General features: G+C 59.5%; 43 protein-coding genes and 2 tRNA genes (1 of these 45 only partly in view). 34 read left to right on the forward strand and 11 right to left on the reverse strand.

The annotated features are described in order from the left end of the window. The 5 genes from motA to KGB07_RS19805 form a co-directional block, all read left to right on the forward strand. Nucleotides 1–655 carry the 3' portion of a flagellar motor stator protein MotA gene (gene motA, locus KGB07_RS19785; protein ID WP_046039800.1) on the forward strand. Its footprint begins 197 nt before the window's first position, so only the last 655 of its 852 coding nucleotides appear in the window; the start codon falls outside the window, past its left edge; it ends in the stop codon at nt 653–655. 3 nt (nt 656–658) lie between these two features. Beyond that, a complete protein-coding gene (motB, locus tag KGB07_RS19790; protein ID WP_223466327.1) occupies nt 659–1705 on the forward strand; it encodes a flagellar motor protein MotB in 1047 nt (348 codons plus the stop codon). A gap of 411 nt (nt 1706–2116) precedes the next feature. Further along, a complete protein-coding gene (locus KGB07_RS19795) occupies nt 2117–2386 on the forward strand; it encodes a hypothetical protein (protein ID WP_223466328.1) in 270 nt (89 codons plus the stop codon). Between the two features lie 279 nt (nt 2387–2665). After that, nucleotides 2666–3646 carry an ImmA/IrrE family metallo-endopeptidase gene (locus tag KGB07_RS19800; RefSeq protein WP_223466330.1) on the forward strand — a complete coding sequence of 327 codons (981 nt, stop codon included), beginning with the start codon at nt 2666–2668 and terminating at the stop codon, nt 3644–3646. Beyond that, on the forward strand, nt 3647–4288 hold the full coding sequence (locus KGB07_RS19805) for a hypothetical protein (protein WP_223466331.1): 642 nt from the start codon (nt 3647–3649) through the stop codon (nt 4286–4288). Nucleotides 4289–4392: 104 nt separating this feature from the next. Here KGB07_RS19805 and KGB07_RS19810 read toward each other — a convergent pair whose 3' ends face one another. The 4 genes from KGB07_RS19810 to rsgA all read right to left on the reverse strand — a co-directional run bounded on the left by KGB07_RS19810 (nt 4393) and on the right by rsgA (nt 7488). Continuing rightward, nucleotides 4393–4884: a toll/interleukin-1 receptor domain-containing protein gene (locus KGB07_RS19810; protein WP_223466332.1), complete on the reverse strand. Its 492-nt coding sequence runs from the start codon at nt 4882–4884 to the stop codon at nt 4393–4395. Then, nucleotides 4884–5843, reverse strand: a complete 960-nt coding sequence (locus KGB07_RS19815) for a caspase domain-containing protein (RefSeq protein WP_046039804.1) — start codon at nt 5841–5843, stop codon at nt 4884–4886. The genes KGB07_RS19810 and KGB07_RS19815 overlap by 1 nt, the downstream gene beginning before the upstream one ends. A 2-nt stretch (nt 5844–5845) precedes the next feature. Further along, nucleotides 5846–6253, reverse strand: coding sequence for a TIR domain-containing protein (locus tag KGB07_RS19820; protein ID WP_046039806.1), 408 nt, complete (start codon nt 6251–6253; stop codon nt 5846–5848). Nucleotides 6254–6456: 203 nt separating this feature from the next. Then, nucleotides 6457–7488 carry a small ribosomal subunit biogenesis GTPase RsgA gene (gene rsgA / locus KGB07_RS19825; protein ID WP_007978809.1) on the reverse strand — a complete coding sequence of 344 codons (1032 nt, stop codon included), beginning with the start codon at nt 7486–7488 and terminating at the stop codon, nt 6457–6459. 107 nt (nt 7489–7595) lie between these two features. Between rsgA and orn the strand changes: the two genes are divergently transcribed. The 5 genes from orn to KGB07_RS19850 all read left to right on the forward strand — a co-directional run bounded on the left by orn (nt 7596) and on the right by KGB07_RS19850 (nt 19130). Continuing rightward, nucleotides 7596–8138, forward strand: a complete 543-nt coding sequence (gene orn, locus KGB07_RS19830) for an oligoribonuclease (protein WP_046039808.1) — start codon at nt 7596–7598, stop codon at nt 8136–8138. A 223-nt stretch (nt 8139–8361) separates the two neighbouring features. Next, nucleotides 8362–8973, forward strand: coding sequence for a trimeric intracellular cation channel family protein (locus tag KGB07_RS19835; protein ID WP_046039809.1), 612 nt, complete (start codon nt 8362–8364; stop codon nt 8971–8973). A 334-nt stretch (nt 8974–9307) separates the two neighbouring features. Continuing rightward, the gene (locus KGB07_RS19840) at nt 9308–13099 is read left to right on the forward strand and encodes a leucine-rich repeat domain-containing protein (RefSeq protein ID WP_223466333.1); all 3792 of its coding nucleotides are present in this window, start codon (nt 9308–9310) and stop codon (nt 13097–13099) included. Between the two features lie 242 nt (nt 13100–13341). Then, nucleotides 13342–14331: a hypothetical protein gene (locus tag KGB07_RS19845; protein WP_223466334.1), complete on the forward strand. Its 990-nt coding sequence runs from the start codon at nt 13342–13344 to the stop codon at nt 14329–14331. A gap of 68 nt (nt 14332–14399) precedes the next feature. Further along, complete coding sequence (locus KGB07_RS19850) at nt 14400–19130, forward strand: RHS repeat-associated core domain-containing protein (RefSeq protein WP_223466335.1); 4731 nt, start codon at nt 14400–14402, stop codon at nt 19128–19130. Nucleotides 19131–19150: 20 nt separating this feature from the next. On the opposite strand, the gene queG is transcribed toward KGB07_RS19850, so the two are convergent. Further along, nucleotides 19151–20230 carry a tRNA epoxyqueuosine(34) reductase QueG gene (gene queG / locus KGB07_RS19855; RefSeq protein WP_046039815.1) on the reverse strand — a complete coding sequence of 360 codons (1080 nt, stop codon included), beginning with the start codon at nt 20228–20230 and terminating at the stop codon, nt 19151–19153. Between the two features lie 63 nt (nt 20231–20293). Between queG and KGB07_RS19860 the strand changes: the two genes are divergently transcribed. From KGB07_RS19860 to KGB07_RS19915, 12 genes are all read left to right on the forward strand, one after another. Beyond that, nucleotides 20294–21793 carry an NAD(P)H-hydrate dehydratase gene (locus KGB07_RS19860; protein ID WP_223466336.1) on the forward strand — a complete coding sequence of 500 codons (1500 nt, stop codon included), beginning with the start codon at nt 20294–20296 and terminating at the stop codon, nt 21791–21793. Then, a complete protein-coding gene (tsaE, locus tag KGB07_RS19865) occupies nt 21781–22251 on the forward strand; it encodes a tRNA (adenosine(37)-N6)-threonylcarbamoyltransferase complex ATPase subunit type 1 TsaE (protein WP_007973252.1) in 471 nt (156 codons plus the stop codon). Before KGB07_RS19860 ends, tsaE begins: the two co-directional genes overlap by 13 nt. Further along, nucleotides 22252–23682, forward strand: a complete 1431-nt coding sequence (locus KGB07_RS19870) for an N-acetylmuramoyl-L-alanine amidase (RefSeq protein ID WP_046039818.1) — start codon at nt 22252–22254, stop codon at nt 23680–23682. Continuing rightward, a complete protein-coding gene (gene mutL, locus KGB07_RS19875; protein WP_263290467.1) occupies nt 23679–25589 on the forward strand; it encodes a DNA mismatch repair endonuclease MutL in 1911 nt (636 codons plus the stop codon). Before KGB07_RS19870 ends, mutL begins: the two co-directional genes overlap by 4 nt. Then, nucleotides 25589–26560 carry a tRNA (adenosine(37)-N6)-dimethylallyltransferase MiaA gene (gene miaA / locus KGB07_RS19880; protein ID WP_046039821.1) on the forward strand — a complete coding sequence of 324 codons (972 nt, stop codon included), beginning with the start codon at nt 25589–25591 and terminating at the stop codon, nt 26558–26560. Before mutL ends, miaA begins: the two co-directional genes overlap by 1 nt. Before the next feature lie 93 nt (nt 26561–26653). Further along, nucleotides 26654–26914 (forward strand): RNA chaperone Hfq, encoded by a 261-nt coding sequence (gene hfq, locus KGB07_RS19885; protein WP_007902656.1) that lies wholly within the window; start codon nt 26654–26656, stop codon nt 26912–26914. A gap of 12 nt (nt 26915–26926) precedes the next feature. Further along, the gene (gene hflX / locus KGB07_RS19890; protein WP_046039823.1) at nt 26927–28228 is read left to right on the forward strand and encodes a ribosome rescue GTPase HflX; all 1302 of its coding nucleotides are present in this window, start codon (nt 26927–26929) and stop codon (nt 28226–28228) included. 96 nt (nt 28229–28324) lie between these two features. Then, nucleotides 28325–29500 (forward strand): FtsH protease activity modulator HflK, encoded by a 1176-nt coding sequence (hflK, locus tag KGB07_RS19895; protein WP_046039825.1) that lies wholly within the window; start codon nt 28325–28327, stop codon nt 29498–29500. Further along, entirely contained in the window at nt 29500–30369 is an 870-nt protein-coding gene (gene hflC, locus KGB07_RS19900; RefSeq protein WP_046039827.1) for a protease modulator HflC, read from the forward strand. The genes hflK and hflC overlap by 1 nt, the downstream gene beginning before the upstream one ends. A gap of 312 nt (nt 30370–30681) precedes the next feature. Continuing rightward, entirely contained in the window at nt 30682–31869 is a 1188-nt protein-coding gene (locus tag KGB07_RS19905) for an ATP phosphoribosyltransferase regulatory subunit (RefSeq protein WP_046039828.1), read from the forward strand. 54 nt (nt 31870–31923) lie between these two features. Then, entirely contained in the window at nt 31924–33213 is a 1290-nt protein-coding gene (locus tag KGB07_RS19910; protein WP_046039830.1) for an adenylosuccinate synthase, read from the forward strand. Nucleotides 33214–33363: 150 nt separating this feature from the next. Continuing rightward, a complete protein-coding gene (locus tag KGB07_RS19915; protein ID WP_046039831.1) occupies nt 33364–35298 on the forward strand; it encodes a methyl-accepting chemotaxis protein in 1935 nt (644 codons plus the stop codon). Between the two features lie 89 nt (nt 35299–35387). Here the strand turns inward: KGB07_RS19915 and KGB07_RS19920 are convergent, their stop codons facing one another. From KGB07_RS19920 to KGB07_RS19935, 4 genes are all read right to left on the reverse strand, one after another. Further along, a complete protein-coding gene (locus KGB07_RS19920) occupies nt 35388–36944 on the reverse strand; it encodes an ABC transporter permease (protein ID WP_223466337.1) in 1557 nt (518 codons plus the stop codon). Further along, entirely contained in the window at nt 36944–37954 is a 1011-nt protein-coding gene (locus KGB07_RS19925) for an extracellular solute-binding protein (RefSeq protein WP_223466338.1), read from the reverse strand. Before KGB07_RS19925 ends, KGB07_RS19920 begins: the two co-directional genes overlap by 1 nt. 339 nt (nt 37955–38293) lie before the next feature. Next, nucleotides 38294–38380: transfer RNA gene (locus KGB07_RS19930), tRNA-Leu, on the reverse strand. Between the two features lie 167 nt (nt 38381–38547). Continuing rightward, a tRNA-Leu gene (locus tag KGB07_RS19935) sits at nt 38548–38634 on the reverse strand. 225 nt (nt 38635–38859) lie between these two features. On the opposite strand from KGB07_RS19935, the gene rnr reads away from it, so the two are divergent. The 11 genes from rnr (at nt 38860) to KGB07_RS19990 (ending at nt 55727) form a co-directional block, all read left to right on the forward strand. After that, nucleotides 38860–41487, forward strand: a complete 2628-nt coding sequence (gene rnr, locus KGB07_RS19940; RefSeq protein WP_223466339.1) for a ribonuclease R — start codon at nt 38860–38862, stop codon at nt 41485–41487. After that, nucleotides 41484–42251: a 23S rRNA (guanosine(2251)-2'-O)-methyltransferase RlmB gene (gene rlmB, locus KGB07_RS19945; RefSeq protein WP_046039836.1), complete on the forward strand. Its 768-nt coding sequence runs from the start codon at nt 41484–41486 to the stop codon at nt 42249–42251. The genes rnr and rlmB overlap by 4 nt, the downstream gene beginning before the upstream one ends. A 306-nt stretch (nt 42252–42557) precedes the next feature. Continuing rightward, entirely contained in the window at nt 42558–42980 is a 423-nt protein-coding gene (gene rpsF, locus KGB07_RS19950; protein WP_008048087.1) for a 30S ribosomal protein S6, read from the forward strand. 28 nt (nt 42981–43008) lie between these two features. Further along, nucleotides 43009–43239 (forward strand): 30S ribosomal protein S18, encoded by a 231-nt coding sequence (rpsR, locus tag KGB07_RS19955; RefSeq protein ID WP_002551829.1) that lies wholly within the window; start codon nt 43009–43011, stop codon nt 43237–43239. Between the two features lie 36 nt (nt 43240–43275). After that, nucleotides 43276–44169 carry a hypothetical protein gene (locus KGB07_RS19960; protein WP_223466340.1) on the forward strand — a complete coding sequence of 298 codons (894 nt, stop codon included), beginning with the start codon at nt 43276–43278 and terminating at the stop codon, nt 44167–44169. A 19-nt stretch (nt 44170–44188) separates the two neighbouring features. Continuing rightward, nucleotides 44189–44635, forward strand: a complete 447-nt coding sequence (rplI, locus tag KGB07_RS19965) for a 50S ribosomal protein L9 (RefSeq protein ID WP_046039839.1) — start codon at nt 44189–44191, stop codon at nt 44633–44635. 123 nt (nt 44636–44758) lie between these two features. Continuing rightward, the gene (gene dnaB, locus KGB07_RS19970; protein WP_046039841.1) at nt 44759–46153 is read left to right on the forward strand and encodes a replicative DNA helicase; all 1395 of its coding nucleotides are present in this window, start codon (nt 44759–44761) and stop codon (nt 46151–46153) included. 191 nt (nt 46154–46344) lie between these two features. Then, nucleotides 46345–48648, forward strand: coding sequence for a YgiQ family radical SAM protein (locus KGB07_RS19975; protein WP_046039843.1), 2304 nt, complete (start codon nt 46345–46347; stop codon nt 48646–48648). Nucleotides 48649–48986: 338 nt separating this feature from the next. After that, nucleotides 48987–52262, forward strand: coding sequence for a DUF2126 domain-containing protein (locus KGB07_RS19980; RefSeq protein WP_223466341.1), 3276 nt, complete (start codon nt 48987–48989; stop codon nt 52260–52262). 88 nt (nt 52263–52350) lie between these two features. Next, nucleotides 52351–54837, forward strand: coding sequence for a circularly permuted type 2 ATP-grasp protein (locus KGB07_RS19985; protein ID WP_046039846.1), 2487 nt, complete (start codon nt 52351–52353; stop codon nt 54835–54837). Further along, nucleotides 54837–55727 (forward strand): transglutaminase N-terminal domain-containing protein, encoded by an 891-nt coding sequence (locus tag KGB07_RS19990; protein ID WP_046039852.1) that lies wholly within the window; start codon nt 54837–54839, stop codon nt 55725–55727. Before KGB07_RS19985 ends, KGB07_RS19990 begins: the two co-directional genes overlap by 1 nt. Nucleotides 55728–55939: 212 nt before the next feature. On the opposite strand, the gene KGB07_RS19995 is transcribed toward KGB07_RS19990, so the two are convergent. Both KGB07_RS19995 and KGB07_RS20000 read right to left on the reverse strand, forming a co-directional pair. After that, on the reverse strand, nt 55940–56119 hold the full coding sequence (locus tag KGB07_RS19995; protein WP_007973286.1) for a hypothetical protein: 180 nt from the start codon (nt 56117–56119) through the stop codon (nt 55940–55942). A 68-nt stretch (nt 56120–56187) separates the two neighbouring features. Beyond that, complete coding sequence (locus tag KGB07_RS20000) at nt 56188–56775, reverse strand: TIGR00730 family Rossman fold protein (protein WP_223466342.1); 588 nt, start codon at nt 56773–56775, stop codon at nt 56188–56190. A gap of 345 nt (nt 56776–57120) precedes the next feature. Here KGB07_RS20000 and azu point away from each other — a divergent pair, with 345 nt between their 5' ends. After that, complete coding sequence (gene azu / locus KGB07_RS20005) at nt 57121–57567, forward strand: azurin (RefSeq protein WP_046039856.1); 447 nt, start codon at nt 57121–57123, stop codon at nt 57565–57567. Nucleotides 57568–57671 lie beyond the last annotated feature (104 nt).

Consider the following 57671-nt stretch of genomic DNA (forward strand, 5'->3'; position numbering starts at 1 on the left):
TTCGCGTTTCAACCACGCCTTCTACCTTGAAGTGCTGGGCCTGATCTACGAGATCCTCAACAAGAGCCGCCGCGAAGGCATGATGGCCATCGAAGGTGACATCGAAGATGCCGCCGCGAGCCCGATCTTCGCCAAGTACCCGACGGTGCTAAAGGACGAGCGCATGACTGCGTTCATCTGCGATTACCTGCGCATCATGTCCTCCGGCAATATGGCTCCCCACGAGCTGGAAGGCCTGTTCGACATGGAACTGTTCAGCCTCAAGGAAGACCTCGAACACCCATCCCACGCGGTCAACGGCATCGCCGACGCCATGCCTGGTTTCGGTATCGTCGCGGCGGTACTGGGGATCGTGGTGACCATGGCCTCGCTGGGTGAAGGCGACCAGAAGTCCATCGGCCTGCACGTGGGTGCGGCACTGGTGGGTACCTTCTTCGGTATTCTCGCCGCCTACGGCTTCTTCGGCCCGCTGGCCCATTCCCTGGCCCACGATGCCAAGGAAGAGCTGAACGTCTACGAAGCCATCAAGGCCTCGCTGGTGGCTTCGGCTTCCGGCATGCCGCCATCGCTGGCCGTGGAGTTCGGGCGCAAGGTCCTGTACCCGGCGCACCGTCCAAGCTTCGCCGAGCTGGAACAAGCGGTTCGCGGTCGTTAAGCCATGGAAAATAACCAGCCGATAATCATCAAGCGCGTCAAGCGCATCGCCGGCGGGCACCACGGGGGCGCCTGGAAAATCGCCTTCGCCGACTTCGCCACGGCGATGATGGCGTTCTTCCTGGTGTTGTGGCTGCTGTCCACCGCCACGCCGGAACAGAAGATTGCCATCGCCGGTTACTTCAAGGACCCGATCGGCTTTTCCGAAAGCGGCACGCCCTACATCATCGATCTGGGCGGCACGCCGACCCTGGCGCCGGAAAACACCCTCAACCCCGAGGTGAAGTCCCAGCCGCAGCCGGACAAGGTCACCGTCGATACCGATCAGGTCGAAGGCATGGCCGAGCAGGTCGAAAAAGAGCGCCTCGAACTGTTGCTGCAAGAACTGCAGAACAAGGTCGAAGAAAACCCGCAGATGCAGAAGTTCAAGGATCAGATCCTGTTCGAAATCACGCCGGACGGCCTGCGTATCCAGATCATGGACGCGGAAAACCGCCCGATGTTCGACTCTGGCTCAGCTCGCTTGAAGCCGTATTTCGAAGACATCCTGCTGGCTATGGCAGACACCATCAAGGCGGTGCCGAACAAGATCAGCATCAGCGGCCACACCGATGCCAAGCCATACTCCGGCACCGGTGACTTCGGTAACTGGGAGCTTTCGGCCAACCGTGCCAACGCCGCACGGCGTGCGCTGGTGGCGGGCAGTTATCCGGATGCTCAGGTGGCGCGTGTGGTCGGCTATGCCTCGTCGGCGCTGTTCGATCGCGAGCATCCGTTCAACCCGGTGAACCGCCGTATTGACATCGTGGTGCTGACCAAGAAAGCCCAGCGTGCGATCGAAGGTTCGCAAGGGGCGGAGCCTGCTCCTGATGCGCCGCAAGGTTCGGCTGTTCCGGGGGCCGCACCGGCTGCACCGGCCGACCCGAACGCGTTGCCGGCGGACAAGGAACCGCTGCCGGCCCACGAACTGCGCGAGCGTCTAAACCTGTTCGACGACCCGGCACCGAAACCGGGCGAGCCAGCCAAACCGGCTGAACCGCCCAAGCAGTGACCCACAAAAAAGCCGACAGCGATGTCGGCTTTTTTGTGCTTGTAAGAATGAATTCAGATCCGCTGCATTGCGAGAAAACTCAAGGAATGAGGTTTGGTCCGAGAATTGTGTAGGACGGGGCTGAGACCCGTAAACCGGGTTTTACTTCGCTTGGGGCCTCGGTACAGTTCGCCTGTCGCCGACGAATCGGTGATCGACCTTAGCCGGTCGTAACAGATGACGCACAAGCGCCCGTATAATCGCGGCGCTTTTTGCTGCCTGGCATCTATATGTCTATGGTGGCTGTGCGTGGGACACCTCCGGGTGTGCCGGGTTCATCTGTCCGGTCGGCTAACCCGCGTACAGCTACCACCCCAATTCGTTTAGCCGCGAAAGGGGTGGGAGTTCCACCTATCAGATGAGAATCCAGCCATGTCCAGATACCACCCGCTCCAAGGCAACTTCAGCGTCGGCCCGACGCTATACATCGACACCGAAGCCCGCACTTCCGATCTTCTTGAAACCGCCGTGCATCGAATCAAAGCTGCGCGCAACCTACTTAACAGCGTCACCTGTCTATGCGTCAAAGACGCCGAAGGGCATGACCTGGAGCATTTCGCCAACGCTGCACACATGTTGATCCAGGATGGCTGTGACGCTTTGGAAACGCTGGGTTGGCAGCTGGAAAAAGCCGTACGCTGAGAATCAGAGCGCCGAGTTGTTCGCAGCTTTTTTGTTTGTGGGCTGGGGTTGCCCGCGTAGATACCGGCTAAAAAGGAGAAGGGGTCACTTCGGCTCGAAGAACTTGTGTCTCTGCGGGGACGCTGGTTGGCTCCGACGAGCAGCATGGCCCTCGTCTTCGCATATCTTGCAAGTGCCACAAAGAATCTATACTGTCCCGTGAGTTTTGCGGCAAGACATGATGTCTACTGCTTGAGCGACCCCCATTTCATGTGATGCCATTCTAGGGAGGAGGGATCTATGACCACAGTTCAGAATCTTTACTCCGCCTTAGACAAACAGGGCATTTCGAAAAGAAAGCTCGCTCTTCTGCTGCCTGACTGGTGGACAGATGAGGTAGAGGCATCACCTTCAGGTGTGCAACAAGCCAAGGTTTACTTGGCCAAAGCATTAAGTCTGCGTATGCGTCCTTTCAGTGAGACGCCTCCCCGGATTGAGTTCGACTTACCGGCGGATAAGCGCTTCAAAAAGTCTGCCAAGACCTCTGAAGCAGATGTGAATCTTGCGGTTGCCTTGGCTCGTAGTGCCTCGCGCCTCGCACTTTCTGCGTTAGACACTCAATTCGTTCCGCCTCCACCGGACGCACTGGCGATTCGCGAGCACTTGCTTTCATCGGGGGCTCCTTGGGTGGGGTTGTCTGCGCTGCTCGACTATTGCTGGAACACTGGCATCCCAGTCATACACCTGGCTACACCTCTGCTCGGTCGAAAAATGGACGGTATCGCCATGGCGATCAACGGCCGGCCATCGATCGTTCTTTCTAACAATCGAAAAAGCGGTTTCTTGCTTTTCCATTTGGCACATGAGCTCGGGCACATTGCCTTGGGGCATGTCGGCGCAAATGGAACGATTGTTGATGATGAAATTAAAAAAGACGACGATCTGGGCAAAGACGCTGATGAGCTTGCAGCGGACCAGTTCGCTATCCAATTATTGACTGGGAATGCTCATGGCAATCTAACGCTTCAGCACTTGATCAAAGCACCTGTGCTGGCCCGGCAAGCAGTGCAGTATGGGGCAGAGCATAAAATCGATCCTACACACATCGTTTTAAATTGCGCTCATAACGATAAGCGGCTTTTCCCGTTGTGTGTTTCTGCTGCAAATTTTATCGCTGGAGAAAGCACAGATCAGTCGTTGGTTTCAGACGTTGTTTTTCGGCATCTGCAAGGAAACCTAAAGCACGACAGCGAGCATTTACTGCGGAAACTTATCGCATAAATGATTCTCCTCACCGACAACGACATATTGGTAAAGCTTGCTCAATGTGACTTGATTGATGAGGCTTTGGCAGTTTTTCAGTGCGGGCTTAGTGATTGCTACGTTCTAGACAGTGCCAAGCATTCTCTCTACTTAAATGACGTAGAAAAGTGCGTATCCAGACGCGTCGGCAGCTACCAATCTTATGATCGGCTTTGTAATCTCGTCCAGTCCTGCTGCGTGCTTGATGCGGCCGAAGAAGATCTGGATTTCATGGACGAATTGCTTCAAATTGACAGCGTCGACGATGGCGAGCTTTTGCTGTTGATGCATGCTTTCTCTCTCTATCAAAATCAACAGCCTTACTCATTTACCACAGGTGACAAACGCGCACTCGTCGGTATCTCGATGTCACAGTCCGATAGAGCCAAGCAGATACTTTTCCAGCGGGTGGAATGTGTCGAGTCAATCATTCTGAAAGCAATTCGAATATATGGTTTTGCGCATATCAGCACGAAGCTTATACAAGCTCAGGCTCTTGTTGCTGCGGAAAAATATGACAAGGTTTTGAGAATGGCTTTCGGTGCTGGACGTGATGAACATCACTCTAATGCATGCCTTTCTCAATACCTCGCACCCATCGGCCAGTTCATAAAGCCCTGACTTATGTACGAACTCGGAAGGGCGCCGAAGCCGGGTGAGCCTCTGAAGCAGTGACCTACGAAAAAGCCGACAGTGATGTCGGCTTTTTTGTGGGCGTTTCTGCCTTAAAACCCACGGATGATTCTGGATTTGAGATCCGTGTGGAATCGGTCGGCGTTACTCCTGTTGACGCTGCGCACCGACGCGCTACCTGTCACCGAATCCAGCGACATCGAGCGCTTGAGTGTCGATTCGTTGCGATAGGCATCGATAAAGAACTCGATGTCCCGGTCGCTGGTCAGCTTCGGCCACTTGTCCAGGTACAGCGGCAGCTCTGTCGGGCCGGTCTTGAACGAGCATATGCGTCGGTTGGTAATGGTCGCCTCGCCGATTTCGAACGGCACCCACCAGGACAGCGCGGTTTTCTCCGACACCACTGCCAGCAGGTGCGTGCATTCGCTGATGTTGCGGGTGATCACCCCGGTGATGTCGTCGGTGGTCTGGGATTCGGCATCCAGTACGTCGAGGTAGGTCTTGATGTTGGCCTGGATCAGGCGCGCGTTGATCTTGACCGCGTGGGCGCGGTCCATGTGGCGGTAGCTGATAAACACTGGCATCAGAAATGTCCCTTGATCGCGAGTTCGCGGTAATAGGCACCGAGGGCGGTGAGGCGGCAACCGGTGGAGTGGATGGCGGCGTAGTACATGTGTTCGGCGTCCACCGGTTCGACCAGGCTGTGGCGGTTGCACTTTTGCAGTTGGGCGAAGACCTCGCCCTGTTCCGGGTTGAACTCGGGTTCGGTGGGCTCAAAGCTGGGGGCAAGGGGGTACACTGACTCTGCTTCGGCAAACCATTCGGGGAGTTTGCGCAGGATTTCCTTGGGGATCAGCGGTGACACTTCACGCAGGGAAATGAACTGCGAGACGTTGGTCTTGAACACCGGACGCTGTTCCCAGGCATCAAGGGCGTTGTCGACGAAGGAATAGAGGCTGCCGGGGGTGATCTTGCCCAGGATGTTCGCTGCTCCACCGTGCAGGGCCTGGAGCAGCAATCCGGTGAACACGCCGTGCTGCACGCCCTCCATTGCCGGCTCTTCCTTTTTGCAGGCGGTCAGAATCGTCATGCCTTCTCCGACCACGCTGCCCTCACTGCGCAAGGCGCGCAGTTCGCCGGCCGAGCCGCTCTGGCAGCAGTCGAGAATGATCACTTTGTTTTTGATCTTCGTGGCCTTGCTCGCCCAGTTGAGAATGTCGCTGAGGCGTATCCCGTCCTTGGCGCTCTTGTAATCCTGCGGGATCAACATGCCTTCGTCGGTGTCGGTATCGAAGCTGCCGTGGCCGGCGAAATACAGCAGCGCGACATTGCAGTCCCCGGAAAACAGCTCGACGATCTGGTCTTCGAGTTTTTCCCGGCTCAGGTAGTCCTCGGCGGAGGTCAGTACGATGTTCTTGAAGTTCGGATCGCCATTGGCGTCGGTCCTCAACACCGAGGCCATGGCCATGGCGTCATTGCTGCAACCGCTCAGGCGCGACACATGGGTGTAGTCGTTGATGCCGATAAACAGTCCCTTGCGCATGGTTACACCGCCGTATGCTTGCGAATCGCATCGATGATGCTGTTGGTGTTCCACGCACATTCGGCATGTGCCGCGTCACGCACCACCGTGGAAATGCGCTCGGCACCGAACGGCTTGATCGCAATGATCACCTTGCCCATGCGCTTGGCGATCTCGATTTCCTTGTTGATCCACTTGCTGTACGTGGAATACATCCCGGCCATGATCAATACCGCCGAACACGGGCGGATCTTGTTTTCGATAGCCTCCTCGAGTTGTTTGTCGGTTTTTGCGCCGACAATCGGGTTGTCCGGTGGCACCGAAAAATTCTTGTAGGTGAAACCGGGCTTGGCGTTGAGCAGGCGCACGAGATTGTCGTGGGCGTCGGAGTAGTTCCACGAATGGCTGATGAACAGGTGGTAGGTTTGCATGGGTGTCCCTCGGAGTCGCTGGAGTGCGAAGAGGGTCTGAAACTAGGCTATTGGCTGGCGGCTACAAGGGGATGTGATTTAAAGAGAAATGCCCTACAAGCGTCGGTGCGGGTGTCTTACAGAAAAGTCTGATGTTTAAGCGGGGGGGGGGGAGATCCAGCCGCCGACCGCCCCGCTGCAGGCAGGGCGGTCGGCACGTCTGTTTAGTAGCCGTTTTCCGGCAGGCTGGCGATGATCGAGCGGTAGCTGTTCATCCGTTGCTGCTGCACGCGACCGTCTTCCAGGGCCTTGAGCAGGGCGCAACCGGGTTCGCGGTCATGCTTGCAGTCACGGAAGCGGCAAGTGCCGAGCAGATCGTTGAACTCGATGAAGCCGGCTTCGACGTCGGCACGGCTGACGTGGCCCAGGCCGAATTCGCGGATACCCGGGGAGTCGATCAGCTCACCGCCGCCGGGGAAGTGGAACAGGCGCGCGGTCGTCGTGGTGTGGGTGCCCTGGCCGGACAGTTCGGACAGCGGACCGACGCGGGTTTCGACATCCGGCAGCAGGCTGTTGACCAGCGACGACTTGCCGACACCGGACTGGCCGACGAACACGCTGATGCGTCCGTCCAGTTGCGTCTGCAATTGCTCCATGCCGTTGCCGTGGTGCGCCGACACTTCCAGCACCGGATAACCGAGGGTGCGGTATACCGCGAGCAAGGCATTCAGCGCAGGGGCGTTGTTTTCGTCGATCAGGTCGAACTTGTTCAGCAGCAACAGCGGCTTGATGCCTGCATGCTCGGCCGCCACCAGGTAGCGGTCGATCAGGTTTGCGTGGGGCTCGGGCAGCGGTGCAAACACGATGACGATCATGTCGACGTTGGCCGCTACAGGCTTGAGCTGGCCACGGCTGTCCGGGCGACACAGCTCGGTGTTGCGCGGCAGTTGCGCCACGATCACGCCGATGCCCTGGTTGCCGGCACGCCAGACCACCTGATCACCGGTCACCAGCGCCGGCAGGTTGGCGCGCAGGTGACAACGGAATACCTGGCCGGCCAGTTCGCCGTCGCGGGCCTCGACTTCGACCTGCACACCGAAGTGCGCGATCACCAGGCCGTGCTGTTCCGGGCCCAGATCGCCGCCCTCAAGCGCCTCGACAGCCGAGGACTCGCGTTTGGCGGCGCGGGCAGCGCGTTCGCCCTGAATCTTTTCGATGCGCCAGTTTTGACGACGATTGAGTTGGCGTTTGGCCATGGGTGTTCCGTATCAAGAATGCAGCGATTAGGTAAAACGGCCGCGAGTTTAGCACGCCCGGCTACCGGCCTAGGCTAAACTGCGCAGCATTGCCTAGGAGCCGACACATGCAAAACCCACAGAACCTTATCTGGATCGACCTGGAAATGACCGGTCTGAACCCGGACACCGATGTCATCATCGAAATGGCCACCATCGTCACAGACAGTGACCTGAACACCCTGGCCGAAGGCCCGGTGATCGCCATTCACCACAGCGACGCAATCCTCGCCGGTATGGATGAGTGGAACACCCGTCAGCACGGCGGTTCCGGGCTGACCCAGCGGGTTCGCGACAGCCGCATCAGCATGGCCGAAGCCGAAGCCGAAACCATCGCCTTCCTGGAGAAGTGGGTGCCGAAGGGCAAATCGCCGATCTGCGGCAACAGCATCTGCCAGGACCGTCGCTTCCTTTATACCCACATGAAATCTTTGGAAAGCTATTTCCACTACCGTAACCTCGACGTGTCCACGCTCAAAGAGTTGGCTGCGCGCTGGGCACCGGACGTGCGTGACAGCTTCAAGAAGGGCAGCACCCACCTGGCGCTCGACGATATCCGTGAATCCATCGCTGAGTTGCAGCACTACCGCAAGCATTTCATCAAGGCTTGAAGATGCCCGGCGAGGGCTTCTGTGGCGAGGGGGCTTGCCCCCGTTGGGGCGCGCAGCGGCCCTAAACCAGCCAGCGTGTTCTATCAGGCAAGCCGCGCGTGCTGGTTTACGACTGCTTCGCAGCCGGACGGGAGCAAGCTCCCTCGCCACAGGGTGTGTCTGCCCTCTTTTGGTGCTCCAGCGAAGTCAGTAGACTGCGCGCCTTTCTGCAAGGACCGCCACTATGCTGCTGATGCTCTATCTGATTGCCATCACCACCGAAGCCATGACCGGAGCCCTGTCTGCCGGCCGTCGTGGCATGGACTGGTTTGGTGTGGTGCTGATCGCTTGCGTCACGGCGCTGGGTGGCGGGTCGGTGCGCGATGTGCTGCTCGGGCACTACCCGCTGACCTGGGTCAAACACCCGGAATACCTGGTGCTGACCACGGCTGCCGCCATGATCACGGTGTTCACGGCGCGCTGGATGCGGCATCTGCGTTCTCTGTTCCTGGTGCTCGATGCCATGGGCCTGGTGGCGTTCACCCTGATCGGCTGCATCACCGCCCTGGAAATGGGCCATGGCATGTTGGTCGCCTCCGTCAGTGGCGTGATCACCGGCGTCTTCGGCGGCATCCTGCGGGACATTTTCTGCAACGATATTCCGCTGATCTTCCGGCGTGAGCTCTATGCCAGCGTTTCGTTTGCGGCGGCATGGTGTTACATGCTGTGTATCTACCTGCAATTACCCGGTGAACAATCGATTCTGATCACCCTGTTCGGTGGATTTTTGCTGCGCTTGCTGGCGATCCGCTTTCACTGGGAAATGCCAAAGTTTGTTTATAACGACGAGCAGTGAGTGTTGTGACTCTTACTGCTTCAAGAAAATGTGCGGTAATTATTTAACACTTTATGAACTATTACTTTTTATAAACTGATTTTTCATTTCAGTTTATAGGCTACTTGTAATGGTTGATGCATGTTCAGAGAGTTGCACTGGTAATAGTCGTAATCGACTCATCGAAGAAAAAATCCCGGACTGGCTAATCCAGGCATCAGCTCACAGACGCTTGGCGCTGCGTCGAGCGCCTGTCGCCGTTGCTGATTGGTACAGAACCGCATCAGAGGCCTCTCACGCCACCCTGGCTCAAGCTATCAAGACTGCCTGGTTGTCGCAGTCCAGGCTGGATAGAGTGTTCGAGCCGCTTGCCGATGTCCGTCGGTTTGCCGAGCCTTTGCTCCAGAAGGCATTGAAAGATCGTTTTGGTGTTGAGCTGGATGTCTCCCGAACGTTTCTGCGACTCTACCTGCCAACGGGCATTGTGAAGGGGTATCAAGTTAAAACCCTTTCCCTGCTTGATGCCGCTCTGCATAACTTCGAAATGAAAGAATCGGCGGCGAATTACTTTGACAGTGCTTCCTGTTTTATCAGCGAGCCCGATACTCGTGGCCACTTCAATATTCTGTCGATTAATGAGCGAATAGGTATTGATGCTTTTATTTCGATTTGTCGTGATCTGGATATCGGTGGCCAGTACTCACAGCAAATGGAAGCCATATTATTACCGAAGGATGCGGTAGCCAAAGCCGGCCTTGAATACAGAGTCAAAACCAGTCAAAAGGACGCGTTCAGAGCGGCTGTGTTATTGGCGCGGATGAAAGGGGATATCGGCGCGGATTCACAGGCCTTGCTGCTGCGCCTGCTTGATGGCGTGCGCAGCCCGGCCATGCATTGTTATCAATTGCAGATCATGACGGCCCGGCTGACCGGGATCATGCTGTTGGCGGGTGATCTGGAGCGTTCTTCCAGGGTTGAGCCGCTTTTGGTGTACATACCCGATGATCCACAGCACCCGATCAAGGAGTATCCGTCGACGCTGGCGTTCAAGGCAGTATTGACAGAGCAACTGCGCTCACCGGCCTACCAAAGGTTTTTTGCCCGGTTTATCGCCCATGAGCAGCGCGGGGCATTTTTTGCCGCGCTCGACCAGCAATTGAACGCTGTGAAGTGGCATCCCCCGCAACCAGCAGACCCACGACCTGCCTGGCGCAATACGCCAATTGATAAACCCGTACTGCGATTTCACGTGCATAAGGTTCAGAGTGACCCGTGGCAATGGCTGTACCAGGGCGCGCTCAACAAAATCCTCAACGATGCACGCACCATCGCTGTGCCCACGGCGGACGAAGACCGCCAGTCTCGCTGGGCGTTTTGGGACAGTGTGCAGAGGGTGGCATCCATCATCCTTCAGGTCGCCACCCTGGTAGTCATGCCGTTCGTGCCTTTCGCGGGCGAGTTGATGTTGGCCTACACAGCCTATCAACTGTTGGACGAGACCTTCACCGGCATTCTCGATTGGGCCGAGGGACAGGTCGCCGAGGCGGCCGATCATCTGCTGGGCATTGCCGAAAATCTGGCGCAGCTTGCGGCCTTCGGAACGGCGGCGGCCGTGGTTGGCAGGGTTCTGGCGGTCAAGCCATCGGCATTTGTCGAGGGGCTCAAACCGGTGATACTGCACGACAGCCGCACTCGTTTGTGGAGTCCCGACCTCAAGCCTTATGAGCAACCTCTCTCGCTACCGACGGGAGGTGCTACAGACGAACTGGGGCTTGAGCATCACGCTGGCAAGACTTTCCTCACGCTTGAAAGTCGCACCTATGAAGTGGCTGTCGACCCTGACAGCAGCGCCTACCACGTGCTCCACCCGGAGCGGCCGAACGCCTATCGGCCGCGCCTGACCCACAACGGCGAAGGCGCCTGGGCCCATGAAGTCGAGCGCCCAATGGAGTGGCAAGGTGCACAACTGTTCCGGCGCCTGGGGCACTCGGTTGCGGAATTCTCCGACGAGACGGCGCGACGCATCCTGACGGTCAGCGGTATCGACGAAGCCATGTTGCGGCACTTGCATGTTCACGCACATCGCCCACCAGCCTTGCTGGAAGATACGATCCGACGGTTCAAACTCGATCAGCGCATTCAGGTTTTTCGAGAGCAAATGCTCAGCTCTGATCCGGACATCCATGCCAAGGCTGAAGTTCAACTGCAAAAACGTTTGTTGCAGATGCAGCAGGTCAGTCTGCCCGAAGGTCAGTCAGGCGATGGCCATCTATTGGAAGCCTTGTGGGACGTCCTTGACGAGCGCGAGCAGAAACATCTTCTGGGTTTGAGCCCGGCACCGGACGACCCGCTACCAGCGCGGCATGTTCGAGCCACGTTGCTGCGTAAGAGGATGGCTCGATGGACAGAGGAATTCCGAACGTCGCTGTTCACGTTTATGGAAGAGGTGTTCGAGTCGGCGGCGGATATGGATACTCAGCAGATGCGCCGGATTTTTCCGGATCTGCCTCGAACCATTGCTCAAGAGCTATGGCGTGAAGCCAGCGCCGCCGAACGACTGCACCTGCTGAACAGGCCGGGAATGCCTCGGCGCATAGCGCATGAGGCGTTGTTTTACTTGCGCGAGTTACGGCTTAACCGCGCCTGTGAAGGGCTTTACCTGCATGCGTTATCCAGCGCAGACACCGACAGACTGGCTTTGCACATGCTCGAGTCCCTGGAAGGCTGGAAAGCCGATATTCGCCTGGAGGTGCGTGACGGGCACTTCGAAGGCTTGCTGCTGGACAGTATTGGGGCGGTCGACACGCCGATTCGTAAAGTGTTGGTCAGGCGGGGTGGGCTATATGAGGCCCATGATGAGCGGGGCGAGCTACTGCACGGCCCCGACGATCTTTTTGGCGCGATCCAGCATGCACTTCCGCAGACATGGCGCGATGCTCTGGACCTGCCGCATGTAGGTCAGGGCCGCGATCTCGAACAAGCGCTCAGGCGTCTTCCCTTGCTGCCTCGCCCTGAAGTGAGGGCACTGTTTGGGCAGCCACCACTGGAGCCTGGCAGTCGCTCTCCCATGCGGCTGGCTATCGGTCGTACCGGTTATCTGCTGGGCGGTGGCGATAGTCCTCCAGCGGAGGCCGGGTCAATCACCCAGCGTCTTCGAAGGCTGTTTCCAACGCTTGACGAAGAGCAACTCGACATCATGCGTCGAGAGCACCTGTCCGGCGATCCATCAGGGGCGGTGGCTCGCCTGGAAGGTGAACTCCTTACATTGGTCAATGACCTGGAGACCTGGGCCGCGGATGTCCCTGCCGTTCACCCGCTGACCGGGACATCCCTGAATGCCGGAGAGGTCGCCGTGCAGCGCCAGCGCCGGACGCTGTTTGCTCAGACCGTGCAGGCGAGTTGGCGTCGGCAGCTCACTGATCACAATCGTTTTGATACCGGCCGGTTTTATTCCAGGCTGGATATGCTCGGCGAGCTACCGAAGGTGACGGCCGACTTCAGCCATGTTTCCGAGTTCCTGCTGATCAATGACAGTCCGTATCTGCTCATGGGCGATTTCCTCGAAAATTTCCCCAACCTGAGGTTTCTGGCCCTCAAAGGTTTGCGACTGGACAGGTTTCCAGGTGCAGCCTTGCGTATGCGCGAATTGGTCAGCCTGAGTCTCGAAGGTTGCCATCTGCGTTTGGACGAGGCGTCCGTGGACGGTCTGGCGCACATGGAGCGACTTGAACGGCTTGACCTGGACAACAACCCGTTGGGGGTGACGCTGCATGTGGGGCACATGAAGGGGCTGGAGGAGTTGCGACTCAGATCAACGGAGTTGACGGTAGTCCCTGAAGGGTTGTTTGACCTGGAAAAACTGCGCTATGCCGACTTGAGCGGCAATCAAATCGTGGAACTGCCGGACGAATTGTTCGAGGTCGAAGACGTGCGCGAGGTCGAATACAACTTTGCTGACAACCCATTGAGTGAGTCGAGCAAAATTCGTATTGCTGCATATGATGAAAACTCCAGTCTCGACAGAAAACTATTGATTCAGGTTGATGATGGAGTTGAGGGTTTTAGTGAAAGTGAATCATCGAGTGATTCCGAGGTTGATGATAGTGGGGTGGGTAGTCCCAGTGAGGTGTCCGATGAGGAAAATTGAATATTGTTGTTTGATGTTTATTTGGGTAGCTAAAGATGCATGGAAACAATGTTTTTGGTTTTGGAAATAACCTGTAGTTCAGTGTCTGGTTTTGTCTTCTGTAGGTGTTTAGGTCGTTCATTTTAGTCGGTTGAAATGACGCAGGCTGTTTGCTATTGGTTGTCAGCGTAATGCGGGTTCTGGGTTTTTTGTTAATGCCAGGGTCTGAATTAAATGACGTTGATAAATAATGAGGCTGACTTATGAACGATATGAAAAAACCAACAGTGGCGGGTTATTCGACCCAGGATGAAATTACGATATCGAGCCTGAAAGTAAGATTCGACGCTCCCGGAGTCGAGTCTAAAAGAATTTTTGCCAACGGCAGGATGCAAGTCCGGATCTTGGTATTTGTCGTCGCGGTCAACCAGTCCGGTGCGCCGGTGCCCTTGCAGTATTTTCCGGACTTGATCAGTACACGGCTGATTCGGTTTCATGACGGCCAGCCGTTGGCACAGGACGCCTATGCAGGCGTGCCAGTGCCAGGCTGGAGCGTAAGTGTACTGGAGAACAGATATGCCCATGACATGCCGGGAACGACTCCAGCCACTGGAGGGACTGGCGGAACTACGGGCACCCCGCTTGAGTTCTGGGTGTCATCTTCAGAGATAGGGCAATTGCATATTGCGGCTGAGGTGACGGTGCAGGGCAAGGTCTATAGAAGCAACAATACGGTGAACCCTGACGGTACAATGAATAATGAAAGCATTGTCGTTAGTGCTGAGCGGAGTCCGGAATACAGTCATGAACTGTTTTCCTGGAGGTCGCATGAAATCTTCGGTGCATGGAATGGTGTCCGGTTGTTCCGTTATGACCTTGGCCTGTACTTGGGCGGGCAACAAGTAAAGCTGATTGATTGGGATACTCATCAGTACGGTGAGTCGGGCCGATGGCCGGTCAAGTTTTGCTACACAGGCATGCTTACATCGCTTCGGGGCTCAAGGTCTTTTACGGGGATAATGCTTCCCGTACGAGCAGCAGAAGTTGATGTTGTCGGTGTCAGGTTGCCTGTTATTCAACGCGTCGGAGAACTGGTTGCTTTTAAAGGTATTCCTCCGGTGTATAAATTCAGTCGTGAAGAGCTGAGGCTGGAGCCTTTCTTTTTTACCGCGTTGGATGAGTTTGGCAACACTCATCATCTGTCATTGGTTGTTGATATTCAAAGCAATGAGTTTTTGTTGGTTAGAGGTTGAGTCGAGGTTTCGGCGGTTTTTCAGCTTTATGAAGAACCATTCGCACATGACATTTGAAAGGAGTTCAAATGGCTGCTTTAAAACAGGAGAATTTTCATTCTGCGGCATTCAACTTTGAAGGTTTTCTGGCCGGGGGAGTCGATCCCCGTACGGGTATCTATACCTGTTCTCTGACGCTGGGCGAGTTGACCTCCGGAGTCATGAACGGCCCATCCTTGCCGGTCAGGCTTTTCTATAGCCCGCTCAATGGCGGCGATGACGGTTTGGGGCGGGGCTGGTCCCTGGCATTGACCCGTTACGACATCGTCAGTGGCATGTTCACGCTGTCGGCGGGGGAGCGTTACAAGGCGCGGCAGACATCAACGCAACTGGTGTTTGATGAGTTGAAGCTGGAGACGCTCAAAGTTCAGCGCTCCGGTCCAGGGCGCTTTGACGTTGTGCACAAGAGTGGTTTGCGTGAGCAGTTGCGTGTTTATGGCGACAGCGATCTGGCGGTGCCAATGAAGATCGTTGCCGCCAATGGTACGGCGATCCTGCTCGATTACACGGCGATCAATGGTGAGCCGGTCCTCGCGGCGGTGCGAGACGAACATCGGACGTTGCTGAGCATCACCCGCACCGCAGGGCAGGTGAGACTGACCCAGAATCCCGGTACTCCATGCGAAGCGACCTTTGTACTGAAGTTGGCTAACGATGCAGTGTCCACCATTCGTTTGCCGGACGGTGGGCTCTGGTCGATGACCTACGAGACCATCAAGGGGCTCGAGTGCCTGACACAAATGACCTCGCCATTGGGCGCCCGTGAGTTGATTCGCTACCAGAGTGACGGCCATCGCTTTCCTCCGGGAGCGCCGGTCCCCGCCATTCCCTATGTGATTTCACACACGGTGTTCCCCGGGCAAAAGCAGCCTGCAATCACGACGAACTACACCTACTCGCGACAGAATTTCCTGGGCTTTGATGACCCGGATATCCGCTGGTCCAAAGACGGCGATACGCTTTACCAGAGCTCGTCGGATTACCACTATGCCTCAACCGAAACGTTGATGAGGGGGCCCGTGGTGCACCGTTCCATCAAGCGAACCTACAACAAATACCATCTGCTGGTCGCGCAAGTGAGGACCTGCAATCAGAAGCTGACGTCCCAATCGATTGAGTACCACCTTGAGCCCGGCAAGAGCTTCGATCGGCAGCCGGCGCAGTTTCGGATGCCCAAGGCCCGGACGCTGCGCTATGACAATCGCAAGACCGGGGCCTCTCGCGAAGAAGTGATCAAGACCGAGTTTGACGCCTGGGGCAACCTGCTCAAACAGGTGGAAGCGAACGGCGTTGTCACCCTTTCGGAGTTTTATCCGGCGGCGGGTGCTGACGGTTGCCCTGCTGATCCTTTGGGTTTTGTGCGTTTTGAAAAGCAAAGAACCGTGCTCCCCGCATCAGGTTTTGCCGATGCCGCGACTATGCTGGTTCGCTTTCGCTACCGTTCGCTCGGGCAGGCCGGGCAGGCCGGTCACGATGTAGTCCTTGAGCAGAAAGTGCTTTATGAGCAGGCGACGGCCGGTGACCTCCGGTGTTCACAGGTCGACCTGATGTATGTCGATCAGCCAACGGACACCCTGCGTCACGGTCTGCTGAAAAAACAGACCACCACCCGTAACGGTATGGCCAATGAAACCGAGTTTTACTACACCTTCAACGATGTCTCGCTCGACCTGAAAACCATTGAGACCAGTTTTGATGGCGCCCGCAAAACATCGACCCTGACGTATTCGACACTCAACGGCTTGAAGTTGGCGGAGCAAAGCGAAGACGAAGGGCAAGTCGAATACACCTACGACGGCCTCGGTCGCGTGCTGAGTGAAACGGTCGCTTCCACATCGGCCTTCGCGGTGACGCGCAGTACGCAATATCAACTGCCGAGCATTGGTAATGTGCCGGCGGCGACGCTGACGACGGATGTCAACGGCGTACAGCAAAAGACCTGCTTCGACGGTCTTGGCCGGGTGATCTCGATCGATGAGCAGGATGCCGATCAATCAACACTGGGTGAGTTTCGCCAGGTTTATGCCACGCGCTACGACAGGCTAGGACAATTGACTGACGAAACGCTGACCGACTGGTGGCCGGGGCAGACGCGAATGCTCAACACTCATTTCGATTTCGATGACTGGGGGCAACTCAAAACCACAGTCCACCCCGATGGTCGCCAGGAACATTGCGATTATGATCCGGTCAGCAGGCAGGAGGCGAAATGGCAGGAGGGCATGGGCAAGTCGGTCACCACCTACAATGCATTCGGAAAACCCGACAGCGTTGAGCTGTTCGATACCGGTGGGCAACGCCAGGGCAAGCATCAGTATGAGTACGACGGACTGGGCCGCAGTGTCGGGCAGACCGACCCGGTCGGCAACCGGACGACTTTCGAGTATGACGTCTTCAATCGCCTGACCCGCAGCGTTCTACCCGATGCTCATGTGGTGCAGACTGAATATGCCGCTCATAGTGATGAGCCCTTGCCCATTGAGGTCACGCTGGCCGGTCGCAGTCTGGGGCAACAACGTTTTGACGGACTTGGGCGCCTGGTTCAGAGCCGTTGTGGCGGCCGGACGACCGATGCCGGATACGAGGCCGGTTTCAGCCAGCCAGCCTGGAAGCAGATGCCCAGCGGCGAGCGGATCGAGTTTCAATATGAGCACCACTTGGGTGGCCGCGTGAAGGAGCGCAAGGCGACCGGTCTGTTGGCCCGTTACGAGTATCACCCGCGACTCGGCGAATTGACCAAGTGCGTCGAGCAACAGCGCGAAACCCGACTGGAGTACTACCGGTCCGGGCGTCTCAAGCGTGAGACCTTGAAGGTGGAGGCGGTCGAGAAGAGCCTCTCCTACACGTATACGCTGCTCGGTCGGCCGCTCAGTTGCACCGATGTGCTGGGTGAGGAACACAAGACTGAATACGACGAACAAGGGCGCCCGAAATCCTTTGCGCAGCCTGCGCTCAAAGCCACGTTTGCCTACAACGCACTGGGGCAACTGTCGACCGTTGATGCACGAGCAACCGATGGCCAGGGTTCGATGGTGACCCGGTTGATCTACGATGATCTGGGGCGTGAAGTCACGCGCACATTCGAAGTGAGTGGTGGCATTACGCGGACCCTGTCGTCGAGCTACACCCTGGCGGGGAAGCTGGCGCAAAAGACCCTGAAGCAGGGAGATGAAGTCGTGCGCAGCGAGCAGTTCTCCTACGACTCGCGCGGCCGGCTTGGCAACTATTCCTGTACGGGCACACAACGACCGCTGGACGCCCAGGGCAAAGAAATCATCCGGCAGCGCTATGTGTTCGACGCCTTCGACAACATCGTGTCCCTGGAAACCGAATTTCCCGGTGGCCGCAATCTCGCGTTGTTCGAATTCAGCGCCAGTGATCCGACCCAATTGACGGGCATTCGCAACAGTCATGCGGATTACCCGGCGCCCGTCGTGTTGCAGTACGACGCCAACGGTCACTTGATCGTCGACGAACAAGCGCGTCGGCTGACTTACGATGCGTTAGGGCGCCTGACTCAGGTGGCGGGTGCCGTCGGGGTGGTGGTACGCAGCTATCACTACGATGCGCGGGATCAATTGGCGGAACTGTCGCAGCCGTCAGGCACGGCGATCCAGCGTTTCTACCGGGCCGGGCGGGCGATCAACGAAATCTGTGGTCCGGACGCCAGCACTTCATTGCGTCAGGACGACATTTTGCTGGGCCAGGACCGCAAGGGCGACGCTGCCGGCGTTCGCTTGCTGGGTATCGATCAGCAACAGACCACGCTGACCGAGCTTCTGGCTGGACAGAGTCGCCATTTGGCCTACAGCCCTTATGGACATCGTCCGGCGGAAGGCGGGCTGTTCAGCCTGTTGCGTTTCGCCGGCGAATCACTCGATCCGCAGACCGGTTTGTATCTGCTGGGTAATGGCTATCGGGCCTACAGCCCGGCGCTGATGCGATTTATCAGCCCGGACAACCTGAGTCCCTTCGGCACCGGTGGCTTGAACCCCTATGCCTACTGCGCGGGCGACCCGATTAACCGAGTAGACCCGACCGGGCACATTTGGCAATCGTTGCTTGGCATCGCCTTGTCCGTTGCCGGCTTGGCTCTCAGTGTTGTCACCCTGGGCGCGGCCACGCCCTTGGCATTGTTGAGCATATCGCTCGCAGCCACATCGACCGCGTTAGCAATTTCCGGGATTGTCGTGGATGAACTTGCGCCGGATTCTGGTGTTGGTGACGCACTGGGCTGGGCGAGTCTGGTCACGGGCGGGTTGTCCGCAGCCTGCGGGGTAGGTGCCTTGGGTCGAAGTGCGGTCAAGGCAGGCAACAGGCTGGCCGGGGCCTACAAGTCGGGGCTGAGCAGCGATCCAAAAGCGGCGGCCAAGGCGATGGCCAGCGGGATGGGAAAGGCCAAAAAAGCCTCGGGCATCGTCAAGGGCAAGGGGGCCAAAAAGGCCGCGAAGGCAGCCCAGGCCGGTGAAAGCGGTCCGAGTACCCCGACGCGGTGGACGCGAACCGGTATTGGTGACGAGTCAATCCCGTCAGACCTGAAGCCGGCCTACCGGGGCGAATGGGAGAAGTTCAAAGGCGGTCTGGATCAGGGGCTTCATCCCAAGCAGGCGGCCGAGCTGATGGATGACCCGTTTTTCAAGAAACTGAGTGGCGCCAATAATCAATGGACGGTGCGCATCGGAGGCAAGGACCGTGTTTCGTTCGCGATCCACGACAGAAGCCACGAAGTGCAGATCCTGCAAATCGGCGGGCATCCCTGATTTGTTTACATTGGCGCAGGTTACAGCGGCGTTGCCTGCCGCTCGGCATGCTGGCGTAGCGCCCACTCCACATGCTCCCTGACCAACTCCGACGGATACTCCCGTCGCGCCTTCAGCGCCTCCAGCACCGGGATCGTTGAAGGCGCATTCCCCAGCCCCACCGCCAGGTTGCGCAACCAGTTTTCGTAACCGGTCCGGCGCAGCGGCGAGCCTTCGGTGCTGCTGAGAAATTTCTCTTCATCCCACATGAACAGTTCCGCCAGCCCGGCATTGTCCAGATTGTGCCGCGGCTTGAAGTCGCTTTCACCGGACGGGCGGGCGAAGCGGTTCCATGGGCAGACGATCTGGCAGTCATCGCAACCGAACACCCGGTTGCCGATCAGCGGCCGCAAGTCTTCAGGGATCGCGCCTTTGAGTTCGATGGTCAGGTAGGAAATGCAGCGTCGGGCATCCAGCACATAGGGGCCGACGAAGGCGTTGGTTGGGCAGATGTCGAGGCAGGCGCTGCACCGCCCGCAGTGTTCGGTGGCGTGGGGCGGGTCGACCGGCAGCGGCAAGTCGACGAACAGTTCGGCGAGGAAGAAATAGCTGCCTGCCTTGCGATTCAAGACCAGGGTATTTTTGCCGATCCATCCAAGACCCGCCTGTTCGGCGATGGCTTTTTCCAGCACCGGCGCGCTGTCGACGAAGGCACGAAAGCCGAACGGGCCGATCTCGGCCTGAATTTTTTCCGCCAGTTGTTGCACGCGTTTGCGGATCAGCTTGTGGTAATCACGGCCCAGAGCATAACGGGAGACGTAGGCTTTTTCCGGTTGGGCCAACACTTTCGCCATTTGGGTGTCGCCGGCCAGGTAGTCCATGCGCAGCGAAACCACGCGCAACGTACCCGGCACCAGCTCTTCCGGGTGCGAGCGTTTGCTGCCGTGGGCGCCCATGTAGTCCATTTCGCCGTGGTAGCCGGCTTCGAGCCAGCGTTCCAGGTGCTGCTCATGCTCGGCCAGGTCGAGGCCGCTGATGCCGACTTGCTGGAAGCCCAGCTCGCGACCCCAGTCCTTGATGGATTGGGCGAGAGCAGGCAGGTCTGTGGTAATAGCGGGCATGAGACGAGAGAAACCGGAGCTGAGGTGCGTATAATTCTGCCAGACATCGGAGCCCGAAGACGCATGCCGCACACTAAAGATGAATTACCCGACGCGCTGTATAGCGCCGCCCAGGTACGAGCACTCGACGCGAGCCTAATTGCCGCCGGCACAGCGGGCTTCGAATTGATGCAGCGCGCGGCGCGAGCGACGTGGCGGGCGCTGGTGCGGCAATGGCCGACAGCGAACGAACTGAGCGTACTGGCCGGACATGGCAACAACGCCGGGGACGGGTATCTGGTGGCCGTATTGGCCCAGCGTGCCGGTTGGTCGGTGCGGGTGCTGGCGGTAGGGGAACCGCAGCGCTTGCAGGGTGATGCGGCGTTGGCCCATGCCGAGGCGGTGTCTGAAAAAGTGGTCATCGAGCCCTGGACGGCACAATCCGGATTGCGCGGCATTGTGCTGGATGCTTTGCTTGGCACCGGTTTGAGCGGCGATGTCCGTGAGCCGTATACCAGCGCCATCGCCGCGATCAATGCCAGCGGGCTGCCGGTTGCGGCGGTGGATATTCCGTCAGGATTGTGCGCGGATACGGGCCGCATCCTTGGTCATGCCGTGCATGCCGACCTGACGGTCACGTTCATTGGCTTGAAGGTGGGGTTGTTCACCGGCGAGGCGGCCAATGTGGTCGGTGAACTGCTGTTCAACGACTTGCACGCTGACCCACAGCTGATAGAGGGCGCTGCTTTCGCCGCCCGTCGCCTGACCGCTGCTAACCTGCAGCGTCCAACGGCGCGGGCACAGGCTTCCCATAAAGGTAAGTTCGGCCATGTGTTGCTGATCGGTGGCGACCGTGGGTTGGGTGGCGCGATTCTGCTGAGCGCGCAAAGTGCGCTGCGTAGCGGGGCGGGCATGGTGTCGGTGGCGACTCGCAGCGAACACGTGTGCGCCGCGCTGGCGCGGATCCCCGAGGCGATGGTGCTGGGCACTTCGTCGGCCAATCAGTTGATGGGTTTGCTTCAAAAAGTTTCTGTGTTGGTTGTCGGTCCGGGGCTGGGCCAGGCTGGCTGGGGGCGCAGCTTGTTGTCGGCCGCTGCCAATGCACCGCTGCCGCAAGTCTGGGACGCCGATGCGCTGAACATGTTGGCCGAGGAGCGTGTGAGTTTGCCCGGCAATTGCGTGATCACTCCGCATCCGGGCGAAGCGGCACGTTTGCTTGGGGTGAGCACTGCCGACGTTCAGTCTGACCGTCCCGCCGCAGCCCATGCCTTGAGTAAAAAATATACAGCTGTCGTCGTACTGAAAGGTGCCGGCAGCCTGATCGCTCATCCCGATGGGCGTCTGGCGCTGTGTCGTCAGGGGCACCCGGCCATGGCCACCGCCGGTTTGGGCGATGTATTGGCCGGTCTGGTCGGCGCATTGCTGGCCCAGGGCATGGAGCCATTCGACGCAGCATGCCTGGCGGTCTGGTTGCACGCCAATGCCGGCGAGCAACAAGGAAAATTCGGCCGTGGGCTGGCGGCCAGTGATCTGATTCCAGCCATTCGTCAGTTGTTGGAGGAGCAAGCACCGTGTCTGAAGTAACCCTGTACCTGGCTGATGAGCAGGCCATGAGCGACTTTGGCGCACGCATTGCCCGAATCACCCAAGGCCATGGCCTGATTTTCCTTGAGGGCAACCTGGGGATGGGCAAAACCACGTTGTCCCGAGGCATCATCCGCGGTCTGGGGCATGTCGGGGCAGTCAAAAGCCCGACCTTCACCCTGGTCGAGCCTTACGAGATCGGCGACATTCGCGCCTTCCATTTCGATTTGTACCGTCTGGTCGATCCGGAAGAGCTAGAGTTCCTCGGTATCCGCGACTACTTCGAAGACGATGCCCTGTGTCTGATCGAATGGCCCGATAAAGGTGCAGGCTTTTTGCCAAAGCCTGACCTGACCATTACCATTAGCCCGCAAGACAGCGGGCGTTCGCTGAAAATTTTATCCCAGGGCTCGCGTGGCGAGGCCTGGTGTGCCGCTTTGGCATTGGAATCCAAATAGATGATGGGGTTAGGTATGCGCTTTCGCGCGTTGGTGGCTGCCGTAGGGGTGTTGTTTTTGGCGGTGACCGTCGACGCTGTGGCCGATTCGAAGGTCAACAGTGTTCGTCTGTGGCGGGCACCGGACAACACTCGACTGGTGTTTGACCTGACTGGCCCGGTGCAACACAGCGTCTTTACCCTGACGGCTCCGGATCGCCTGGTCATCGACATCAATGGCGCGACCCTCGGTGCGCCGCTCAACGTCAACACCTCGAACACCCCGATTACCGCCATGCGCTCGGCCCAACGCACACCGACCGACCTGCGGGTGGTCATCGACCTGAAAAAGGCCGTGACGCCGAAAAGCTTCTCCCTGGCGCCGAACGCCCAGTACGGCAACCGGTTGGTGGTCGATCTGTTCGATAACGCCGCAGACGCCGCGCCTCCTCCAGCACCGACACCGTCGGTCGCCACGGTGCCCGCCGTGCCGGTCTCGCCTGTGGAACCGGCGATCAAGCTGCCGCCGGCTCCGGCCGGCAAACGCGACATCATTGTGGTAATCGACGCCGGTCACGGCGGCGAAGACCCGGGTGCCTCGGGCTCCCGCGGTCAACGGGAAAAAGACGTGGTACTGGCCATCGCCCGTGAACTGCAACGGCAGGTCAGCGGTATGAAAGGCTTCCGCGCCGAACTGACCCGTACCGGCGACTACTTCATTCCGTTGCGCGGCCGTACTGAAATCGCCCGCAAGAAAGGCGCCGACCTGTTCGTCTCGATCCACGCCGACGCCGCACCCTCCGCTGCCGCGTTCGGTGCCTCGGTGTTTGCCCTGTCCGATCGCGGCGCGACTTCCGAGACCGCCCGCTGGCTGGCCGACAGCGAAAACCGTTCCGACTTGATCGGTGGTGCCGGCAACGTCAGCCTCGATGACAAGGACCGCATGCTCGCTGGCGTATTGCTCGATTTGTCGATGACGGCATCCCTGACCTCCAGCCTGAATGTCGGCCAGAAAGTTTTGAGCAACATTGGCCGGGTGACACCGTTGCACAAGCAACGGGTTGAGCAAGCCGGGTTCATGGTGCTGAAGTCGCCGGATATTCCGTCGATCCTGGTGGAAACCGGGTTCATCTCCAACGCCAACGAAGCCTCGAAGCTTGCGGCGTCGAGCCACCAGCAGGCGCTGGCGCGTTCGATCAGCAGTGGCGTGCGCCAGTTCTTCCAGCAGAACCCGCCGCCGGGCACTTACATTGCCTGGCTGCGCGATTCCGGCAAGATTGTGCAGGGGCCGCGTGACCACCGCGTCAACCCGGGCGAGACCCTGGCGATGATCGCCGTGCGCTATCAGGTATCGCCCGCGACCCTGCGCAGCGCCAACAACCTGTCGAGCGATGAACTCAAGATCGGTCAGCACCTGACGATTCCGGGCACTGAACTGGCGGCCAAAGAATGAATCAGGTTGTGAACAGCGGCGCTCGAATCGAGCTGCTCAGCCCGCGACTGGCGAACCAGATTGCCGCGGGTGAGGTGGTCGAGCGCCCGGCTTCGGTGATCAAGGAGCTGCTGGAAAACAGCCTCGACTCCGGCGCCAAACGCATCGACGTCGATGTGGAGCAGGGCGGCGTCAAGCTGCTGCGGGTGCGCGACGATGGCAGCGGCATTTCCGCCGATGACCTGCCGCTGGCCCTGGCCCGTCACGCCACCAGCAAGATCCGTAACCTGGAAGACCTCGAACAGGTCATGAGCCTGGGGTTTCGCGGCGAGGCCCTGGCATCGATCAGTTCCGTCGCGCGCCTGACCCTGACCTCCCGAACCCGCGACGCCGATCAGGCCTGGCAGGTCGAGACCGAGGGTCGTGACATGGCGCCCCGTGTGCAGCCTGCGGCCCACCCGGTGGGCACTTCGGTTGAAGTGCGCGACTTGTTTTTCAACACGCCGGCGCGGCGCAAGTTTCTCAAAACCGAAAAAACCGAATTCGATCACCTGCAAGAAGTGATCAGGCGCCTGGCCCTGGCGCGCTTCGATGTGGCGTTCCATCTGCGCCACAATGGCAAGACCATCCTCAGCCTGCACGAGGCCCATGATGATGCGGCCCGTGCCCGGCGCGTGGCGGCGATCTGCGGGCCGGGTTTCCTGGAGCAGGCACTGCCAATCGAAATCGAGCGCAACGGCCTGCATCTATGGGGCTGGGTCGGCCTGCCGACCTTCAACCGCAGCCAGGCCGACTTGCAGTATTTCTTCGTCAATGGCCGTGCCGTGCGCGACAAACTGGTGGCCCACGCGGTGCGCCAGGCCTATCGCGACGTGCTGTTCAACGGTCGGCACCCGACCTTCGTGCTGTTTTTCGAAGTCGATCCGACCGGTGTCGACGTCAACGTGCACCCGACCAAGCACGAAGTGCGCTTCCGTGAGGGGCGCATGGTTCACGATTTCCTCTACGGCACCTTGCACCGCGCCTTGGGCGATGTGCGCCCCGACGATCAACTGGCGGCACCGGTTGCCACGGCCATCGTCCGGCCTACCGGCCTCGAAGCCGGTGAATTTGGGCCCCAGGGAGAAATGCGCCTGGCCGCCAATGCGCTGCTGGAACAGCCCCAGGCTCAGCCGTCGTTCAATGCACCGGCGGGTTCGGGAGCTGGCGCGGGTTATCAGTATCAATACACGCCGCGACCGCAGTCCGGTGTGCCTGTCGCCGAAGCACAGGCCGCCTATCGCGATTTTTTTGCGCCGCTGCCCGAGGCCAATGCCGTCGCGCTGCCGGCCGGGCAGGACGACATCCCGCCGCTGGGTTATGCGCTGGCACAACTCAAGGGCATCTACATTCTTTCGGAAAACGCCCAGGGCCTGGTGCTGGTGGACATGCATGCGGCCCACGAGCGGATCATGTACGAGCGTCTGAAGGTGGCGATGGCCAGTGAGGGCCTTAGCGGCCAGCCATTGCTGGTGCCGGAGTCCCTGGCCGTCAGTCAGCGTGAAGCCGATTGTGCCGAGGAGCACGTCGCCTGGTTCCAGCGCCTGGGCTTTGAGTTGCAACGCCTGGGCCCGGAAACCCTGGCGATCCGGCAGATTCCGGCACTGCTCAAGCAGGCCGAAGCCAACCGGCTGGTCGCCGACGTCCTGGCGGATCTGATGGAGTTCGGCACCAGCGACCGCATTCAAGCGCACCTGAACGAATTGCTCGGGACCATGGCCTGCCACGGCGCGGTTCGTGCGAATCGGCGCCTGGCTCTGCCGGAAATGAACGGTCTGCTGCGTGACATGGAAAACACCGAGCGCAGCGGTCAATGCAACCATGGCCGACCGACCTGGACCCAGCTGGGCCTGGACGATCTGGACAAACTGTTCCTGCGCGGTCGTTGATGAGCCAGTTCCCACCTGCGATTTTCCTGATGGGCCCGACCGCCGCCGGCAAGACCGACCTGGCTATCGAACTCACCAAGGTCCTGCCTTGCGAGTTGATCAGTGTCGATTCGGCGCTGGTCTACCGTGGCATGGACATCGGCACCGCCAAGCCTTCCAAAGAGCTGCTGGCGCAATACCCGCATCGCCTGATCGATATTCTCGACCCGGCCGAGAGCTATTCGGCCGCGGATTTCCGCCGTGACGCCCTGGAAGCCATGGCCGATATCACCGCGCGCGGAAAAATTCCGCTGCTGGTGGGCGGCACCATGCTCTATTACAAGGCTTTGGTTGAAGGCCTGGCAGATATGCCGGCCGCCGATCCCGAGGTCCGCGCGCAAATCGAAGAAGAGGCTGCACGCCTTGGCTGGCAAGCCTTGCACGAACAATTGGCGGTGATCGATCCGGAGTCCGCGGCGCGAATACATCCGAACGATCCCCAGCGATTGAGTCGAGCACTGGAAGTTTATCGTGTCAGCGGTCAAAGCATGACCGCCCTACGATTGCAACAATCTGTGCAAAGTACTGAAGCAGCCGCTTCGGGACTGCAACAATTGCCCTATACTGTCGCGAACTTGGCCATTGCTCCGGCAAATCGCCAGGTACTGCATGAGCGAATTAAACAAAGATTCACTTTAATGTTGGAACAGGGATTCATTGACGAGGTCGTAGCCCTGCGTAATAGAGGTGACCTGCATGCCGGGTTGCCGTCTATACGTGCAGTAGGCTACCGCCAAGTCTGGGACTACCTGGATGGCAAGCTGACGTCAGCCGAGATGCAGGAGCGTGGAATCATTGCCACGCGCCAATTGGCGAAACGCCAGTTCACCTGGCTGCGCAGTTGGACTGATCTGCATTGGCTGGACAGTCTGGATTGCGACAATCTGCCGCGCGCCTTGAAATACCTTGGGACCATCTCCATATTGAGCTGAGTCCTTGCAATTGCCGTCTATCCTTGGGGGTGTGGCGGCCAAAGCCATCTGATTACCTATTTTTTATATTGAATCCTTAAAGGAGTGCGGCACATGTCAAAAGGGCATTCGCTACAAGACCCTTACTTGAATACTTTACGTAAAGAGAAAGTTGGGGTGTCCATCTACCTGGTCAACGGTATCAAGCTGCAAGGCACGATCGAGTCTTTCGACCAGTTCGTTATCCTGCTGAAAAACACCGTCAGCCAGATGGTCTACAAACACGCTATCTCTACAGTGGTGCCGGTTCGTCCAATTCGTCTGCCTAGCGCAACCGAATCCGAAGCAGGTGATGCTGAGCCAGGTAACGCCTGATAGGAGTCTCCTTTGTTCTTTGAGCGCCACGGTGGTGGTGAGCGAGTAATCCTCGTTCACTTGGATGGACAGGACCCTGAGGCGCGCGAAGATCCGCAGGAGTTTCAGGAATTGGCTAATTCGGCGGGTGCCGAGACCGTCGCGTTTTTCAACGTGCCGCGTCATCGGCCAACCGCCAAGACCCTGATTGGCAGTGGCAAGGTCGAGGAACTGCGCGACCTGGTCAAAGCCGAACAGGCCGATCTGGTGATTTTCAATCACATCCTCACACCCAGTCAGGAACGTAACCTCGAACGTGTTTTCGAGTGTCGCGTGATCGACCGTACCGGTCTGATTCTCGATATTTTCGCCCAGCGCGCCCGTACCCATGAAGGCAAGCTCCAGGTCGAACTGGCCCAGCTTGACCACATGAGCACCCGGCTGGTTCGTGGTTGGACTCACCTTGAGCGCCAAGGTGGCGGTATCGGTATGCGTGGCCCGGGTGAAACCCAGCTGGAAACCGACCGCCGTTTGCTGCGGGTTCGCCTGCGGCAGATCAAGGGTCGGCTGGAGAAAGTGCGCAGCCAGCGAGAACAGTCGCGCCGTGGCCGATCGCGTGCGGATATTCCTACCGTGTCCCTGGTGGGGTACACCAACGCCGGTAAATCCACGCTCTTCAATAACGTGACGAAATCCGACGTCTACGCAGCTGACCAATTGTTTGCCACGCTGGACCCGACGCTGCGTCGTCTGGATATAGACGATCTGGGGCCGATTGTCCTGGCGGACACTGTGGGTTTCATTCGCCACTTGCCCCACAAGCTGGTCGAAGCATTTCGGTCTACCCTCGAAGAGTCGAGCAACTCCGATCTGTTGTTGCACGTGATCGATGCGGCCGAACCAGATCGCATGTTGCAGATCGAGCAGGTAATGGTGGTGCTCGGCGAGATTGGTGCTCAGGACTTGCCGATCCTCGAGGTCTATAACAAACTCGATTTGCTTGAAGGCGTTGAGCCACAAATCCAGCGTGACGAAAACGGCAAGCCCCAACGAGTCTGGCTTTCGGCGCGTGATGGCAGTGGTCTGGAATTGCTTGAGCAAGCCATTGCCGAGTTACTGGGCAGTGAATTGTTTGTCGGTACCTTGCGCTTGCCGCAACGATTCGCTCGACTGCGTGCGCAGTTCTTCGAACTCGGTGCGGTGCAGAAAGAAGAGCACGACGAAGAAGGCATCAGTTTGCTGGCCGTTCGTTTGCCCCGGGTCGAGTTGAATCGACTGGTAAGCCGCGAGGGATTGCAGCCGATGGAATTCATCGAGCAACACACTTTGCAATAAAAGCCTGGGAAAGCGGTTGTGCCGTGGTGACAGGCATTCTGTAGCATTGGTCGGCGCGCCGTGGGTGCGTCTTTGCTTTATCAGATGGAGAGCGCTATGGCTTGGAATGAGCCGGGTGGCAACTCGAATAATCAGGATCCTTGGGGTGGCAAGCGTCGTAACAACGGCGACCGCAAGGGGCCACCGGATCTCGACGAGGCCTTCCGAAAGCTGCAGGAAAGCCTGAACGGTTTGTTCGGTGGCGGTAAGAAACGTGGTGGCGACGACGGCGGTGGTCCGGGCAAGAGTGGCGGCTTTGGCGGCCTGCTCGGCATCGGTCTGGTCGTGTTGGCCGCCGTTTGGCTGTACAGCGCGGTTTATGTCGTCGACGAGCAGGAGCAGGCCGTGGTGCTGCGCTTCGGCAAGTACTACGAAACCGTGGGTCCGGGCCTGAACATCTACTTCCCGCCGATCGACAAGAAGTACATGGAGAACGTCACGCGTGAGCGTGCCTACACCAAGCAGGGCCAGATGCTGACTGAAGACGAGAACATCGTCGAAGTGCCGTTGACCGTGCAGTACAAGATCAGCAACCTGCAGGACTTCGTGCTGAGCGTCGATCAGCCGGAAATCAGCCTGCAGCACGCGACCGACAGCGCCTTGCGCCATGTGGTGGGTTCCACCGCGATGGACCAGGTACTGACCGAAGGTCGTGAGTTGATGGCTAGCGAGATCAAGGAGCGTCTGCAACGCTTCATGGACACCTATCGCACCGGTATCACCGTTACCCAGGTCAACGTGCAGAGCGCAGCGGCACCGCGTGAAGTCCAGGAAGCCTTCGATGACGTGATCCGTGCCCGTGAAGACGAGCAGCGTTCGCGCAACCAGGCCGAAACCTATGCCAACGGCGTCGTGCCGGAAGCTCGTGGTCAGGCCCAGCGCATCCTTGAGGATGCCAATGGCTACCGTGACGAGACCGTCTCGCGCGCCAAGGGTGAGGCCGATCGCTTCACCAAGCTGGTCGCCGAGTACCGCAAGGCTCCTGAAGTCACCCGCCAGCGTCTGTACCTCGACACCATGCAGGAAGTCTTCAGCAACACCAGCAAGGTTCTCGTGACCGGCAACAAGAACGGCCAGAGCAACCTGCTGTACCTGCCGCTGGACAAGATGGTCGAAAGTGGTCGCAACACCGGCACTCCGGTGACCAGTGCGGCAGCCACCGGCAATGAAGCGAATGCGCGTGCGGCAGCAGATCTGCAGCAACAGCAAGCACGTACCAGGGAGAGTCGCTGATGAGCAATAAATCGCTGATCGCCCTTATTGTCGGCGTCGTCGTGGCGATCGCTGCCTGGAACTGCTTCTACATCGTGGCTCAGACCGAGCGTGCGGTGTTGCTGCAGTTCGGTCGCGTGGTCCAGACCGATGTTCAGCCAGGCCTGCATGTGAAAGTGCCCTACGTTAACCAGGTGCGTAAATTCGACGCACGCCTGATGACGCTGGATGCACCGACACAACGCTTCCTTACGCTGGAAAAGAAAGCCGTGATGGTCGATGCCTACGCCAAGTGGCGCGTGAAGGACGCAGAGCGTTTCTACACCGCGACTTCCGGCCTCAAGCAGATCGCCGACGAGCGTCTGTCTCGTCGCTTGGAATCGGGCCTGCGTGACCAGTTCGGTAAGCGCACCCTGCACGAAGTGGTGTCGGGTGAACGTGATGCGCTGATGGCGGATATCACGGCTTCGCTGAACAAGATGGCCGAGAAAGAGCTGGGAATCGAAGTGGTCGATGTTCGGGTCAAGACCATCGACCTGCCGAAAGAAGTGAACCGCAGCGTGTTCGAACGTATGAGCACCGAGCGTGAGCGTGAAGCTCGCGAGCACCGCGCCAAGGGTAACGAACTGGCCGAAGGCATCCGTGCCGACGCCGATCGTCAACGCCGCGTGCTGCTGGCTGAAGCCTATCGTGAATCCGAAGAGGTTCGCGGTGACGGTGATGCCCAGGCTGCTGCGATCTACTCCAAGGCCTACGGTCAGGATCAGGAGTTCTACGCGTTCTACCGTAGCCTGCGCGCCTACCGTGAAAGCTTCGCGAACAAATCCGACGTCATGGTCCTCGACCCAAGCAGCGACTTCTTCCACTATCTGGAAAAAGCCAAGCCTTGATACGGCGTTGACCTGAATTATCCCCCGCCGGGCGGCTAAAACCTCTGGCGGGGTGATCCTTTGGGAAAACGTGTGTATGATGCGGCAGCCGGGAAATTCCCGGCTTTTTTGCGTCTGCATGTTTGATTGCTGTTTTAAAGCAGATGCCGGGCCGATTGGCTCGACAGTTTTTCGAGGAAAGTGGTTGGCGAAGCCGGTAGAAGGGCTTTTCGCTCCGTCGCTCATGCGCGTGGTTTGTGCGCAAGCCGATCATTTTCTGCTTCACTCAAGGCTCGCCGACAGGCTGGTCGCCCGGAGATAGGGGAAGGCGTAATGGCAACGGTAGACCGCTGGCTTCTGCCAGATGGCATCGAAGAAGTACTGCCACCGGAAGCTGCGCGTATTGAAATCGCGCGTCGTCAGGTGTTGGATCTGTTCCAGAGCTGGGGTTACGAGTTTGTCGTGACTCCCCATATCGAGTACCTGGAATCCCTGCTGACCGGCGCGGGCCAGGACCTGGATCTGCGCACCTTCAAGGTCATCGACCCGCAATCGGGCCGTCAGATGGGTTTCCGTGCCGACATCACGCCGCAAGTGGCGCGCATCGATGCGCATACCCTGCGCCGTGAAGGCCCAAGCCGCCTGTGCTATGCCGGTAGTGTCCTGCACGCTCAGCCTCGTGCCTTGTCGTCCTCGCGCAGCCCGATTCAACTGGGTGCCGAGTTGTACGGCGACGGCAGCCCGAGCAGCGACGTCGAAGTCATCAGCCTGATGCTGGCCATGCTGCAACTGGCCGATGTGCCGGATGTGCACATGGACCTCGGTCATGTTGGCATCTATCGCGGCCTGGCCCGTGCCGCCGGTTTGTCCGGTGAAGTCGAGCAGCAGTTGTTCGATGCCTTGCAACGTAAGGCCATCGACGAGGTCATTACCTTGACCGAAGGCTTGCCTGCCGATCTGTCGGGCATGCTGCGGGCGTTGGTTGATCTGTGTGGCGATCGTGAAGTGCTGGCTGCGGCCCGCGAGCGCTTGGCCAAGGCGCCGGCCCCTGTTCTGGCAGCGCTGGACGACTTGCTGGCGATTGCCGAGCGGCTGTCCGTGCGTTTCCCTGAGCTGCCGCTGTATTTCGACCTGGGCGAGCTGCGTGGTTACCACTACCACACCGGTGTGGTGTTCGCCGTGTTCGTGCCGGGCGTTGGCCAGTCCATTGCCCAGGGCGGTCGTTACGACGACATCGGCGCCGACTTCGGTCGCGCCCGTCCGGCGACCGGCTTTTCCACCGATTTGAAAACCCTGGTGACCCTGGGGCGTGCTGAGATCGAGCTACCGTCTGGCGGTATCTGGATGCCTGACAGTACGGATGCGGCACTCTGGCAGCAGGTTTGCCAGTTGCGCAGCGAGGGTCAGCGTGTCGTTCAGGCCTTGCCTGGACAACCTTTGGCCGCCGCCCGTGAAGCGGACTGCGACCGGCAATTGATTCAGCAGAACGGGCTTTGGCAAGTTTCGCCACTGGCTTCTTGAGTTTTCCCGCCGGCTGCCGCCGGCACCAAGTTTGCGCGAATGAGGACAAGTGTTATGGGTAAGAATGTCGTAGTCCTGGGCACCCAATGGGGTGATGAGGGCAAAGGCAAGATCGTTGATCTGCTGACCGAACATGCTGCCGCCGTAGTGCGCTACCAGGGTGGCCACAACGCTGGTCACACTCTGGTGATCGATGGCGAAAAAACTGTCTTGCACCTGATCCCGTCGGGCGTGCTGCGCGAAGGCGTGCAGTGCCTGATCGGCAACGGCGTGGTAGTTGCACCTGACGCTCTGCTGCGCGAGATCACCAAGCTGGAAGAAAAAGGTGTGCCAGTGCGCGAGCGCCTGCGTATCAGCCCGTCCTGCCCGCTGATCCTGTCCTTCCACGTTGCGCTGGACCAGGCCCGTGAAAAGGCCCGTGGCGAGCTGAAGATCGGTACCACCGGTCGCGGCATCGGCCCGGCCTACGAAGACAAGGTTGCACGTCGTGGCCTGCGTGTGGGCGACCTGCTCAACATGCCGCGCTTTGAAGACAAGCTGCGTGAACTGGTGGATTACCACAACTTCATGCTGGTGGGTTACTACAAAGAGCCAGCCATCGAATTCGACAAGACCCTGGCCGAATGCAAAGAATACGCTGAGCTGCTCAAGCCGCTGATGCTGGACGTGACTGCCGAGCTGCATGACCTGCGTCGCGCTGGCAAAGACATCATGTTCGAAGGCGCCCAGGGTTCGTTGCTGGACATCGACCACGGTACCTACCCGTACGTGACCAGCTCTAACACCACCGCTGGCGGCGTTGCTACCGGTTCGGGTGTTGGTCCTATGTTCCTGGACTACATCCTGGGCATCACCAAGGCTTACACCACGCGTGTAGGTTCGGGTCCATTCCCGACGGAGCTGTTCGACGAAGTCGGTGCGCACCTGGCCAAACAAGGTCACGAGTTCGGCGCGACTACCGGCCGTGCTCGTCGTTGTGGCTGGTTCGACGCTGTTATCCTGCGTCGCGCTATCGATGTGAACAGCATCTCGGGCATCTGCCTGACCAAGCTGGACGTACTCGACGGTCTGGAAACCATCAACATCTGCGTTGGCTACAAAGATGCAGAAGGCAAGGCCGTTGCCCCGACTGACGCTGACAGCTACGTGGGCCTGCAGCCTGTGTACGAAGAAGTGCCGGGCTGGACCGAATCGACCGTGGGTGCCAAAACCCTGGAAGAGCTGCCAGCCAACGCCCGTGCTTATATCAAGCGCGTTGAAGAGCTGATCGGCGCGCCGATCGACATTATTTCGACGGGCCCGGACCGCAACGAAACCATCGTTCTGCGCCATCCGTTTGCTTAATAAGCCGTTGATGTAAAACACAAAGGCCCCTTAATTGGGGCCTTTGTCGTTTATGCCTGTTGGACGGCATGACCTTTGCTGTGAACATAAAAAAAAGCATTGCTTCCGGCGTGCTATCAATTTAATGGCGCCAAAGCAGAGGGATTTCAGATGTCGGCCGTTCTCTCATTGTTACAAAGCCGTTTGTTGCGGCCCGTGTTCGTTACCCTTGGTATCGCCCTTTTGGTGCAGGTGCTGGTGGCTGTCGCTCTGACCCGGAGCACGGTCACCGCGCTGGAAGCCGATCTGGGCATGCGCCTGGGTGCGGACAGCCAAAAGCTTTCCGCTGAGCTTGAGCAGGCGGGGCGCGAAGTCACGTCGAGCCTCGACAGCCTCTCCACCAGCACGCGTCAACGCCTGACGGCCGGTTTGTCCTCGCGACTGAAGGACGAGCAGGCGCAGTTGCGCTCAACGCTGGAAAAAGACCTGAAGGACTCCGCCAGCGACATGGCGCAGCTTCTGGCTTCCGTCGCGCCCCGCGCCATGTGGGACAACGACGTTCCGACACTTTCCGAGTTCGCCCGCCGGGCCCAGCGCAATCCCAATGTGCTGTTCGTGGTGTATGACGACGCCACCGGCCAGCACCTGACGCGCTACCTCAACCGGGAAAACCCGATCAACAAGGCGCTGCTGGAAAAAGGCCAGGGCGAGCGTGCGCTGGACAAGGTGCTGGATGCTGCGAAGAACGATCCTTCGGTGTTCTACATCGAGGCCCCGATCAATCCTAACGGCGTAGAAATCGGCAAGGTCCTGATGGGGGTCTCGACGGCTTCGGTGGAGACTGACTTGGCGGCCCTCGACAAGCGCTTCTCGGCCTTGATCGCCAGCAGCGATCAACTGGTGGGCGACAGCCTCAAGGGCGCGGCCGCCGACAGCGCAGCGGCCATGCGCTCGCGGCTGCAGTCGGCGCAGTCCACGGCGGCTGAAATGAAGGCCAATACCACCAGCACCGTGCAGGAAGCCGCTACGACACTGCGCTGGCGCATCGGCGTGTGCCTGGCGGTGGTGGGCTTCGGTGTCCTGCTTTTGTTGGCGGTGGTGCTTGGTCGCCGAGTGGTCAATCGCCTGAAAATGCTGATCGTTGCCATGGATGACCTGGCGGCGGGCGAGGGCGATCTGACCAAGCGTGTGCAGATCAACAGCAAGGATGAAATCGGTGACATGGCCTCGGCGGTCAATCGCTTTGTGGATAAGTTGCAGCCGATCGTGCGCGAGGCGGGCGATGTAGCCCAGCGTACCGGTGTGGAAATCGGTGCCATGACCTTGCGCAACGCCGGTGCGGATGCGGCGGCTGGCATGCAGCGCGACGAGGTGGCGGAGAGTTTGCGCGCGCTGTCGCAAATGGCTGATGAAGCCCAGTCGGAAAGCCATGCCATGCAGGCGGCGCTGAAGCAGGTGGTGGACATTCGTCAGGCCACCGATGAAAACACCCGGACCTCGGCGAAAGTCGGCAGCCTGATCGAGGCGTTGGCCGGTCAGGTCGACACCGGGGCGCAAGTCATCGAGCGGCTGGCGCAACAAAGTGAACAGATTGAGGTGGTGCTGACGGTGATCCATGGCATCGCTGAGCAAACCAACCTGCTGGCGCTGAACGCGGCGATTGAAGCGGCACGTGCCGGCGAGACCGGGCGCGGGTTTGCGGTGGTGGCCGATGAGGTGCGGGCGCTGGCGAGCAAGACGCAGAGCTCCACCGGCGATATTCAGGCGCACATCGTGGCGTTGCAGCAGGGTGCGCGTGAAGCGGTGGCGGCAATCGGTCAGGCCGGGCGCCAGGCCAGTGAGGGTTTGCTGGTGCTGCGTGACAGTGCGCGGTTGCAGCAATCGGTGCAGGCATCGGTCGAGCAGGTTCATGCGGCGATCGGTCTGGCGACCCAGGCGGCGGCGCATCAGGCACAGGGCGCGCAGGCAGTGCGGGGGCGGGTCCAGACCATTCACGCCCAGGCCGAGAAAGCGGCGCAAGCTGTCGTGGAGACCACGGCGAGCGGCAAGGTGCTTGATGGTCTGGCGGCGCAGTTGAAGGCGAGCCTGGGGCAGTTCAGGGCTTAAAAGATCAAAGGATCGCAGTCTTCGGCAGCTCCACAGGGGGCTTTGCGTTTCTCTGTAGGTGCTGCCGAAGGCTGCGATCTTTTGCTTTGTCAGCGGCTCAGATACATCCGGGTCGTGAGCAAATAGACCGGCAACCCCGACACCAATATCAACAACGCTGCATAAGGCGCAGCCGCCGCAAACTCCACATTCGCGGTGTGCGCCCAGACTTCCGTCGCCAGGGTGTTCAGCCCGGTGGGGCTCAACAGCAAGGTCGCCGTCAGTTCCTTCATCGCATCCAGGAACACCAACGCAAACGCCGCCCCCAACGCCGGGAAAATAATCGGCAGCGTCACTCGGCAGAAGGCGCTGAATGACGAGGCTCCCAGTGTGCGAGCGGCCTCCTCAAGCTGCGGTGCTGCTTTGTTCAGGGCGGTGCGGATTGGCGCCTGGGCCAGTGGCAGAAACAGCAGGGCGTAGGCGATCAGCAGCAATGCCGAAGTCTGGTAAAGCATCGGCACGTAGTGCAGGGCGAAATACACCAGGGTCAGGGCAATGACCAGTCCCGGCAGCGCATGCAGCAGATACGGCAGGCGCTCGGCCCAGATCGCCAGTTGGCCTTTGTAGCGCACGACCAGCAGGCCGACCGGCACCGCCAGCACCAGGCACAGTGCAGCGCCACCCAGCGACAGTGCGAGGGATGACATCAATGCCTCGCCGATTGCCGCCACGGGAAAGGCTGCCGATGATCCCACTGCCAGCCAGTAGGCGAGCATGCCCAGCGGAATCCCGCTGCCAATGATTGCCAGTAGCAGGCAATAAAGCTGTCCCGCCACTGCCCAGGGGCCCAGTTGAACCTGTTCCGCGCGTCGCGCCGCACCTTGGCCGGTGCGTACGTGTCGACCCTTGCCGCGAACGCGCAGCTCCAGCCACAGCAACGCCAGGCACAACATCAGCAGTACGGCGGAGAGCATCGCCGCGTTGGCATTGCTGAACTCCAGCTCGAACTGCTGATAGATCGCCGTGGTGAAGGTTTGCAGGCCGATGATCGACAAGGCGCCGAACTCCACCAGCATGTGCAGGGCAATCAGCAACGAACCCGCCAGCAGCGAAGGCCAGAGCAGGGGCAGGGTGACCTTGAAAAATACGCCCCAACGATTCTGCCCCAGCGTGCGCGCGGACTCTTCGAGGGACGGGTCAAGGTTGCGCAGGGTCGCCGCCACGGGCAGAAAGATCAGCGGGTACTTGGACAGGCTCATCACCAGGATCGCCCCGCCAAGTCCCTCAAAATGAGCGCTGAGGGAAACCCAGGTGAAGCTGCTGACAAAGGCCGGAACGGCGAACGGCAGGCAGAGGATCACGCCCCACAATCGTCGGCCCGGCAGATTACTGCGCTCCAGCAACCAGGCCAGCGACAAGCCGATTACCCCGCAAACAACGGTGACCCCGATCATCAACGCGAGAGTGTTGCGCAGCAGGCCGAACACATAAGGTCGCCATAGCAAATGCAGTGCTTCTGCCCAGCCTGCCTGCCAGGCTTTCAGGCCGACATACAGCAGAGGCAGGAGGCTGAGCGCCACCAACAGCAACACGGGCAGTATCAGCCAGATAGACGGCTGCTTGCGTCGTGGTGCGTATGCGTGATGCGCGGACAGTGAGGCGCCCATCAATTCAGGCCAACGTCACGTTCCAGGTCCAGCGCTTCTTCGGCGTTGCCGAGGTCGGCAGGCGTGACTTTTGGTGCTTCCAGTTCGCTGAATGGCTTGAGCCCGCGATCTGATTCCATGCCTTTGTGCAGCGGGTATTCGGCGGTGGTCTGGGTGATCACGCGCTGGCCTTCCTCGCTGGCCATGTAGGCGAGCAATTGCTGTGCTTCCTTGGGGTGTTTGCTGGATTTGAGCACAGCAGCACTGGAAACCGTGATGAGTCCACCGACGTCGCCGCCAGTGAAGTAATGCAGTTTCGAGTCGAGCTGGCCTTTTTCACGCTGCAGGGCGAACCAGTAGTAATTGTTTACCAGCACGGTGGCGACTTCGCCATTTTCCACTGCTTTCAATGCGACCATGTTGTTGCTGTAGGTCTTGCCGAATGCGCGCAGACCGGTCAGCCATTCTTCGGCTGCGTCCATGCCGTGCACCTTGATGATCGCTACCGCTTGCTCCTGGAAGGCACCGCTGGTGGGTACGAAGCCGACCTTGCCTTGCCATTTCGGATCGGAGAATTCCATCACCGAGGTCGGCAGGTCTTTTTCATCGATCAGCTTGGGGTTGAACGCAACGACGCGCACCCGGGCAGTCACGCCAATCCAGGTGCCGTTGCCGGCGACGTATTCCTTGGGCAGAACGGCCAGCGTGGAGTCATCCGTCTTGGCCAGCAGGCCTTGTTCGCCGAGTTTGTTCAGTGGTGGCGACTCTTCGGTGTAGATCACGTCGGCGGGGGAGCGATTGCCTTCTTCGACGATCTGGCTGGCGAGCTGGTTGCTGCTGCCTTTGCGCACATTGACGTGGATGCCGGTCTTGGCTTCGAAAGCTTTGGCGACCGCGTCGCCGACTTCTTTGTGCTGGCCGTTGTAGAGGGTCAGGGCAACCGGATCGGCGGCTTGGGTGAGGGGAGTGGCCAGTGCCAGGCCGAGCAGGGTGATTGTCAAGCCGCGGCGCAGGGTATTTCGAAACATCATTCGCAGGGTTCCTCACTGTCGCATTGCAAAAACTTGCAACAATGATAAACGATATTGTTTCTCAAATGCGCGCTGCGATGTTGAAGGGCGTTTGGTAAGTGCGGTAAATGGAAGGGCTTTTGTGGCGAGGGGGCTTGCCCCCGTTCGGCTGCGAAGCAGTCGTAAACTCGGCAAATGCGGTGTAGCGAAGTATGCGCTGGCGCCGCTTCGCGACCCAACGGGGGCAAGCCCCCTCGCCACATGAATGGTGGTGGTTCGAGCATTTTCAAATGCCAGAAACGCAAAAACCCGCTTTCGCGGGTTTTTGTGAAATCCAAGGTCGTAACCTTGAATTTGAATTGGTGCCCAGAAGAAGACTCGAACTTCCACGACCTTGCGGTCACCAGCACCTGAAGCTGGCGTGTCTACCAATTTCACCATCTGGGCATTCATCTTCAGCGTTGCCGCTGTTGATGTGGCGCACTATACGGAGAGCGTTTTGATCTGTAAACCCCTGATTCTAAAAATAATAAACCAGTGGTCAAAAATGCAAAAACCCGCTTTCGCGGGTTTTTGTGTGAGCCTTGAAATTGAACTAATCTCAAGCTCGAAATTGGTGCCCAGAAGAAGACTCGAACTTCCACGACCTTGCGGTCACCAGCACCTGAAGCTGGCGTGTCTACCAATTTCACCATCTGGGCAGTATCGGCAACGTTGTCCGTCGTCGATGGCGCGCACTATACGGAGCGTCTTTTTAACTGTAAACCCCCAGGGTCAAAAAAACCTGGAAAATTTCGCCAGTGGTCTTCAAAACAGCTTTGCGGTGTCGATACAGGGCTTTAGAAGGGGCGTCTTAGCCTGAAATTTCCCGTTTCATTACGCCTATGCCAAACTAACCCGCATATAGACAAGGTGAAAACTCTCTAATGGCCGATTGGCAGTCCCTCGATCCCGAGGCCGCTCGTGAAGCGGAAAAATATGAAAACCCTATTCCTAGCCGTGAACTGATCCTTCAGCACCTTGCTGATCGAGGTTCGCCTGCTAACCGCGAGCAACTGGTCGAAGAGTTTGGTCTGACCACAGAAGACCAGATCGAAGCCCTGCGCCGCCGTCTGCGCGCCATGGAGCGCGATGCTCAACTCATCTATACCCGCCGCGGCACTTATGCGCCGGTGGACAAGCTCGACCTGATCCTGGGCCGCATCAGCGGTCACCGCGATGGCTTCGGCTTCCTGGTGCCGGACGACGGCAGCGACGACCTGTTCATGAGCCCGGCGCAGATGCGCCTGGTGTTCGATGGTGACCGTGCGCTGGCCCGGGTTTCCGGTCTGGACCGTCGTGGTCGTCGCGAAGGCATGATCGTCGAAGTGGTGTCCCGCGCTCACGAAACCATTGTCGGCCGCTACTTCGAAGAGGGCGGCATCGGTTTCGTGGTTGCCGACAACCCGAAAATCCAGCAGGAAGTGCTGGTGACGCCAGGTCGTAACGCCAACGCGCAGATCGGTCAGTTCGTCGAAGTGAAGATCACTCACTGGCCGACGCCACGCTTTCAGCCGCAAGGCGACGTGGTTGAAGTCGTGGGCAACTACATGGCGCCGGGCATGGAGATCGATGTCGCCCTGCGCACCTACGATATTCCTCACGTCTGGCCTGACGCTGTGCTCAAGGAAGCCGGCAAGCTCAAGCCGGAAGTCGAAGAGAAAGACAAAGAGAAGCGCATCGACCTGCGTCATCTGCCGTTCGTCACCATCGACGGCGAAGATGCCCGCGACTTCGATGATGCGGTCTACTGCGAAGCCCGTCCGGGCAAGCTGCGTCTGTTCTCCGGCGGCTGGAAGTTGTACGTGGCGATTGCCGACGTATCCAGCTACGTGAAACTCGGTTCGGCGCTGGATGCCGAGGCCCAGGTTCGCGGCAACTCGGTGTACTTCCCTGAACGCGTGATTCCGATGCTGCCTGAGCAGTTGTCCAACGGCCTGTGTTCGCTGAACCCGCAAGTCGATCGCCTGGCCATGGTTTGCGAGATGACCATCTCCAAAACCGGCGAAATGACCGACTACTGCTTCTACGAAGCGGTGATTCACTCCCATGCGCGTCTGACCTACAACAAGGTCAGCGCGATGCTGGAGACGCCGAAAGCCACCGAAGCGCGCAAGTTGCGCGGCGAATACACCGACGTGGTGCCGCACCTCAAGCAGCTCTACTCGCTGTACAAGGTATTGCTGGCGGCTCGCCATGTGCGTGGCGCGATCGATTTCGAAACCCAGGAAACCCGGATCATCTTCGGTTCCGAGCGCAAGATTGCCGAAATCCGTCCGACTATACGTAACGACGCGCACAAGCTGATCGAGGAATGCATGCTGGCGGCCAACGTGGCCACCGCCGAATTCCTGAAGAAGCACGAAATCCCTGCGCTGTATCGCGTTCACGATGGTCCGCCACCGGAGCGTCTGGAAAAGCTGCGCGCGTTCCTCGGCGAGCTCGGTCTGTCCCTGCACAAAGGCAAGGACGGTCCGTCACCGAAGGATTACCAGGCACTGCTGGCTGGTATCAAGGATCGTCCGGATTTCCACCTGATCCAGACCGTCATGCTGCGTTCGTTGAGCCAGGCGGTGTACAGCGCCGATAACCAGGGCCACTTCGGCCTGAATTACGAGGCGTACACCCACTTCACTTCGCCGATCCGCCGCTACCCGGACTTGCTCACGCACCGGGCGATCCGCAGCGTGATCCATTCGAAGCAGAACACCCCGCACGTTCGCCGTGCCGGTGCGATGACCATTCCGAAAGCGCGTATCTATCCGTACGACGAAGCGGCCCTGGAGCAGCTCGGCGAGCAGTGCTCGATGAGCGAGCGCCGTGCCGACGAAGCGACCCGCGACGTAGTGAACTGGCTCAAGTGCGAGTTCATGAAAGATCGCGTTGGCGAATCGTTCCCGGGTGTGATCACCGCCGTGACCGGGTTTGGTCTGTTCGTCGAGCTTACAGACATTTATGTCGAAGGCCTGGTGCACGTCACCGCGCTGCCGGGCGATTACTACCACTTCGATCCTGTGCACCACCGCCTGGCCGGTGAGCGTACCGGTCGCAGCTTCCGCCTGGGCGACACCGTGGAAGTGCGGGTCATGCGCGTCGACCTCGACGAGCGCAAGATCGACTTCGAGATGGCTGAGAAGACCATCAGCGCGCCGATCGGCCGCAAGAAGCGTGGCACCGAAAGCGCAGCACCTGCAGCGAAAGTCGAAGCAGAGCCGGCCCCGGCGAAAACCGGCCGTCGTCCTGCCAAGGAAAAGGCTGTAGAAGCCTATCGCCCGAGCGATGCGGCGGCGAAAAACGCCGAAGTGCGCAAAAGTCGTGAAATGAAACAGGCGTTGCTGGCCGGTGCGAAAAGCGGCGGTAAAGCGGCGTCTGGGGGAAAGACCAGTCGGTCGACGCCTGACAAGGCCGTCGGCGGCAAGCCAGCCAAACCGAGCAAACATCGTAAAGGCCCGCCAAAAGCGGGCTCGGCTCCAGCCAAGAGTGGCGGGGCGCGTAAACCTAAGGCCAAGCCATGAGTCAGTTGGAAAAGATCTACGGCGTACATGCTGTAGAAGCGTTGTTGCGTCACCACCCGAAACGCGTGAAGCAGATCTGGTTGGCCGAAGGTCGCAATGACCCTCGGGTCCAGACGCTGATCGAACTGGCCAACGAAAACCGGGTCCAGGTCGGCCAGGCCGAGCGCCGCGAAATGGACGCCTGGGTTGATGGTGTGCACCAGGGTGTGGTCGCGGACGTGAGTCCGAGCCAGGTCTGGGGCGAGGCGATGCTCGACGAGTTGCTCGATCGCACCGATGGCGCGCCGTTGTTGCTGGTGCTCGACGGCGTGACCGATCCGCACAACCTCGGTGCCTGCCTGCGTTCGGCTGACGCAGCGGGTGCGCTGGCAGTGATCGTGCCGAAGGACAAGTCGGCGACCCTGACTCCGGTTGTACGAAAAATCGCCTGCGGTGCGGCGGAAGTGATTCCGCTGGTTGCCGTGACCAACCTGGCGCGCACCCTGGAAAAGCTCCAGCAGCGTGGCTTGTGGGTTGTCGGTACGGCCGGTGAAGCTGAGGTCAGCCTGTATGACCAGGACCTGACCGGCCCGACCATCCTGATCATGGGTGCCGAAGGCAAGGGTATGCGTCGCCTGACCCGCGAGCATTGCGACTACCTGGTGAACCTGCCGATGGGCGGTAGCGTCAGCAGTCTCAACGTTTCCGTGGCGACGGGTGTCTGCCTGTTCGAAGCGCAGCGTCAGCGTAGCGTCAAGGCCAAGGCTGCTGCCAAGAAGTCCTGATCCACACGCGCCCCAATGTAGGAGCTGGCTTGCCAGCGAAGGCGGAGTAACATTCAGCAACTATGTTGGATGTAATGCCGCTTTCGCGGGCAAGCCAGCTCCTACAGTGTTTTTTGGCAAGGCATGAATGGGTGGCTGTTCAAATAATCACCAATTACCTTGCGCCTCCCTCGCCCCTTCTCTACAATTGCGCCCCTTGCTGTGATGGCAGGCACCAACGTGTCTAGCGTCCGCAAGTCCATAAGTGTCATTCACTCCTTGTCTGACCGCTTTTGAGCGGCAGGCTACAACCCGTAAGGAGCATTCATGCGTCATTACGAAATCATCTTTTTGGTCCACCCGGATCAAAGCGAGCAAGTCGGCGGCATGGTTGAGCGTTACACCAAGCTGATCGAAGAAGACGGCGGCAAAATCCACCGTCTGGAAGATTGGGGCCGTCGTCAACTGGCCTACGCAATCAACAATGTTCACAAGGCTCACTACGTGATGCTGAACGTTGAGTGCACTGGCAAGGCCCTGGCCGAGCTGGAAGACAACTTCCGCTACAACGATGCAGTGATCCGTAACCTGGTCATCCGTCGCGACGAAGCCGTTACCGGCCAGTCCGAGATGCTCAAGGCTGAAGAAAACCGCAGTGAGCGCCGTGAGCGTCGCGACCGTCCTGAGCACGAAGGCGCTGAAAGCGCTGATAGTGATGACAGCGACAACAGCGATAACGCTGACGAGTAATCCACGGACCTTTTAAGGAGCCAATTACATGGCACGTTTCTTCCGTCGTCGTAAATTCTGCCGCTTCACCGCTGAAGACGTGAAAGAGATCGATTACAAAGATCTCAACACTCTGAAAGCCTACGTATCCGAGACCGGCAAAATCGTTCCAAGCCGCATCACCGGTACCAAAGCTCGTTATCAGCGTCAGCTGGCCACCGCTATCAAGCGCGCCCGCTTCCTGGCCCTGCTGGCCTACACCGACAGCCACGGCCGCTGAGACCGGGCAGTCGACACGTAGCAAAGGATTGAATGCATGCGGGCCATAGCTGAGTTCATCATGCGCGGCCGTATGCAGGCCACTCTCGTAGTGGCTGGATGCGCGGCATTGCCGTTGTTGTATTGGTTGGGTGCTGCCGCCGGATGCCTTGTGCTCCTGCGGCGCGGATTGAGGGACGCCCTGGGCGTTCTTGCTCTGGGACTGCTGCCGGCATTGGCCTGGTGGCTTTACTCCGACGACCCACGGGCACTTCTGGTGCTGCTGGGGTCTGCGAGCCTTGCGTTGGTTTTGCGCGCAAGCGAGTCCTGGAACCGCGTGCTGCTGGTCAGCATAGCGATGGGAGTGGTGTTTTCAGTGGTGTTGGGGACAGCTTTTGCTCCCCAGATCGAGATGCTGGCGCAGGCTTTGATCAAAGTCATGCCGTCGCTACTCGGCGATGTCTACCAGAAGTTGTCGGTAGACGAACAAGCGCGTTTCGCGTCCCTGATTACACCGGTCCTGACCGGCCTGATTGCGGCATTGTTGCAAATCGTCAGCTTGCTGAGCCTGCTTGTCGGGCGCTACTGGCAGGCGTTGTTGTACAACCCGGGCGGTTTTGGTCGCGAGTTTCGCGCCATCCGCTTCCCGCTGTTGCCGGCGATGTTGCTGCTGGCGTGCATGCTTCTGGGGCCGAATCTCGGTTCGCAGATGGCCATGTTGACGCCGTTGTGCAGCGTACCGCTGGTGTTCGCCGGGCTGGCCCTGATTCACGGGCTGGTGGCGCAGAAGCGACTGGCCAGGTTCTGGCTGGTGGGGTTGTACGTGACGCTGTTGCTGTTCATGCAACTGATCTATCCGTTGCTGGTGGTCTTGGCCATCGTCGACAGCCTGATTGATTTTCGCGGTCGTTCGGCACCGAAAGATGCCGATAACGCGAACGGTGAAGGTTAAAAGTTAAGAGGATTTTCACATGCAACTGATCCTTCTGGAAAAAGTCACCAACCTGGGCAACCTGGGTGACAAAGTGAACGTTAAGGCTGGTTACGGTCGTAACTACCTGCTGCCTTACGGCAAAGCTACCGCTGCGACCCCAGCCAACCTGGCTGCGTTCGAAGAGCGTCGCGCTGAGCTGGAAAAAGCTGCAGCAGATCGCAAGACCTCGGCTGAAAGCCGCGCTGCCCAACTGGCCGAGCTGGAAGTGACTATCACTGCCACCGCTGGCGACGAAGGCAAGCTGTTCGGTTCGATCGGTACTCACGACATCGCTGACGCACTGACCGCCTCTGGCGTTGAAGTGCAGAAGAGCGAAGTTCGTCTGCCGAACGGCACTATCCGTAACGTAGGTGAATTCGACGTGGCCGTGCACCTGCACGCCGAAGTTGAAGCCACCGTACGCGTTGTCGTGGTAGCAGCTTAAGCAGCACTTGTCGGCTGGTACCCTCGGGTGCTTGCCGGTAACATCGGGCACGATCCTGTTTACAGGTCGTGCCCTTTGTCTTTCTGCGACCCCTGTTTTTTTATCACCAAGAATCAAGTGGCCATGAACGATATCTCCGCTCCCGAGCAATACGATCTGCAAACCGCTGCCCTGAAGGTGCCGCCGCATTCCATCGAGGCCGAACAGGCCGTGCTCGGTGGTTTGATGCTGGACAACAACGCCTGGGAACGCGTGCTCGATCAAGTGTCGGACGGCGATTTCTATCGGCATGACCACCGCCTGATCTTCCGGGCGATCGCCAAACTGGCCGATCAGAACTCACCGATCGACGTCGTGACCCTTGCCGAGCAATTGGACAAGGAAGGTCAGACCTCGCAAGTCGGTGGCCTCGGTTACCTGGGTGAGCTGGCAAAAAATACGCCGTCTGTCGCCAACATCAAGGCGTATGCCCAGATCGTCCGCGCGCGAGCGACCTTGCGGCAGTTGATCGGTATCGCCAGCGAAATTGCTGACAGCGCGTTCAACCCGGAAGGCCGTACGGCAGAAGAGATTCTCGACGAAGCCGAACGGCAGATCTTCCAGATCGCCGAGGCCCGGCCGAAAACCGGTGGCCCGGTGGGCGTCAACGACCTGCTGGCCAAAGCCATCGACCGCATCGACACCCTGTTCAACACCGATAACGCCATCACTGGCCTGTCCACTGGCTACACCGACCTCGACGAGAAGACCAGCGGCCTGCAACCGGCCGACTTGATCATTGTTGCCGGCCGTCCTTCCATGGGTAAAACCACCTTTGCGATGAACCTGGTGGAAAATGCCGTGTTGCGCAGCGATAAGTGCGTACTGGTTTACTCGCTCGAGATGCCAGGCGAATCGCTGATCATGCGTATGTTGTCGTCCTTGGGCCGTATCGACCAGACCAAGGTCCGTGCCGGCCGCCTGGACGATGACGATTGGCCGCGCCTGACCTCGGCGGTCAACCTGCTCAACGATCGCAAGTTGTTCATCGACGATACGGCTGGCATCAGCCCATCGGAAATGCGCGCACGGACCCGTCGACTGGTGCGTGAGCACGGCGACGTCGCCCTGATCATGATCGACTACCTGCAGTTGATGCAGATCCCAGGTTCCGCCGGCGACAACCGGACCAACGAGATTTCCGAAATCTCCCGTTCCTTGAAGGCGTTGGCCAAAGAGTTCAACTGCCCGGTGGTGGCGTTGTCCCAGCTCAACCGTTCCCTGGAGCAGCGCCCGAACAAGCGCCCGATCAACTCCGACCTCCGGGAATCCGGAGCGATCGAGCAGGATGCTGACGTCATCATGTTCGTATACCGGGATGAGGTCTATCACCCGGAGACCGAGCACAAAGGCATCGCCGAGATCATCATCGGCAAGCAGCGGAACGGCCCGATCGGTACGTCACGGCTGGCGTTCATTGGCAAATACACGCGCTTCGAAAACCTCGCGCCAGGTAGCTATAACTTCGACGACGAATAACCCTGTGGGAGCGGGCTTGCTCGCGAAGAGGGAGTGTCGGTCGACATCAATGTCGACTGATGTATCGCTTTCGCGAGCAAGCCCGCTCCCACATGGGTTACGCGTAATTTCCGACCATAGCCGTCGGAATTGGTTGTTTTTTGTGCTATATTCCGCGCCCGCGATTTTTCATCTCAACACCGGTCATCGTCATGCAAACAGCCAAGCCGTTATTTGACTATCCCAAGTACTGGGCCGAATGCTTCGGTCCAGCGCCATTCCTGCCGATGAGCAGGGAGGAGATGGATCAGCTCGGCTGGGACTCCTGCGACATCATCATCGTCACCGGTGATGCCTACGTCGATCACCCGTCGTTCGGCATGGCGATCATCGGCCGGCTGCTGGAGTCCCAGGGCTTCCGCGTCGGGATCATTGCCCAGCCGAACTGGCAGTCCAAAGACGATTTCATGAAGCTCGGCGAGCCGAACCTGTTCTTCGGTGTCGCGGCCGGCAACATGGACTCGATGATCAACCGCTACACCGCGGACAAGAAAATCCGTTCCGACGATGCCTACACGCCAGGTGGCATGGCCGGTAAGCGTCCGGATCGTGCGAGTCTGGTCTACAGCCAGCGCTGCAAGGAAGCCTACAAGCACGTGCCGATCGTGCTCGGCGGAATCGAAGCCTCCCTGCGCCGCATCGCCCACTACGACTACTGGCAGGACCGTGTGCGCAACTCGATCTTGATCGACGCCAGCGCCGACATCCTGCTCTACGGCAACGCCGAGCGTGCGATTGTCGAAGTCGCCCAGCGTCTGTCCTACGGTCACAAGATCGAAGACATCACCGATGTGCGCGGCACCGCGTTCATTCGTCGCGACACGCCGCAAGGCTGGTACGAAGTCGACTCCACGCGCATCGACCGTCCGGGCAAGATCGACAAGATCATCAACCCGTACGTGAACACCCAGGACACCCAGGCCTGCGCCATCGAGCAGGAAAAAGGTCCGGTCGACGATCCGCAGGAAGCCAAGGTCGTGCAGATCCTGGCCAGCCCGCGCATGACCCGCGACAAGACCGTGATCCGTTTGCCGTCGGTTGAAAAAGTCCGTGGCGATGCGGTGCTTTATGCCCACGCCAACCGCGTGTTGCACCTGGAAACCAACCCGGGCAACGCCCGTGCACTGGTGCAGAAGCATGGCGAAGTGGACGTCTGGTTCAACCCACCACCGATTCCGATGACCACCGAAGAAATGGACTACGTGTTCGGCATGCCTTATGCGCGCATTCCGCACCCGGCGTACGGCAAGGAGAAGATCCCGGCCTACGACATGATCCGCTTCTCGGTGAACATCATGCGTGGCTGCTTCGGCGGGTGCACCTTCTGCTCGATCACCGAGCACGAAGGCCGGATCATCCAGAACCGTTCCCATGAGTCGATCATTCGCGAAATCGAAGAGATTCGTGACAAGGTCCCGGGTTTTACCGGCGTGATCTCCGACCTCGGCGGCCCGACCGCGAACATGTACCGCATTGCCTGCAAGAGCCCGGAAATCGAATCCGCGTGCCGCAAGCCATCGTGCGTGTTCCCTGGCATCTGCCCGAACCTGAACACCGACCACTCGGCGCTGATCCAGCTGTACCGCAGCGCCCGTGAGTTGCCGGGTGTGAAGAAAATCCTGATCGCTTCCGGCCTGCGCTATGACCTCGCGGTCGAGTCGCCGGAATACGTCAAGGAACTGGTGACCCACCACGTCGGTGGTTACCTGAAGATCGCCCCGGAACACACCGAGGAAGGTCCGCTCAACCAGATGATGAAACCGGGCATCGGCAGCTATGACAAGTTCAAGCGCATGTTCGAGAAGTACTCCAAGGAAGCGGGCAAGGAGCAGTACCTGATTCCGTACTTCATCGCCGCCCACCCGGGCACCACCGATGAAGACATGATGAACCTGGCCCTGTGGCTCAAGGGCAACGGCTTCCGTGCCGACCAGGTGCAGGCGTTCTACCCGTCGCCGATGGCCACCGCCACCGCGATGTATCACTCGGGCAAGAACCCGCTGCGCAAGGTCACCTACAAGAGTGACGCGGTGACCATCGTCAAGAGCGAGGAGCAGCGCCGTCTGCACAAGGCGTTCTTGCGTTATCACGACCCGAAAGGCTGGCCGATGCTGCGCGAGGCACTGACCCGCATGGGCCGTGCCGACCTGATCGGGCCGGGCAAGAACCAGTTGATTCCTTTGCATCAGCCGTCGACTGACAGCTACCAGAGCGCCCGTCGCAAGAACTCGACGCCGGCCGGCAGCCACAAGGTTGCAGGGGAAAAGACCACCAAGATCCTGACTCAGCATACCGGCCTGCCACCTCGTGCCAGCGATGGCGGCAATCCGTGGGACAAGCGCGAACAGGCCAAGGCTGCGGCGTTCGCCCGCAACCAGCAGGCGGCCAAGGAGCGCAAGGACGCGGCCAAGGGCAAAGGGCCAAAGCCGACCCGTAAGCCGGTCGTGCCGCGTTAAGCCGCGCTTGAGCTGAACAGAACGCCAACCTTCGGGTTGGCGTTTTGCATTCCAGGCTTGAAAAATGTACTGGAGCTGCTGGCCTCATCGCGAGCAGGCTCACTCCTACAATGAAATGCATTCCCCTGTAGGAGCGAGCCTGCTCGCGAAGAGGCCGGAGCTGCCAACCAATTTCTGGCTGATCGCCACATTTACGTGCACCTACGTCAAACCATTTTCCTGCATCGCCCGATTTTGGTGCTGTACTGCCTCAGGCAACCGAAGAAAGCGCCAGCGCTGCTGGATGGCATAAGTCTTGCGCGCTTTCCCATACGCTCAAGGCTCGCAGGAGGCACGCCGTGTCGATTCATGTCGCATTGCACCACGTCACGCATTACCGCTATGACCGCGCTGTCGAGCTCGGCCCGCAGATCGTTCGCCTGCGCCCCGCTGCTCACAGCCGCACGCGGATTCTGTCCTATGCGTTGAAAGTCTCTCCTGAGCAACACTTCATCAACTGGCAGCAGGACCCTCAGGGCAATTACCTGGCGCGACTGGTGTTCCCGGAAAAAACCGAAGAATTGCGAATCGAAGTCGATCTGCTGGCCGAAATGGCGATCTTCAATCCGTTCGACTTTTTCCTTGAGCCTTACGCGGAAAAGATCCCCTTCGCCTATGCCGCGGATGAGCGCAAGGAGCTGGCGCCGTATCTGGAAACCCTGCCCCTGACGCCGAAGTTCAAGGCCTACCTGGACGGCATCGACCGCACACCGTTGCCCGCCGTGGACTTTCTTGTCGCACTCAACCAGCGTTTGAGCGAAGACATCGATTACCTGATCCGCATGGAGCCCGGCGTACAAACACCTGAGCACACCCTCGACCAAGCCTCCGGCTCGTGCCGTGACTCCGCGTGGTTGCTGGTGCAACTGCTGCGCAACCTGGGGCTGGCGGCGCGTTTTGTGTCGGGCTACCTGATCCAGCTGACCGCCGACGTCAAAAGTCTCGACGGTCCGTCAGGAACCGAAGTGGATTTCACCGACCTGCATGCCTGGTGCGAGGTGTACTTGCCCGGAGCGGGCTGGATCGGCCTGGATGCGACCTCCGGGCTGTTTGCCGGTGAAGGACACATTCCGTTGGCCTGTAGTCCCGATCCGTCCTCTGCGGCGCCGATCAGTGGCTTGGTGGAACCGTGCGAGTGCGAATTCAGCCACGAAATGTCCGTGGAGCGGATTTGGGAGGCTCCACGGGTCACCAAGCCCTACACCGACGACCAGTGGCTGGCGATCCAAACCCTGGGCCGACAGATCGATGCCGACTTGCTGGAAGGCGATGTGCGCCTGACCATGGGCGGCGAGCCGACCTTTGTGTCCATCGATGACCCGGATGGCGCCGAGTGGAATACCGCGGCACTGGGGCCGGATAAACGGCGGTTGTCCGCCGAACTGTTCCAACGCATGCGTAAACACTACGCGCCCCAGGGGTTGGTGCATTTTGGGCAGGGCAAGTGGTACCCCGGCGAGCAACTGCCGCGCTGGTCGCTCAATTGCTACTGGCGCCGTGACGGTGTGCCGATCTGGCACAACAGCGCGCTGATCGCCGACGAACAGGAAGACTACGGCGCCGACGGGGCGCTGGCCGGGCGTTTTCTGGCGAGTGTCGCCGAACGGCTGAAGATTCCGACACGCTTTGTGTTTGCGGCCTACGAAGACAATTTCTATTACCTCTGGCGCGAAGGCATGCTGCCGCAAAACGTCAGCGCCGAAGACTCGCGTCTGGAAGAGCCGCTGGAACGAGCACGCCTGCGCAAAGTGTTCGGCCAAGGCCTGGACAAGATCATTGGTCAGGTCCTGCCGCTGGCGCGCACCGCCAAGGGCGATCAGTGGCAGAGCGGGCGCTGGTATCTGCGCGACGAGCACTGCCGACTGGTGCCGGGAGACTCACCGCTGGGGTATCGCTTGCCGTTGGGCTCGCAACCCTGGGTGAAAGCGGCGGAGTATCCGTTTATCCATCCGCAAGACCCGAATCAAGACTTCCCGCCGCTGCCCGACACCGCGCAACTGCAAAGCCAAAGCGAAGCTGCCGAGGTGCAGGAGCGCGCACCGAAGATCGACGAATCCGCCGACTGGCTGACCCGCACCGCCTTCTGCGCCGAAGCGCGGGATGGCCGGTTGTACCTGTTCATGCCGCCGCTGGAGCGTGTCGAGGATTACCTCGAACTGGTCGCTGCCATAGAAGCCACCGCCGAAGAGCTGATGTGCCCGGTGTTGCTGGAGGGCTATGAGCCGCCGAGCGATCCACGCCTGAGCAACTTCCGCATCACCCCGGATCCGGGGGTGATCGAGGTCAACGTGCAGCCGTCCGCGACCTGGGATGAGTTGGTCGAGCGCACCGAATTTCTCTACGAAGAAGCGCGCCAGACCCGGCTGACCACCGAGAAATTCATGATCGACGGCCGGCATACCGGCACGGGCGGCGGTAACCATTTCGTGTTGGGTGGCGCGACTCCGGGGGACTCGCCGTTTCTGCGTCGCCCGGATCTGCTGCGCAGCCTGATCAGCTACTGGCATAACCATCCGTCCCTTTCCTACCTGTTTTCCGGATTGTTCATCGGCCCGACGTCCCAGGCGCCCCGTGTCGACGAAGCGCGCAACGATGCCTTGTACGAACTGGGGATCGCTTTCGCGCAGATGCCTGAACCGGGTGAGGAATGTCCGCCATGGCGGGTGGATCGACTGCTGCGCAATCTGCTGATCGATGTGACCGGCAACACCCACCGCGCCGAGTTCTGCATCGACAAACTCTATTCGCCGGACGGTGCCACCGGGCGCCTCGGATTGCTGGAGCTGCGTGCATTCGAGATGCCGCCCCATGCGCGCATGAGCCTGGCGCAACAGCTGTTGCTGCGGGCGCTGGTCGCGCGGTTCTGGCGCGAGCCTTATGCGCCGCCGAAACTGGCGCGCTGGGGCACGGAGCTGCACGATCGCTTCCTGTTGCCGCACTTTATCGAGCAAGACTTCGCCGATGTCATCGTCGACCTCAACGCCGCCGGTTATCCGGTACGGGCCGAATGGTTCGCCGCGCATCTGGAGTTCCGCTTCCCCAAGGTCGGCGACTACGCCGTCAGTGGCATTGCACTGGAGTTGCGTCAGGCGCTCGAGCCTTGGCACGTGCTGGGCGAAGAGGGCGCCATGGGCGGTACGGTGCGTTACGTGGATTCGTCGCTGGAGCGTTTGCAGGTCAAGCTCAGCGGCTTGCCGCCCCAGCGATATCTGCTGACCTGCAACGGCATTCCGGTGCCATTGCAGCCCACCGGGCGTGTAGGCGAATTCGTCGCGGGCGTGAGATTTCGTGCCTGGCAACCGGCCAACTGCCTGCAACCGACGATTCCGGTCCACGCGCCTCTGGTGTTCGACCTGCTCGACACCTGGATGCAGCGCTCGCTGGGTGGTTGCCAGTACCACGTCGCCCATCCGGGCGGGCGCAACTACGACAGCTTGCCGGTCAATGCCAATGAAGCGGAGAGCCGGCGAATGGCGCGTTTCTTCCGCATCGGACACACACCGGGGAAACTTCCTATACCCAATCTGGAAATCAGCGACGAGTTGCCGATGACACTCGATTTGCGACGTTTCTAAACCGTACGCGACGCTCGGATTTTTCGTATATCCGGGTGTCACGAGCCTGCGTTAGTCTGACCGTTCATTGCTGTCTGCCGAGCCTTCCATGCCTGACCTGCTAGACCGCTACCCGCTGACGGCGGGCACCTATCACGAACTGCTCGACGACAGTGGCGCCGTGCGCCCGCACTGGTGCCGGCTGTTCGAGCAGTTGCAACGCAGCACGCCGGCACAATTGGTGCAGCGTCAGGCCCTGCTGACCCGGCAGATTCAGGAAAACGGCGTTACCTATAACGTCTATGCCGACCCCAAGGGCGCGGACCGGCCGTGGGAGCTGGACCTGCTGCCCCATGTCATCGCGGCCGATGAGTGGCAACAGTTGTCGGCCGGCATCGCTCAGCGGGCGCGCTTGCTCAATGCCGTGCTGGCTGATCTTTACGGTCCGCAACGGCTGATTGCCGAAGGTCTGCTGCCCGCTGAGCTGGTGTTCGGTCACAACAACTTCCTTTGGCCCTGCCAGGGCATCAGCCCGCCTGACGGAGCCTTTCTGCATCTGTATGCCGTGGATCTGGCGCGCACACCCGATGGCCGCTGGTGGGTGACGGCGGATCGTACCCAGGCGCCTTCGGGAGCCGGGTATGCGCTGGAAAACCGCACGATTGTGTCCCGGGCCTTTCCCGAGTTGTACCGCGATCTGAAAGTGCAGCACCTGGCCGGGTTCTTCCGCACCTTGCAGGAAACCCTGGCCCGTCAGGCCCCGAGTGACGGGGACGCGCCGTTGGTGGTGCTGCTGACACCGGGACGTTTCAACGAAAGCTATTTTGAACATCTGTATCTGGCTCGCCAGCTCGGTTATCCGCTGGTGGAGGGTGGTGACCTGACAGTGCGCGACGCCACGGTTTACTTGAAAACCCTGAGTGGCCTGCGACGGGTCCACGCGATCATGCGCCGGCTCGACGATGATTTCTGCGACCCGCTGGAGTTGCGCACCGATTCGGCCCTCGGCGTGCCGGGGCTGCTTGAGGCCGTGCGGCAGGGGCGGGTGCTGGTGGCCAACGCCCTCGGCAGCGGTGTGCTGGAATCGCCGGGCTTGTTGGGTTTCCTGCCGAGGATCAATCAATTTCTGTTCGGCGAAGAACTGATCCTGCCGTCCATCGCCACCTGGTGGTGCGGTGAAGCGCCGGTTCTGGCCCAGGCCCTGGAGAAACTGCCGGAGCTGCTGATCAAGCCGGCGTTTCCGTCCCAGAGCTTTGCGCCGGTCTTTGGCCGGGATTTGAGTGAGAAACAGCGTCAGGAACTCGCCGAGCGCATGCAGGCGCGGCCCTACGCCTATGTCGCGCAAGAACTCGCACAATTGTCCCAAGCGCCGATCTGGCAAGCCGAAGACGGTCAATTGCAACCCCGTGCCATCGGCATGCGCGTGTATGCGGTGGCCAGCCGCGAGGGGTATCGGGTACTGCCCGGCGGCCTGACCCGGGTCGCCGCCCAAGCCAATGCCGAAGTGGTGTCGATGCAGCGCGGCGGCGCCAGCAAGGACACCTGGGTGCTGGGCGCGCGTGCGCCCAGCGGCGAACAATGGAAGGCCCAGCGCAACATCGGCGTGCATGACCTGGTGCGGCGCGATCCGTACCTGCCGTCGCGGGTGGTGGAAAACCTGTTCTGGTTCGGCCGTTACTGCGAGCGTTGCGACGACAGTGCCCGTTTGCTGCGCATCATGCTGGCGCGCTATGTCGACGGCGACGACCCGCAAGCCTTGCAGGCCGCGGTGGATCTGGGCGAACGGCTGATGCTGCTGCCCGAGGAGGGCGAGTTGCCGGAACGCCTGTTGGCGGCGTTGCTCGGCGATGACTGGCCGTTCAGCCTGCGTTCCAATCTGCAACGCTTGCAGTGGGCCGCTTCACAGGTGCGCGGCAAGCTTTCGCGGGAAAACTGGCAGGCGCTCGTGGAGTTGCAGCGCGAAGCCATGGAGCTGGAAACCGAGGAGCCGGATTTCGGCGAGTTGCTGGATTTCCTCAACCGTCTGGTGATGTCCCTGGCGGCGCTGTCCGGCTTTGCCCTGGACGACATGACCCGGGACGAAGGCTGGCGATTCCTGATGATTGGCCGGCGGATCGAGCGCCTGCAATTTCTCAGCGGCAGCCTTGCGGCGTTCTTGCGGGGCGCCGGGGCTTTCGACCAGGCGGGGCTGGAATGGCTGCTGGAACTGGGCAACAGCAGCATCACCTACCGTTCTCGCTACCTGGCGGTGGCGCAACTGATCCCGGTGCTCGACCTGTTATTGCTTGACGAGCAGAACCCCCACGCCGTGTTGTTCCAGTTGAAACTGGTGACCCGTACCCTCAAACGCCTCAACGATGACTTTGGTGTGCCACGCGAAGCAGCGCTGCCGCAACTGGTCGAGCGGCTGGCGCGATTCGATCTGGGCTGCCTGGAAAACCCGCTGTTTGGCGACGCCAGTGTTCGCGCCGCCATCGAGGGGCTGGCCGCGCTGCTGCAAGAGATCGCCGACGCCAGCGGGCAAGTTTCCGATCGCCTGGCGCTGCGGCATTTCGCCCATGTCGACGATGTCAGCCAGCGCACGGTGTCCGTCTGATGAGTGCTCATTACCAGATTTTTCACGACACCCATTATCACTACGACAGCCCGGTGTCCCTGGCCCAGCAACTGGCGCATTTGTGGCCACGGCCTTGTGCCTGGCAGCGCTGCACCGAACAGAAATTGCAGATCAGCCCCGAGCCGACCTCGCGTCGCGATGAGCTGGATGTGTTCGGCAATCCGTTGACCCGGCTGGCGTTCGAGCGTCCCCACGATGAATTGCTGGTCAACGCCAGCCTGACCATTGAAGTGCTGCCCCGGCCTGCGTTGGACTTCAATCGGTCACCGGCTTGGGAACAGACCCGTAGCGCGCTGACCTACAGCAGCCAACCGCTGTCGCCAGAATTGCTCGAAGCCTGCCGATACCGGTTTGAATCGCCGTATGTGCATTTGAAGAAAAACTTCGTCGAGTTTTCGCAAAGCTGTTTTCCGCCCGGTCGGGCGTTGTTGCTCGGTGTGCAGGCGTTGATGGAGAAAATCTTCAGCGAGTTCACCTTCGATGCCGAAGCGACCCAGGTGGCCACACCGCTGGTGGAGGTGCTGGAGCGCCGACGCGGGGTCTGCCAGGACTTTGCCCATCTGATGCTCGCCTGCGTGCGTTCCAGAGGGTTGGCGGCGCGTTACATCAGCGGTTACCTGCTGACCCAGCCGCCACCGGGCCAGCCACGGCTGATCGGCGCTGATGCGTCCCACGCCTGGGTCTCGGTGTTTTGCCCGGTGCTGGGGTGGGTGGATTTCGATCCGACCAACAATGTGCAACCGGCGCTGGAGCACATCACCCTGGCCTGGGGCCGGGATTTTTCCGATGTGTCGCCATTGCGGGGGGTGATTCTGGGAGGGGGCAATCACGATCCGGAGGTGCGAGTCACAGTGATGCCTTTGGAGTAATGAAGATCAACTGTAGGAGCGAGCCTGCTCGCGATGGCGGCAGCACATTCACCATCCAGTTGACTGTCATGCCGCTATCGCGAGCAGGCTCACTCCTACAGGAATTGCGGTGTTGTGGAGTCATTCGATTGGCCTGTGAGGGTCAGCAGCAAAGCTGCCAACCCTTTACACAGATCCGGTGGGCCTGATCAGGTTATCGGGCCCGGAGGTTCTCAGGCGTCGGGCGCCGAGTCTTTCGGTGCATCAACATCGTCTTCTGCCGCCACTTCACCCTCAGGGTTCAGTGCCGCTTCTTCAGCTGTAGCTTTCTTGCGCTGAAGCTTTTCCTCTTTCTTCTGCTCCTTGGCCAAGTCTCTCTGACGTTTGGCGAAGGAATAATTAGGTTTAGCCATGGGCGATCCTCTGGGGTCGAAGGTGAGGTTGAGCGGCGCATATTCTGCCCTGTATCGGTGCCGAGCCGTTAGTTGGGTTTTTGCTCGGCCCATTTTGGCGCTATGGAAGGTTGCCAGGCATCCAGAGCATCGAGCAGGGTTTGCGGTGATTCGCTCACTTGCAGCATGTCACGGTGCTGGCCGCGAACGAAGCCTTCGCCGACGATGTGATCAAGAAAAGACGTCAATTTGCTGTAGAAGCCATTCACTTCCAGCAAACCCAGCGGTTTGCCGTGGTAGCCGAGTTGGCCCCAGGTCCAGACTTCGAACAGCTCTTCGAGGGTGCCAAGGCCACCGGGCAGCGCGATAAAGGCATCGCTGAGCTCGGCCATCCGGGCCTTGCGCGCGTGCATGCCATCGACGACTTCCAGGCGAGTCAGGCCGCTGTGGCCGATTTCCTTGTCCTTGAGGCTTTGCGGGATGATGCCGATCACTTCACCGCCGGCCACCAGGGCCGCATCGGCGACGATGCCCATCAGGCCCACGGCCCCACCGCCATACACCAGGGTCAGCTTGCGCTCGGCCAACGCCCGGCCAAGGGCCACGGCTGCTTCGCGGTAAGCCGGGTTGGTGCCGGTGCTGGCACCACAAAATACACAAACGGATGTTAAAGACATGCCTTGCTCCATGGTCGATCAGGGCCACAGAGTAAAGGCAGGCGCACGGCACTCCAAGGGCTAGACTTCGTGTTCTGGGGTTTCGTATGTACCGCTGGCGCCGCAGGCGTAGGCGGCCAGCAAACTGCACAACAGGTTGTTGATCGACATGACAGACGCTCCATTTGAAGGGGGACGGCCTGATGATAGGCCCGGGCCAGACACTTGGCTGGTAGATATTTCGCATCGGTGTCATAGCGCGAAAGTTGTATACAATTTTTGATTCAAGTCATATGAACTTGCGAAGTTTTCAGGCAGTCTTCTGTCCATTCGCGATTCTCGTTAACCCTGCCTTGGAGATTCACCATGTTTGCCAAACTTGTTGCGGTATCCCTGCTGACACTGGCCAGCAGCCAATTGATGGCTGCCGAGTGCAAGACCACCATTGACTCCACCGATCAAATGTCCTTCAGCACCAAGGCCATTGAAATCGACAAGAGCTGCAAGACGTTTACCGTGGAACTCAAGCACTCCGGCAGCTTGCCGAAGAACGTCATGGGCCATAACTGGGTGCTGAGTAAAGAAGCTGACATGCAGCCGATCGCCACCGACGGTCTGAGTGCCGGCATCGACAAGAACTACCTGAAAGAAGGCGACGCCCGCGTGATCGCCCACACCAAGATCATCGGCGCCAATGAAACCGATTCGGTGACCTTCGACGTGTCCAAGCTGGATGCGGCTGAAAAATACGGTTTCTTCTGCTCGTTCCCGGGCCATATCTCGATGATGAAAGGCACGGTTACCCTGAAGTAAGACTGTCCACCGCGTTATCGTTCATCGCGAGCAGGCTCACTCCTACAGGTACTGCGCTGTCCTTGTAGGAGTGAGCCTGCTCGCGAATGGGCCATCTGCATCAA

The sequence above is a fragment of the Pseudomonas sp. GL-RE-26 genome (assembly GCF_019956275.1).
In the GTDB taxonomy this organism is placed as follows: Bacteria; Pseudomonadota; Gammaproteobacteria; order Pseudomonadales; family Pseudomonadaceae; genus Aquipseudomonas; species Aquipseudomonas grandcourensis.

Excerpts from the sequence above, each read along its gene's own strand:
- KGB07_RS19870 (WP_046039818.1), top strand. The coding sequence starts at position 22,252 with ATGATGGGGTTAGGTATGCGCTTTCGCGCGTTGGTGGCTGCCGTAGGG.
- KGB07_RS20000 (WP_223466342.1), bottom strand. The coding sequence starts at position 56,775 with ATGTCTTTAACATCCGTTTGTGTATTTTGTGGTGCCAGCACCGGCACC.
- hflK (WP_046039825.1), top strand. The coding sequence starts at position 28,325 with ATGGCTTGGAATGAGCCGGGTGGCAACTCGAATAATCAGGATCCTTGG.
- queG (WP_046039815.1), bottom strand. The coding sequence starts at position 20,230 with ATGCCCGCTATTACCACAGACCTGCCTGCTCTCGCCCAATCCATCAAG.
- rpsF (WP_008048087.1), top strand. The coding sequence starts at position 42,558 with ATGCGTCATTACGAAATCATCTTTTTGGTCCACCCGGATCAAAGCGAG.
- KGB07_RS19905 (WP_046039828.1), top strand. The coding sequence starts at position 30,682 with ATGGCAACGGTAGACCGCTGGCTTCTGCCAGATGGCATCGAAGAAGTA.
- KGB07_RS19975 (WP_046039843.1), top strand. The coding sequence starts at position 46,345 with ATGCAAACAGCCAAGCCGTTATTTGACTATCCCAAGTACTGGGCCGAA.
- azu (WP_046039856.1), top strand. The coding sequence starts at position 57,121 with ATGTTTGCCAAACTTGTTGCGGTATCCCTGCTGACACTGGCCAGCAGC.
- KGB07_RS19805 (WP_223466331.1), top strand. The coding sequence starts at position 3,647 with ATGATTCTCCTCACCGACAACGACATATTGGTAAAGCTTGCTCAATGT.
- KGB07_RS19925 (WP_223466338.1), bottom strand. The coding sequence starts at position 37,954 with ATGATGTTTCGAAATACCCTGCGCCGCGGCTTGACAATCACCCTGCTC.
- mutL (WP_263290467.1), top strand. The coding sequence starts at position 23,679 with ATGAATCAGGTTGTGAACAGCGGCGCTCGAATCGAGCTGCTCAGCCCG.
- KGB07_RS19845 (WP_223466334.1), top strand. The coding sequence starts at position 13,342 with ATGAACGATATGAAAAAACCAACAGTGGCGGGTTATTCGACCCAGGAT.
- KGB07_RS19800 (WP_223466330.1), top strand. The coding sequence starts at position 2,666 with ATGACCACAGTTCAGAATCTTTACTCCGCCTTAGACAAACAGGGCATT.
- KGB07_RS19985 (WP_046039846.1), top strand. The coding sequence starts at position 52,351 with ATGCCTGACCTGCTAGACCGCTACCCGCTGACGGCGGGCACCTATCAC.
- KGB07_RS19995 (WP_007973286.1), bottom strand. The coding sequence starts at position 56,119 with ATGGCTAAACCTAATTATTCCTTCGCCAAACGTCAGAGAGACTTGGCC.
- KGB07_RS19960 (WP_223466340.1), top strand. The coding sequence starts at position 43,276 with ATGCGGGCCATAGCTGAGTTCATCATGCGCGGCCGTATGCAGGCCACT.
- rpsR (WP_002551829.1), top strand. The coding sequence starts at position 43,009 with ATGGCACGTTTCTTCCGTCGTCGTAAATTCTGCCGCTTCACCGCTGAA.
- KGB07_RS19795 (WP_223466328.1), top strand. The coding sequence starts at position 2,117 with ATGTCCAGATACCACCCGCTCCAAGGCAACTTCAGCGTCGGCCCGACG.
- rplI (WP_046039839.1), top strand. The coding sequence starts at position 44,189 with ATGCAACTGATCCTTCTGGAAAAAGTCACCAACCTGGGCAACCTGGGT.
- KGB07_RS19920 (WP_223466337.1), bottom strand. The coding sequence starts at position 36,944 with ATGGGCGCCTCACTGTCCGCGCATCACGCATACGCACCACGACGCAAG.
- KGB07_RS19835 (WP_046039809.1), top strand. The coding sequence starts at position 8,362 with ATGCTGCTGATGCTCTATCTGATTGCCATCACCACCGAAGCCATGACC.
- rsgA (WP_007978809.1), bottom strand. The coding sequence starts at position 7,488 with ATGGCCAAACGCCAACTCAATCGTCGTCAAAACTGGCGCATCGAAAAG.
- hflC (WP_046039827.1), top strand. The coding sequence starts at position 29,500 with ATGAGCAATAAATCGCTGATCGCCCTTATTGTCGGCGTCGTCGTGGCG.
- KGB07_RS19910 (WP_046039830.1), top strand. The coding sequence starts at position 31,924 with ATGGGTAAGAATGTCGTAGTCCTGGGCACCCAATGGGGTGATGAGGGC.
- motB (WP_223466327.1), top strand. The coding sequence starts at position 659 with ATGGAAAATAACCAGCCGATAATCATCAAGCGCGTCAAGCGCATCGCC.
- KGB07_RS19820 (WP_046039806.1), bottom strand. The coding sequence starts at position 6,253 with ATGCAAACCTACCACCTGTTCATCAGCCATTCGTGGAACTACTCCGAC.
- rlmB (WP_046039836.1), top strand. The coding sequence starts at position 41,484 with ATGAGTCAGTTGGAAAAGATCTACGGCGTACATGCTGTAGAAGCGTTG.
- orn (WP_046039808.1), top strand. The coding sequence starts at position 7,596 with ATGCAAAACCCACAGAACCTTATCTGGATCGACCTGGAAATGACCGGT.
- KGB07_RS19810 (WP_223466332.1), bottom strand. The coding sequence starts at position 4,884 with ATGCCAGTGTTTATCAGCTACCGCCACATGGACCGCGCCCACGCGGTC.
- miaA (WP_046039821.1), top strand. The coding sequence starts at position 25,589 with ATGAGCCAGTTCCCACCTGCGATTTTCCTGATGGGCCCGACCGCCGCC.
- hfq (WP_007902656.1), top strand. The coding sequence starts at position 26,654 with ATGTCAAAAGGGCATTCGCTACAAGACCCTTACTTGAATACTTTACGT.
- KGB07_RS19990 (WP_046039852.1), top strand. The coding sequence starts at position 54,837 with ATGAGTGCTCATTACCAGATTTTTCACGACACCCATTATCACTACGAC.
- KGB07_RS19850 (WP_223466335.1), top strand. The coding sequence starts at position 14,400 with ATGGCTGCTTTAAAACAGGAGAATTTTCATTCTGCGGCATTCAACTTT.
- dnaB (WP_046039841.1), top strand. The coding sequence starts at position 44,759 with ATGAACGATATCTCCGCTCCCGAGCAATACGATCTGCAAACCGCTGCC.
- KGB07_RS19860 (WP_223466336.1), top strand. The coding sequence starts at position 20,294 with ATGCCGCACACTAAAGATGAATTACCCGACGCGCTGTATAGCGCCGCC.
- KGB07_RS19915 (WP_046039831.1), top strand. The coding sequence starts at position 33,364 with ATGTCGGCCGTTCTCTCATTGTTACAAAGCCGTTTGTTGCGGCCCGTG.
- KGB07_RS19815 (WP_046039804.1), bottom strand. The coding sequence starts at position 5,843 with ATGCGCAAGGGACTGTTTATCGGCATCAACGACTACACCCATGTGTCG.
- rnr (WP_223466339.1), top strand. The coding sequence starts at position 38,860 with ATGGCCGATTGGCAGTCCCTCGATCCCGAGGCCGCTCGTGAAGCGGAA.